General features: G+C 65.6%; 56 protein-coding genes (1 of these 56 only partly in view). 37 read left to right on the top strand and 19 right to left on the bottom strand.

Annotated features, from left to right (window positions below; genetic code table 11):
• From LOC59_RS08640 to LOC59_RS08630, 3 genes are all read left to right on the top strand, one after another.
• A protein-coding gene (locus LOC59_RS08640; RefSeq protein ID WP_227895621.1) for a fatty acid desaturase family protein crosses the window boundary here: on the top strand, positions 1-200 show its final stretch. 871 nt of this gene lie to the left of the window's left edge; only the last 200 of its 1,071 coding nucleotides appear in the window; its start codon lies off the left edge, out of view; its stop codon occupies positions 198-200.
• A gap of 131 nt (positions 201-331) precedes the next feature.
• A complete protein-coding gene (locus LOC59_RS08635) occupies positions 332-1,393 on the top strand; it encodes an App1 family protein (protein ID WP_229971506.1) in 1,062 nt (353 codons plus the stop codon).
• Between the two features lie 48 nt (positions 1,394-1,441).
• Complete coding sequence (locus tag LOC59_RS08630) at positions 1,442-1,924, top strand: DUF2975 domain-containing protein (RefSeq protein WP_229971504.1); 483 nt, start codon at positions 1,442-1,444, stop codon at positions 1,922-1,924.
• Here the strand turns inward: LOC59_RS08630 and LOC59_RS08625 are convergent.
• Both LOC59_RS08625 and LOC59_RS08620 read right to left on the bottom strand, forming a co-directional pair.
• The gene (locus LOC59_RS08625; RefSeq protein WP_227895624.1) at positions 1,921-3,015 is read right to left on the bottom strand and encodes an FUSC family protein; all 1,095 of its coding nucleotides are present in this window, start codon (positions 3,013-3,015) and stop codon (positions 1,921-1,923) included. The genes LOC59_RS08630 and LOC59_RS08625 overlap by 4 nt on opposite strands.
• Positions 3,016-3,100: 85 nt before the next feature.
• The gene (locus tag LOC59_RS08620) at positions 3,101-4,030 is read right to left on the bottom strand and encodes a LysR family transcriptional regulator (RefSeq protein ID WP_227916622.1); all 930 of its coding nucleotides are present in this window, start codon (positions 4,028-4,030) and stop codon (positions 3,101-3,103) included.
• Between the two features lie 349 nt (positions 4,031-4,379).
• Between LOC59_RS08620 and nrdH the strand changes: the two genes are divergently transcribed.
• The 4 genes from nrdH to nrdF all read left to right on the top strand — a co-directional run bounded on the left by nrdH (position 4,380) and on the right by nrdF (position 8,444).
• Entirely contained in the window at positions 4,380-4,625 is a 246-nt protein-coding gene (gene nrdH, locus LOC59_RS08615) for a glutaredoxin-like protein NrdH (protein ID WP_227895626.1), read from the top strand.
• Between the two features lie 147 nt (positions 4,626-4,772).
• Positions 4,773-5,294, top strand: a complete 522-nt coding sequence (gene nrdI, locus LOC59_RS08610) for a class Ib ribonucleoside-diphosphate reductase assembly flavoprotein NrdI (protein WP_423721624.1) — start codon at positions 4,773-4,775, stop codon at positions 5,292-5,294.
• Entirely contained in the window at positions 5,291-7,429 is a 2,139-nt protein-coding gene (gene nrdE / locus LOC59_RS08605; protein WP_227895751.1) for a class 1b ribonucleoside-diphosphate reductase subunit alpha, read from the top strand. The genes nrdI and nrdE overlap by 4 nt, the downstream gene beginning before the upstream one ends.
• A 40-nt stretch (positions 7,430-7,469) precedes the next feature.
• Complete coding sequence (nrdF, locus tag LOC59_RS08600; RefSeq protein ID WP_227895627.1) at positions 7,470-8,444, top strand: class 1b ribonucleoside-diphosphate reductase subunit beta; 975 nt, start codon at positions 7,470-7,472, stop codon at positions 8,442-8,444.
• 70 nt (positions 8,445-8,514) lie between these two features.
• Here the strand turns inward: nrdF and LOC59_RS08595 are convergent, their stop codons facing one another.
• A complete protein-coding gene (locus LOC59_RS08595; RefSeq protein ID WP_227895628.1) occupies positions 8,515-9,066 on the bottom strand; it encodes a DUF1697 domain-containing protein in 552 nt (183 codons plus the stop codon).
• 167 nt (positions 9,067-9,233) lie between these two features.
• Positions 9,234-9,656, bottom strand: a complete 423-nt coding sequence (gene arfB, locus LOC59_RS08590) for an alternative ribosome rescue aminoacyl-tRNA hydrolase ArfB (RefSeq protein WP_229971502.1) — start codon at positions 9,654-9,656, stop codon at positions 9,234-9,236.
• Between the two features lie 202 nt (positions 9,657-9,858).
• Here arfB and LOC59_RS08585 point away from each other — a divergent pair, with 202 nt between their 5' ends.
• The 3 genes from LOC59_RS08585 (at position 9,859) to LOC59_RS08575 (ending at position 12,610) form a co-directional block, all read left to right on the top strand.
• The gene (locus LOC59_RS08585) at positions 9,859-11,283 is read left to right on the top strand and encodes a flavin monoamine oxidase family protein (protein ID WP_331460430.1); all 1,425 of its coding nucleotides are present in this window, start codon (positions 9,859-9,861) and stop codon (positions 11,281-11,283) included.
• Between the two features lie 17 nt (positions 11,284-11,300).
• Positions 11,301-11,795: a hypothetical protein gene (locus tag LOC59_RS08580; protein ID WP_229971500.1), complete on the top strand. Its 495-nt coding sequence runs from the start codon at positions 11,301-11,303 to the stop codon at positions 11,793-11,795.
• 104 nt (positions 11,796-11,899) lie between these two features.
• The gene (locus LOC59_RS08575; RefSeq protein WP_227895631.1) at positions 11,900-12,610 is read left to right on the top strand and encodes a M15 family metallopeptidase; all 711 of its coding nucleotides are present in this window, start codon (positions 11,900-11,902) and stop codon (positions 12,608-12,610) included.
• Here the strand turns inward: LOC59_RS08575 and LOC59_RS08570 are convergent.
• Positions 12,586-13,419 carry an SDR family oxidoreductase gene (locus LOC59_RS08570; RefSeq protein ID WP_227895632.1) on the bottom strand — a complete coding sequence of 278 codons (834 nt, stop codon included), beginning with the start codon at positions 13,417-13,419 and terminating at the stop codon, positions 12,586-12,588. The two genes, LOC59_RS08575 and LOC59_RS08570, sit on opposite strands and share 25 nt — an antisense overlap.
• Positions 13,420-13,693: 274 nt before the next feature.
• Here LOC59_RS08570 and LOC59_RS08565 point away from each other — a divergent pair, with 274 nt between their 5' ends.
• The 5 genes from LOC59_RS08565 to LOC59_RS08545 all read left to right on the top strand — a co-directional run bounded on the left by LOC59_RS08565 (position 13,694) and on the right by LOC59_RS08545 (position 18,404).
• The gene (locus LOC59_RS08565; protein WP_331460429.1) at positions 13,694-14,563 is read left to right on the top strand and encodes an aldo/keto reductase; all 870 of its coding nucleotides are present in this window, start codon (positions 13,694-13,696) and stop codon (positions 14,561-14,563) included.
• Positions 14,564-14,582: 19 nt separating this feature from the next.
• A complete protein-coding gene (locus LOC59_RS08560) occupies positions 14,583-15,056 on the top strand; it encodes a YbaK/EbsC family protein (protein ID WP_227895634.1) in 474 nt (157 codons plus the stop codon).
• A 164-nt stretch (positions 15,057-15,220) separates the two neighbouring features.
• The gene (locus LOC59_RS08555; protein WP_227916624.1) at positions 15,221-16,210 is read left to right on the top strand and encodes an aldo/keto reductase; all 990 of its coding nucleotides are present in this window, start codon (positions 15,221-15,223) and stop codon (positions 16,208-16,210) included.
• 28 nt (positions 16,211-16,238) lie between these two features.
• Positions 16,239-16,814, top strand: a complete 576-nt coding sequence (locus LOC59_RS08550) for a J-domain-containing protein (RefSeq protein ID WP_229971496.1) — start codon at positions 16,239-16,241, stop codon at positions 16,812-16,814.
• A gap of 3 nt (positions 16,815-16,817) precedes the next feature.
• Positions 16,818-18,404: a Na+/H+ antiporter gene (locus tag LOC59_RS08545; protein ID WP_229971493.1), complete on the top strand. Its 1,587-nt coding sequence runs from the start codon at positions 16,818-16,820 to the stop codon at positions 18,402-18,404.
• A 46-nt stretch (positions 18,405-18,450) separates the two neighbouring features.
• On the opposite strand, the gene LOC59_RS08540 is transcribed toward LOC59_RS08545, so the two are convergent.
• The 5 genes from LOC59_RS08540 to LOC59_RS08520 all read right to left on the bottom strand — a co-directional run bounded on the left by LOC59_RS08540 (position 18,451) and on the right by LOC59_RS08520 (position 23,396).
• Complete coding sequence (locus LOC59_RS08540) at positions 18,451-18,981, bottom strand: hypothetical protein (RefSeq protein WP_227895638.1); 531 nt, start codon at positions 18,979-18,981, stop codon at positions 18,451-18,453.
• 52 nt (positions 18,982-19,033) lie between these two features.
• Positions 19,034-21,217: an alpha/beta hydrolase gene (locus LOC59_RS08535; protein WP_229971492.1), complete on the bottom strand. Its 2,184-nt coding sequence runs from the start codon at positions 21,215-21,217 to the stop codon at positions 19,034-19,036.
• Positions 21,217-21,597 carry a DUF6507 family protein gene (locus LOC59_RS08530; protein WP_229971490.1) on the bottom strand — a complete coding sequence of 127 codons (381 nt, stop codon included), beginning with the start codon at positions 21,595-21,597 and terminating at the stop codon, positions 21,217-21,219. Before LOC59_RS08530 ends, LOC59_RS08535 begins: the two co-directional genes overlap by 1 nt.
• A gap of 64 nt (positions 21,598-21,661) precedes the next feature.
• The gene (locus LOC59_RS08525) at positions 21,662-22,975 is read right to left on the bottom strand and encodes a Y-family DNA polymerase (RefSeq protein WP_229971488.1); all 1,314 of its coding nucleotides are present in this window, start codon (positions 22,973-22,975) and stop codon (positions 21,662-21,664) included.
• Complete coding sequence (locus LOC59_RS08520) at positions 22,968-23,396, bottom strand: LexA family protein (protein ID WP_229971486.1); 429 nt, start codon at positions 23,394-23,396, stop codon at positions 22,968-22,970. The genes LOC59_RS08525 and LOC59_RS08520 overlap by 8 nt, the downstream gene beginning before the upstream one ends.
• 89 nt (positions 23,397-23,485) lie before the next feature.
• On the opposite strand from LOC59_RS08520, the gene LOC59_RS08515 reads away from it, so the two are divergent.
• From LOC59_RS08515 to LOC59_RS08505, 3 genes are all read left to right on the top strand, one after another.
• On the top strand, positions 23,486-24,175 hold the full coding sequence (locus LOC59_RS08515; RefSeq protein ID WP_229971484.1) for a uridine kinase: 690 nt from the start codon (positions 23,486-23,488) through the stop codon (positions 24,173-24,175).
• A 57-nt stretch (positions 24,176-24,232) separates the two neighbouring features.
• Positions 24,233-24,382 (top strand): hypothetical protein, encoded by a 150-nt coding sequence (locus tag LOC59_RS08510; protein ID WP_227895644.1) that lies wholly within the window; start codon positions 24,233-24,235, stop codon positions 24,380-24,382.
• A 115-nt stretch (positions 24,383-24,497) separates the two neighbouring features.
• On the top strand, positions 24,498-24,887 hold the full coding sequence (locus LOC59_RS08505; protein ID WP_227895753.1) for a VOC family protein: 390 nt from the start codon (positions 24,498-24,500) through the stop codon (positions 24,885-24,887).
• Positions 24,888-25,095: 208 nt separating this feature from the next.
• Here LOC59_RS08505 and LOC59_RS08500 read toward each other — a convergent pair whose 3' ends face one another.
• Positions 25,096-25,437: a hypothetical protein gene (locus LOC59_RS08500; RefSeq protein ID WP_229971483.1), complete on the bottom strand. Its 342-nt coding sequence runs from the start codon at positions 25,435-25,437 to the stop codon at positions 25,096-25,098.
• Positions 25,438-25,551: 114 nt separating this feature from the next.
• Between LOC59_RS08500 and LOC59_RS08495 the strand changes: the two genes are divergently transcribed.
• Positions 25,552-26,271: an SOS response-associated peptidase gene (locus LOC59_RS08495; RefSeq protein ID WP_227895646.1), complete on the top strand. Its 720-nt coding sequence runs from the start codon at positions 25,552-25,554 to the stop codon at positions 26,269-26,271.
• A gap of 34 nt (positions 26,272-26,305) precedes the next feature.
• On the opposite strand, the gene LOC59_RS08490 is transcribed toward LOC59_RS08495, so the two are convergent.
• Positions 26,306-27,274 (bottom strand): aldo/keto reductase, encoded by a 969-nt coding sequence (locus LOC59_RS08490; protein ID WP_227895647.1) that lies wholly within the window; start codon positions 27,272-27,274, stop codon positions 26,306-26,308.
• Positions 27,275-27,504: 230 nt separating this feature from the next.
• Between LOC59_RS08490 and LOC59_RS08485 the strand changes: the two genes are divergently transcribed.
• The 3 genes from LOC59_RS08485 (at position 27,505) to LOC59_RS08475 (ending at position 29,932) form a co-directional block, all read left to right on the top strand.
• Complete coding sequence (locus tag LOC59_RS08485) at positions 27,505-28,290, top strand: thioesterase family protein (protein ID WP_229971481.1); 786 nt, start codon at positions 27,505-27,507, stop codon at positions 28,288-28,290.
• Positions 28,287-29,063, top strand: coding sequence for a lipoate--protein ligase family protein (locus LOC59_RS08480; RefSeq protein ID WP_442860581.1), 777 nt, complete (start codon positions 28,287-28,289; stop codon positions 29,061-29,063). Before LOC59_RS08485 ends, LOC59_RS08480 begins: the two co-directional genes overlap by 4 nt.
• An 80-nt stretch (positions 29,064-29,143) precedes the next feature.
• Positions 29,144-29,932, top strand: coding sequence for a pullulanase X25 domain-containing protein (locus LOC59_RS08475; protein WP_229971477.1), 789 nt, complete (start codon positions 29,144-29,146; stop codon positions 29,930-29,932).
• Positions 29,933-29,971: 39 nt separating this feature from the next.
• On the opposite strand, the gene LOC59_RS08470 is transcribed toward LOC59_RS08475, so the two are convergent.
• Positions 29,972-31,411 carry a lipase maturation factor family protein gene (locus tag LOC59_RS08470; protein WP_229971475.1) on the bottom strand — a complete coding sequence of 480 codons (1,440 nt, stop codon included), beginning with the start codon at positions 31,409-31,411 and terminating at the stop codon, positions 29,972-29,974.
• A gap of 134 nt (positions 31,412-31,545) precedes the next feature.
• Between LOC59_RS08470 and LOC59_RS08465 the strand changes: the two genes are divergently transcribed.
• Genes LOC59_RS08465 through LOC59_RS08455 form a run of 3 tightly spaced genes read left to right on the top strand, consistent with a single transcriptional unit; the run spans position 31,546 to position 33,626 of the window.
• Complete coding sequence (locus tag LOC59_RS08465) at positions 31,546-31,911, top strand: VOC family protein (protein WP_227895652.1); 366 nt, start codon at positions 31,546-31,548, stop codon at positions 31,909-31,911.
• Positions 31,912-31,919: 8 nt separating this feature from the next.
• A complete protein-coding gene (locus LOC59_RS08460; protein WP_227916635.1) occupies positions 31,920-32,573 on the top strand; it encodes a hypothetical protein in 654 nt (217 codons plus the stop codon).
• A gap of 12 nt (positions 32,574-32,585) precedes the next feature.
• Positions 32,586-33,626 (top strand): hypothetical protein, encoded by a 1,041-nt coding sequence (locus LOC59_RS08455; RefSeq protein WP_229971473.1) that lies wholly within the window; start codon positions 32,586-32,588, stop codon positions 33,624-33,626.
• Between the two features lie 92 nt (positions 33,627-33,718).
• Here LOC59_RS08455 and LOC59_RS08450 read toward each other — a convergent pair whose 3' ends face one another.
• From LOC59_RS08450 to LOC59_RS08440, 3 genes are all read right to left on the bottom strand, one after another.
• Positions 33,719-34,348 carry an MBL fold metallo-hydrolase gene (locus tag LOC59_RS08450; RefSeq protein WP_227916636.1) on the bottom strand — a complete coding sequence of 210 codons (630 nt, stop codon included), beginning with the start codon at positions 34,346-34,348 and terminating at the stop codon, positions 33,719-33,721.
• Positions 34,348-35,433: an S-(hydroxymethyl)mycothiol dehydrogenase gene (locus LOC59_RS08445; RefSeq protein ID WP_227895656.1), complete on the bottom strand. Its 1,086-nt coding sequence runs from the start codon at positions 35,431-35,433 to the stop codon at positions 34,348-34,350. Before LOC59_RS08445 ends, LOC59_RS08450 begins: the two co-directional genes overlap by 1 nt.
• 130 nt (positions 35,434-35,563) lie before the next feature.
• Positions 35,564-35,836: a mycoredoxin gene (locus LOC59_RS08440; RefSeq protein ID WP_227895657.1), complete on the bottom strand. Its 273-nt coding sequence runs from the start codon at positions 35,834-35,836 to the stop codon at positions 35,564-35,566.
• A gap of 173 nt (positions 35,837-36,009) precedes the next feature.
• Here LOC59_RS08440 and LOC59_RS08435 point away from each other — a divergent pair, with 173 nt between their 5' ends.
• Positions 36,010-36,795, top strand: a complete 786-nt coding sequence (locus tag LOC59_RS08435) for an SOS response-associated peptidase (RefSeq protein WP_227895658.1) — start codon at positions 36,010-36,012, stop codon at positions 36,793-36,795.
• Between the two features lie 26 nt (positions 36,796-36,821).
• Here the strand turns inward: LOC59_RS08435 and LOC59_RS08430 are convergent, their stop codons facing one another.
• A complete protein-coding gene (locus LOC59_RS08430) occupies positions 36,822-37,256 on the bottom strand; it encodes a VOC family protein (protein ID WP_227916639.1) in 435 nt (144 codons plus the stop codon).
• Positions 37,257-37,457: 201 nt separating this feature from the next.
• Here LOC59_RS08430 and LOC59_RS08425 point away from each other — a divergent pair, with 201 nt between their 5' ends.
• Positions 37,458-39,683, top strand: a complete 2,226-nt coding sequence (locus tag LOC59_RS08425) for an MMPL family transporter (RefSeq protein ID WP_229971471.1) — start codon at positions 37,458-37,460, stop codon at positions 39,681-39,683.
• A 10-nt stretch (positions 39,684-39,693) separates the two neighbouring features.
• Positions 39,694-40,035 carry a chorismate mutase gene (locus LOC59_RS08420; RefSeq protein ID WP_229971469.1) on the top strand — a complete coding sequence of 114 codons (342 nt, stop codon included), beginning with the start codon at positions 39,694-39,696 and terminating at the stop codon, positions 40,033-40,035.
• Positions 40,036-40,048: 13 nt separating this feature from the next.
• On the opposite strand, the gene LOC59_RS08415 is transcribed toward LOC59_RS08420, so the two are convergent.
• Positions 40,049-41,350 carry a CoA transferase gene (locus LOC59_RS08415; RefSeq protein ID WP_229971467.1) on the bottom strand — a complete coding sequence of 434 codons (1,302 nt, stop codon included), beginning with the start codon at positions 41,348-41,350 and terminating at the stop codon, positions 40,049-40,051.
• Between the two features lie 115 nt (positions 41,351-41,465).
• Between LOC59_RS08415 and LOC59_RS08410 the strand changes: the two genes are divergently transcribed.
• Positions 41,466-42,092 (top strand): DUF2087 domain-containing protein, encoded by a 627-nt coding sequence (locus LOC59_RS08410; RefSeq protein WP_229971465.1) that lies wholly within the window; start codon positions 41,466-41,468, stop codon positions 42,090-42,092.
• Between the two features lie 22 nt (positions 42,093-42,114).
• Here the strand turns inward: LOC59_RS08410 and LOC59_RS08405 are convergent, their stop codons facing one another.
• The gene (locus tag LOC59_RS08405) at positions 42,115-43,215 is read right to left on the bottom strand and encodes a DUF2776 family protein (protein WP_229971463.1); all 1,101 of its coding nucleotides are present in this window, start codon (positions 43,213-43,215) and stop codon (positions 42,115-42,117) included.
• A 239-nt stretch (positions 43,216-43,454) separates the two neighbouring features.
• Here LOC59_RS08405 and LOC59_RS08400 point away from each other — a divergent pair, with 239 nt between their 5' ends.
• The 8 genes from LOC59_RS08400 to pdxS all read left to right on the top strand — a co-directional run bounded on the left by LOC59_RS08400 (position 43,455) and on the right by pdxS (position 55,306).
• Positions 43,455-45,134 carry an MDR family MFS transporter gene (locus LOC59_RS08400; RefSeq protein ID WP_229971461.1) on the top strand — a complete coding sequence of 560 codons (1,680 nt, stop codon included), beginning with the start codon at positions 43,455-43,457 and terminating at the stop codon, positions 45,132-45,134.
• Positions 45,135-45,463: 329 nt separating this feature from the next.
• Positions 45,464-47,059 carry an MDR family MFS transporter gene (locus LOC59_RS08395; protein WP_229971459.1) on the top strand — a complete coding sequence of 532 codons (1,596 nt, stop codon included), beginning with the start codon at positions 45,464-45,466 and terminating at the stop codon, positions 47,057-47,059.
• Between the two features lie 141 nt (positions 47,060-47,200).
• Positions 47,201-47,512, top strand: a complete 312-nt coding sequence (locus LOC59_RS08390; protein ID WP_229971457.1) for a DUF6504 family protein — start codon at positions 47,201-47,203, stop codon at positions 47,510-47,512.
• Between the two features lie 12 nt (positions 47,513-47,524).
• Entirely contained in the window at positions 47,525-50,971 is a 3,447-nt protein-coding gene (locus tag LOC59_RS08385; protein ID WP_229971455.1) for a DNA polymerase III subunit alpha, read from the top strand.
• Positions 50,972-51,048: 77 nt separating this feature from the next.
• Entirely contained in the window at positions 51,049-53,061 is a 2,013-nt protein-coding gene (gene thrS / locus LOC59_RS08380) for a threonine--tRNA ligase (protein WP_227916646.1), read from the top strand.
• A gap of 18 nt (positions 53,062-53,079) precedes the next feature.
• Entirely contained in the window at positions 53,080-53,691 is a 612-nt protein-coding gene (locus tag LOC59_RS08375; protein WP_229971453.1) for an HIT family protein, read from the top strand.
• A complete protein-coding gene (gene pgsA / locus LOC59_RS08370; protein ID WP_229971451.1) occupies positions 53,685-54,329 on the top strand; it encodes a phosphatidylinositol phosphate synthase in 645 nt (214 codons plus the stop codon). Before LOC59_RS08375 ends, pgsA begins: the two co-directional genes overlap by 7 nt.
• Before the next feature lie 65 nt (positions 54,330-54,394).
• The gene (gene pdxS, locus LOC59_RS08365; RefSeq protein WP_227895672.1) at positions 54,395-55,306 is read left to right on the top strand and encodes a pyridoxal 5'-phosphate synthase lyase subunit PdxS; all 912 of its coding nucleotides are present in this window, start codon (positions 54,395-54,397) and stop codon (positions 55,304-55,306) included.
• The last annotated feature ends 104 nt before the right edge of the window (positions 55,307-55,410 follow it).

Genomic DNA, 55,410 nt, shown 5'->3' with positions numbered 1-55,410 from the left:
ACCACCTGTTCCCGAGCATGCCGCGCCCGCACCTGGCCCGCGCTTCGGAAATCGTCAAGGAACACTGCGCCAAGCACAAGATCCCGTACACCGAGGCAACGCTCACTGAGTCCTATGCAATCGTGGTCCGCTACCTGAACCGCGTGGGCCTCTCCGCCCGCGACCCGTTCGACTGCCCCGTCCGCTCGCAGTACCGCTAGCCCTTATCGCAAACCGAAGGACGGTTACCGCACGGCGGGAACCGTCCTTCGGTCTTTCCCGGACCGCATCAGTCCCAGGCGTCTGCAAGACTGGGGGCATGCCTTCTACTCCCGTACCAGGATTGCCCGCCATGCAACGGACCAAGGACCAGGCGCTTCATATTGGAGCGCGGATTGAGGACCGCCTTCACGCCTACCGGATGAATGCCGCACGTAAACGCGGGGGAGTGCAGACGATCCTTTCCTTCACCGGCTACGGATCGACGACGTGGGTGCGGGTCCTCGGAAGAGTGGTGCTGGCGAAACCCGGCAAGCTGTCCGCACGCAGCGGAGAAAGCGTCCAGCCACTGCGCGACGGCGTACGGGGCTGGCGGAACTTCATCAGTCCGCCGGTGAATGAAGCAGTGGTCTGCGTCGAGGTCGGAGACGAGAAACACCTGGTCACTGCCGATCGCGGCGGGGTCATCGACGTCGTGCTGCCTGCGTCCCTGACGCCGGGCTGGACCACCGTGACCCTCCGTCCCGAGGCTGAGCCCGAAGCCGCGCCTGCGGTGTCCCCCGTGTACATCGTGGACCCCGAGGCGAGGACCGGGGTGATCTCCGACATCGACGACACCATCATGGTGACGGCACTGCCGCGGCCGCTGCTGGCCGCCTGGAATACGTTTGTCCTGGACGAACATGCACGCACTCCCACGCCGGGGATGGCCGTCATGATGGACCGGCTGGTCCGTGAGAACGAGGGAAGTCCGGTGTTCTACCTTTCCACCGGCGCGTGGAACGTCGCCGCGACGCTGACGCGGTTCATCACCCGGAACCTGTATCCGGCAGGGCCCCTGCTGCTCACGGACTGGGGTCCCACGCGGGACCGCTGGTTCCGCAGCGGGCCCGAGCACAAGCGCACGCAGCTGGAGCGCCTGGCCAAGGAGTTCCCGAACATCAGCTGGCTGCTCATTGGGGACAACGGGCAGCACGACGAGTCGCTGTATGCAGAGTTCAGCCGGAGCCATCCGCAGAACGTCCGGGCGGTGGCTATCCGGGAGCTTTCCCCCAGCGAAGCCGTGCTGGCGGGCGGCCGGTCAGCCGGCAGGGGCAGTGAGCAGCCCCGGGACATTCCGTGGATCTATGCCCCCGACGGCGCCGGCATGTCGCGGCAGCTCTCCGATCTTGGCCTGTTGCCGGAAGCACTCTAGGACGATTTATCTATTGATTAACGATCGTCTTTGATCGATAATCAACGCATGAATCCTTGGCTGCCCGTCTTCCGCAGGGTCCTGCTGCCCGCCGTCTTCCTCTTTGTTCTGCTGCTGCAAACGATGGGAGTGCCGTTCATCGGCGGAGAGCTGGCTGATGAGTTTCCCGAGTACGCCTACCTGTTGCCTCCATATCTGACAGTCGTCAGCGCCGGGTTTGTCTGCATGCAGGTTGCAGTGGCCGCCGCGTGGAGCCTGGCTGGGCTGGCGTCCCGCGGCAGGCTGTACACAGCTGCCGCGGTAACGCGGACTGCCATCATGGCTGCGGCAAGCGGAACAGCCACGGTCCTGGCACTGCTCCTGGCAGGCCATCTGCACTATGTGGTCGGAGAGGGTAATCCGGCGTCCCTGTTTGCCTTCGGCTCTGCCATCCTGGCCGGACTGGCCTGCACCGTGCTGAGCATCAGCCTCCGGGGACGGCTGCTGGAGGGCAGGCACTTGGAAACCTCCGCAGGGCCGGAGGAAGTTTAGGGCTGGTCGTCCTCGGTGCGGACCGTTCGCAGGACCCTGCGAAGGCTCATCGCCAGCGAAGCGGGGGCATCCACCGGACTGTCCGGGGACGCTGAGCTGTTAACTTGCCGTACGAGGTCCTGCACAGCCGCTACGGCCTCTGAATATTCGTCCGTCTGGTCGTCCCAGGTTTCAACGGCTTCGGCAGTGGCAAGCATGGCACGCTCCAGCGAGCCGGCTACCTCGTGGCTGACAGGTGTTTCCTCTGGAGTACTCCAGATGGCAGTGGCGAGGACCTCGGTCATGTCCTCCACATAGAGGGTCACCCGCTCCATGGCGCGCAGGGCGCGGAAGTCAGCACTGAGGTCCCGCTGGTGGCGCCTGCGGCGCAGATTGCCCTGCCTGCCGGAATCCGCCAGCTGGACCGCTTCGCGAACCTCACGGCTAAAGGAAATGAGCTCCGTGCGCCGGCTGGACCAGTCCTCATGCTCCGGCGGCCAGCTTTCTCCGACCGCTGTTCCCATCTCACGCAGCTGCCTGGCGAGGTTCAGCCGCAGCGCCGCCAGTCCGTCCACGGCGCCGTTGAGGTGAAGGGGAGGGAACACGACGGCGTTCACCGCCAGCCCGATCAGGACTCCCACACCCATTTGAACGGCATAACCGTAGGAGTATCCGTCAGCATCGTCGCCGCCCAGCACCAGGACAAACAAGGCGGCCACCGGCAGGTAATCGCGCCCGGCACCAAGGCGGGGGATTCCGGCCAGAAGGACACCGAGTCCAACGATCAGCGCGATGGTCCAGACTGTCGGACCGCCGAAGAGGAGGGCGATCAGGGCCAGTCCGATGCCAATCAGGAGTCCGGCGAGGGTTTGCAGGCCCGCCCGTACGCTGCCCGCGACTGTGGGATACATGCAGACCAGCGCTCCCAGCGGAGCGTAGTAGGGATACTGTGAGGCCACTCCGGGAACCAGGGGTGCCACACTCCAGGCAATTGCCACCGCCAGTGCGGCTTTGAACGCAAGCTGGACGCGGGTGTAGCGCAGCATGCCGGTGAGCCGGTTGGAAACTGCTGCGGCGGACGGTGTGGGCAGTTTTTTCCCTCGCAGTGCCATTCGGCAAGTATGCCGCGTGGCCTGGCGGGGCGTCGATTTTTGCGATGTGCGGCACCTTGGCAGCCGAACCGGCCAGCGGCAGGTGCTAGGCGTCCGCGGCGCCGGGGGAAATGCTGATTTCCTGCAGGACCTCGGCCAGCCGGTCCAGGAACACCCGGGTCCGGGGAAGCTGCCTGTCGTTGATCAGCAGGGCGAAGATGCTGCGGGCCAGGCGGATTTCGGGCACGTCAAGGACGACGACACCGCGGCTGCTGCCGCGCATCGCCAGCTCGGGCACCAGGGCGGCACCCATTCCGGCTGCTGCCATTTCCAGGGAGGCGTTGAAGTCATCGCAATAGGCGGCGACCCGGGGATGGAGGCTGCAGCTGGCAAACAGGCGCTCGATGACCAAGGCATCAGGAGTCCCGGGATGATGCATGATCCAGGGCATGTCCGAAAGCTGTTCGGCGCTGACCCTGGACCCCGGGCGGATGCCCCACTGTTCAGGCAGGACCACCCGGAAGTTGTCATCCCCGAGCCACTGCCGGGTGACGGTCGCGGGCCACGCCAGCCCGCCCTGGCCCACCTGGAACACCAGGGCGACGTCGAGTTCCCCGCCTGCGCGCAGCCCCTGGATGGTCTGCCCCGGCTCGGCAACGAAGACCTTCAGGTTGATTCCCACATCCCGCCAGCCCGGTGAGCCCACCAGGCGGGGAAGCGCGAACGTGGCCAGGCTGGGGAAGATGCCCAGGCGCAGCTCGTGTTCGGTTCCGGCCTCGGCCCGGGCGGCAGCTGCCAGCAGTGCGTCCATGTCCGTGAGGACCTTGGCGGCATGGCGGGACATCACGACGGCGGCTTCCGTGGGGACGGCTGCCCGCGCGGACCGCTCGAAGAGGGTGGTGCCGGTTTCGCGTTCCAGGGCGGACATCTGCTGGGAGACCGCGGAAGCGGTGTAGCCCAGGTGCAGGGCCGCCGCCGCGAAGGATCCTGAGCGGATGACTTCCAGCAGAGTCTTGAGATGGACGGGATTGACCATATGTGGCTGTCCTTTCCTCTCCTTGGTGCCCTGAATCGCCGTCGACCACAATATCTAGTGGTAGCAGGCACTACGTGCGACACGCCCAACAGGAGCGACACGCAGTTATTCACGCCGCCTCACAGGCTGTGCATCCGGTCTCCACAGGCTGTGGAGAACCACCTGTTCCAGAGCGGAAATGCACGCAAACTCCCGGCTGGCCCTGTGCAGAAACTGTGGACGACGGACGTGTCGAATGACATACTTGTAATACATCATCTTGGGGTAGGGTCCGTGGCGGCGCACTAGATGTAGTGGCCGGATGTAGTATCAATGGACAGACTTCAAGCTTCACCTAGGGGAGACCACCATGACCGTCACGGTTTACACCAAGCCTTCTTGCGTACAGTGCAACGCCACGTACCGCGCCCTCGATAAGAAGGGCATCGCGTACCAGAGCGTGGACATGTCCCAGGACCCCGAGGCCCTTGAGCGCGTGCGTTCCCTGGGCTTCATGCAGGCTCCGGTAGTCGTGACGGACCAGGACTCCTGGTCCGGCTTCCGCCCGGACAAGATCGAAGAGCTGGCACAGGCCAGCGTTACTTCCGTCGCCTAGCAGGCAGGGACTTCGGAAGAAGCGTCCCATCCGGGGATTATCCCCGGACCGGACGAAACCCAGGCGGACATCCGCCGCACCGCCGTCGGGGCCGACGAAGTGCATCCACACCATCAGCAAGCACCGCAGTCACAGAAGCAGGACGCCATGACTTTGGGAATCGCGATGCCGCAGGCAGGTTCGTTGGAAGACGAACACCGCCGGCCATCTGACGATAGCCAAAACCCCGTCACAGCCGCAGACCTGGTGTACTTCACCTCCGCCTCGGGCTACACCGGACGGTTCGTGGACAAGCTCGGCCGCGAGGCAGGACAGATCCCGCTGCTCACCAGTGCCCCCACACTGCTGGCACAGCGGCCCTACGTACTGGTCCTGCCGACCTACGGCGGAACCGCCGGCCAGCCCGGCGCCGCAGCCAAAGGCGCCGTGCCAAAGCAGGTCATCAAGTTCCTGAACGTTGAGTCCAACCGGTCTTTGATCCGCGGAGTCATCGGCGCAGGAAATACAAACTTCGGGGAGAACTACTGCCTGGCGGCGGACATCATCGCCGCCAAATGCAAGGTCCCCGTTCTCTATAGATTTGAACTCATGGGCACGTCGGAGGACGTCGCCACGGTAAACCAAGGATTGGAAGAGTTTTGGACACATCAGTCGCAGAAGCCGGCATGACGGACTCCAAGGAGCTGCCGGAGGCCTATAAGGGGCTTGGCTATCACGAGCTGAACGCCATGCTGAATCTCTACGGCAAGAACGGCGAAATCCAGTTCGACGCCGATCGTGCGGCTGCGCGCCAGTACTTCCTCCAGCACGTGAACAACAACACCGTGTTCTTCCACGACCTGGAAGAGAAGCTGGACTACCTGGTCAAGAACGACTACTACGAGCGCGAGACGCTGGACCAGTACACGATGAACTTCATCCGTGAGCTCTACCAGCGCGCGTACAAGAAGAAGTTCCGCTTCGAAACCTTCCTTGGTGCTTTCAAGTTCTACACCTCGTACACGCTCAAGACGTTCGACGGCAAGCGCTATCTCGAGCGCTACGAAGACCGTGTCTGCATGGTTGCCCTGCACCTGGCCCGCGGCGACGAGAAGCTGGCCGAGCAGATGGTTGACGAGATCATCGAGGGCCGCTTCCAGCCGGCGACCCCCACGTTCCTGAACGCCGGCAAGAAGCAGCGCGGCGAGCTCGTCTCCTGCTTCCTGCTGCGCATCGAAGACAACATGGAGTCGATCGGCCGTTCCATCAACTCGGCCCTGCAGCTCTCCAAGCGCGGCGGCGGCGTTGCCTTCGCGCTGACCAACATCCGCGAGGTCGGCGCGCCGATCAAGCAGATCGAGAACCAGTCCTCCGGCGTCATCCCCGTGATGAAGCTGCTCGAAGATTCCTTCTCCTACGCCAACCAGCTCGGAGCCCGCCAGGGCGCCGGTGCCGTGTACCTGCACGCCCACCACCCGGACATCAACCGGTTCCTGGACACCAAGCGGGAAAACGCGGACGAGAAGATCCGCATCAAGACCCTCTCCCTCGGCGTCGTGATTCCGGACATCACCTTCGAACTCGCCAAGCGCGACGAAGACATGTACCTCTTCTCCCCGTACGACGTCGAAAAGGTTTACGGCATGCCGTTCTCCGACGTCTCGGTTACCGAGAAGTACTACGAGATGGTCGACGACTCCCGGATCAAGAAGACCAAGATCAAGGCCCGCGAGTTCTTCCAGACCCTCGCAGAGATCCAGTTCGAATCCGGTTACCCGTACATCATGTTCGAAGACACCGTGAACCGGGAAAACCCGATTGACGGCAAGATCATCATGTCCAACCTGTGCTCGGAAATCCTCCAGGTTTCCCAGCCCACCACGTACAACGATGACCTGTCCTACGACCAGACCGGCAAGGACATCTCCTGCAACCTGGGTTCGCTGAACATTGCGAAGACCATGGATTCCCCGGACTTCGGCCGGACCATCGAGACGGCGATCCGTGCCCTGACCGCCGTGTCGGACATGAGCCACATCGGTTCGGTTCCGTCCATCGCCAAGGGCAACGACCAGTCCCACGCCATTGGCCTGGGCCAGATGAACCTGCACGGCTACCTGGCCCGCGAGCGGGTCCACTACGGCTCCGAAGAGGGCATCGACTTCACGAACATCTACTTCTACACGGTGGTCTACCACGCCGTGCGGGCGTCGAACCTGCTGGCCATCGAAACCGGCCGCACGTTCGCCGGGTTCGAGAAGTCCAAGTACGCCTCGGGCGAGTACTTCGAGAAGTACGTAAACCAGGACTGGGTGCCTCAGACCGAACGGGTACGCGAGCTCTTCGAGAACGTACACATCCCGACCCGGGAAGACTGGGCTGCGCTGCGCGACTCGGTCATGGCCCACGGCATCTACAACCAGAACCTGCAGGCTGTCCCGCCGACCGGTTCGATCTCCTACATCAACAACTCCACCTCCTCCATCCACCCGGTGGCGTCGAAGATCGAGATCCGCAAGGAAGGCAAGCTGGGCCGGGTGTACTACCCGGCTCCGTACCTGACCAACGACAACCTGGAGTTCTACCAGGATGCGTACGAAATCGGCTACGAGAAGATCATTGACACCTATGCCGCTGCCACGCAGCACGTGGACCAGGGCCTGTCCCTGACGCTGTTCTTCAAGGACACCGCCACCACGCGTGACATCAACAAGGCGCAGATCTACGCCTGGCGCAAGGGCATCAAGACCATCTACTACATCCGCCTGCGCCAGCTCGCCCTGGAAGGCACCGAAGTTGAGGGCTGCGTTTCCTGCATGCTGTAGGCCGCTTCCCCCTTCATCCACTTCAGACAAGGAATTATCAATGACCGAGAAGCTCAAGCTGATCGACCACGTGCAGGCGATCAACTGGAACCGCATCCAGGACGACAAGGACGTAGAAGTCTGGAACCGCCTGGTAAACAACTTCTGGCTGCCTGAGAAGGTGCCGCTGTCCAACGACGTCCAGTCGTGGAACACGCTCACCCCGGAAGAGCAGCAGCTGACCATGCGCGTCTTCACCGGCCTGACCCTGCTGGATACCGTGCAGGCCACCGTTGGTGCCGTCTCGCTGATTCCGGATGCGCTCACCCCGCACGAGGAAGCGGTTTACACGAACATTGCGTTCATGGAGTCCGTCCACGCCAAGAGCTACTCCTCGATCTTCTCCACGCTGGCTTCCACGAAGGAAATCGACGAGGCCTTCCGCTGGTCCACGGAGAACGAGAACCTGCAGAAGAAAGCTCACATCGTCACGGACTACTACCGCGGCGATGATCCCCTGAAGCGCAAGGTGGCCTCCACCTTGCTGGAGTCCTTCCTCTTCTACTCCGGCTTCTACCTGCCGATGTACTGGTCTTCCCGGGCCAAGCTGACAAACACGGCTGACCTGATCCGCCTGATCATCCGTGACGAAGCCGTGCACGGCTACTACATCGGCTACAAGTTCCAGCGTGGCCTGGAGACGGTTTCCGAGGAACGCCGCCAGGAGCTGAAGGACTACACGTACGAGCTGATGTACGAGCTCTACGAAAACGAAGTCCAGTACACGCATGACCTGTACGACGGCGTCGGGCTGGCTGAGGACGTCAAGAAGTTCCTGCACTACAACGCCAACAAGGCGCTGATGAACCTGGGCTATGAAGCCATGTTCCCGTCCACCCTGACGGACGTGAACCCGGCGATCCTTTCGGCCCTGTCGCCGAACGCTGACGAGAACCACGACTTCTTCTCGGGGTCCGGTTCCTCCTACGTGATCGGCAAGGCCGTGAACACCGAGGACGACGACTGGGACTTCTAGTCCCTGGCTACAACCGCAATATTTCCGCAGCACCGGACCAGCAGGTCCGGTGCTGCGGTCTTTAACGAGGTCAGTCCTGGAACAGGTTCCACAGCTTCTGCGTCGTGTTCCAGCTGCGGATGGTCATCGACTTGTACAGCGGCGAGGACGCGATGGCGCTCAGGCGGCTCTTGGTGCGTTCGGCGCTGAGGCGCTGGGAGTAGACGACGCCGTCGCCCGGCCAGATCCGATCGACACCCTCACGCGGATTGAACGCGCTCATGGCTTCCTCTGCATCAATGCCCATCAGGAAGATTGCGTCGCTGTGGTACCTGCCCGGATGCTCGCCGAAGTTCGCGGGCTTGTTATCGATGACGTGCTGCAGCTGGCTGCGGCTGAGCACCAAAACCTTGATGAGTTCATCGTCGAGGTCGAAGCTGCCCGTGAGGGCGGCTTCGATGTCCCTGCCGACCTGCTCAGCAGGATCGGCTGATTCGAGCAGCACATTGCCGCTGGCAATGTAGGTCACCACCTGCTCGTAGCCCAGGTCTTCCAGATGCTCCTTGAGCGTCTTCATGGGTACCTTGTTCCGCCCGCCCACGTTGATGCCGCGCAGGAGGGCGAGGTAATGGCTCGTTTCCACGGCTGCCTTCCTTTCATCAGCGGGAGCTGGCGGGAGGGATGGGCGTCGTTATCCGTGACCCGATTGGAGCACAGGATGCCCGCTGCGGGCAATGGCCCGGATGCTTCCGCTTGGGGCACCCGGATGAGGACGCTGGCACGGACGTCTGCTTCGGAGCGGGGAAGGCGCTAGTCCCTCGAAGGCTTTTGCCGCTGCTGCTTCGTTGCTGACCGCAGCTTCTTTGCATCAAGGCGCCTGAAGTTGGAGCCGCGGGTCGGTTTGGTCCGGCGTCGCGAAGCAGGGCCGGGGGCGAGCGCGTCCGCGACCATAGCCGCCAGCTTGGCAAGGGCGATCTCCCGGTTACGGAGCTGGGAACGCTGTTCGGAAGCTGTAACAACCAGCGCTCCGGCGACCAGGCGGCCTTTCAGGCGCCGGAGCAGCCTCCCACGCTCGTCTTCGGACAGCGCCGCTGAGCCGGCAACGTCCCAGGACAGGGCCACGCGGCTGTCCGTGGTGTTAACGTGCTGGCCGCCCGGGCCGGACGAACGGGAGAACCGCCACTGGAGTTCCGCTGCGGGAATCGTCAGCTCCGGCGATACCAAAAGGTCCATGGATCCAGCCTCGCACGAATGACGGTATGCCGAGGACGACAGGTCCCGCGCGCCAAGTCCGGTGAACCGTGGGAAACGGGTTCTTTCTGCGGCTTTGTGAAGCCGGACGGCAACGGAGATGACAGGGAGCAAACAGGCTTCACGGCGTCCCGCTAGTGTGAAGATCCAGAAGGTTTCCCATGATCTGAAAAGCGAGTTGAGCGTGGACATCCGTACGGAAGAGTTCGACACCATCGTGGTGGGCGCCGGAGTGTCGGGCCTCAGCGCTGCCCGGGTGCTTGCGGCCGCAGGCAAGAAGGTCGCGGTGCTGGAGGCACGGGACCGCATCGGAGGCCGCGTGCACACCGAGCGCCTGAACGGCCGCGTCACCGACCTCGGGGCCTCCTGGATTCACGGGATCGACGGCGGTCCGCTGCACTCGCTGACGCGCTCCTTTGGTATGCCGGACGTTGAATTCACGGTGGGCAGTTACCAGGCCGGCGGCCGGCCCATCGCCTACTACAGCCCCGATGGTGCGCGCCTGCCGGAGCGTGCTGCCGAGCGGTTCATCGCCGACGCAGCGAGCGTTGAAGGACGGTTGTCCGCTGTCATCGGGGCGATGGAACCGGGTGCCAGCTACGCTGAGGCGGCGCGGATCGCCGTCAGCGATGCAGCGGCAGCTGAAGGCTGGGATACGGAACGGGCGGCACGCGTCGTGGAGTACCTCGACCACCGCAGCGAAGAGCAATACGGCGCCGACTCCCGCCTGCTGGACGCACATGGCCTGGAGGATGAAGTCATCATCGGCGACGAGGTGGTTTTTCCGGAGGGTTATGACCAGCTGGCGTCGAATCTTGCCGCGGGAATTGATGTGCGGCTTGAGCACGTGGTGACCAGGGTTGCGCGGGCCGGAGCCGCAGGGGTAGAGAGCGGCGTCGTCGTGGAGACGGACCGTGGCCTATTCACCGCGGCGCAAGCCGTGGTGACGGTCCCCGTCGGTGTCCTCCAATCCGGGCGCCTGACGTTCGATCCGCCGCTGCCGCAGACGGTTGCCGGTGCCATCACCCGGTTCCGGATGAACGCCTTCGAGAAAATCTTCCTGCACTTTCCCGAGCGTTTCTGGGACGAAGACGTCTATGCGATCCGCCGCCAGGGCGAAGCCGCGAAGTGGTGGCATTCCTGGTACGACCTCACCGGTCTGCAGGGCGAGCCGACACTGCTGACGTTCGCTGCCGGGGAGTGCGCGCAGGCGATCCGCGGATGGTCCGATGAACGCGTGGTGGAGTCCGTCATGGCATCCCTGCGGGAAATCTACAGCGCGGGGATCCCCGATCCCGTGCACGCCACGATCACGGACTGGCAGGGCGACGAGTTCGCCGGCGGGGCATACGCCTACATGACGCGGGGGTGCACCGGAGAGGATCACAGCCGCATCGCAACGCCCATCGACGGAGTGCTTCATCTGGCCGGCGAAGCGACCTGGGAAGCTGACCCCGCAACCGTGAACGCTGCCCTGTGCTCGGGGCACCGTGCTGCGGAGCGGATTCTCCGCACGAACCGGCAAGACCCCGTGAACGGACAGGTGACCCGCGGCTCCGCCGGAACTCCACCGGAGGCCGTAAGCTTTTCGTCGGACGTACGTCGGTAACCGGGGGGAATGGACACATGGGCAGGTTGAAGCGGACACGGGGCGCATCGGCGGGCATTGCGCGAACAGTGCTGATCACAGGAGCAGCGCTGATCACGGGAGGTCTGCTCTCCGGCTGTGCTGCCACAGCTGCCGAAGAACCGCCGCCGGCCATGGAGCTTTCCAGTTTTGAATCCGTGGACGAACTGTCCGCCGCTGTGAACGGCCTTTACGGATGTGACCCGGACACGGAACAGGAGCCGGTCACCATCTCCTTCGACGGATACCTCCCCGAGTACGCCATGTGCACTGAAGCGCTTCAGCTTGTCCGCTTCCACAATGCCGAAGACCGGGAGAAAGTCTCGGGCATGCTGACGGCCGGCGGTGAAAACGTGCCGCCAGGCTTCGGCGAGGGCAGCAACTGGCACGTTTTCGTCCTGCAGAACGGTGCCGAAGCGCCCAGCGAAAAGGACATGAAAGACCTGGCCTACCAGCTCGGCGGCCGGTATGTGAGTGTCACCGGCCCACGCTAGCCCCGGGCTGAACCGCGGCCGTGTGCCGGGGACGTGGACGCTTATTCGCGTCGCTGCTGTTCCGCGGGCAGCGGTTATGGGAAAGTTGCGGTGGAGGAATGAGCATGCCGCGCCAGCACGTCAACATACACATCGCCTTGATTGGCTGTGTTTGCCTGTGCCTGCTCGGGTACCTGTCCTGGTTTGAGTCCCGCGCTCAGGAAGCTGCCGCCCAAGTCGCCGCCGGGCCTGATTTCGATTCGCCGGACAGCACGAGCGTCATCGTGAACAAGCACCGTCCGCTGGCCGACCCCGCCTATGTTCCGCAGGACCTGGCCGACATTGGGGGAGTGCAGCTGCGGGCAGAGGCGGCCGCCGCGTACCTGCAGATGAACGCCGACGCCGCTGCAGCCGGCGTGGGCCTGGTTGCCGTCAGCGGCTTCCGGACAGCGGACGCCCAGACCCAGCTGCACAGCTCCTATTCCAACACCTACGGCCAGCAGGCCGCCGAGTCGATTTCGGCCCGGCCGGGCTACAGCGAGCACCAGACCGGGCTGGCGGTGGACATCGGCAATCCGGACGGCGCCTGCTCATTGGAGCCCTGTTTCGAGGCGACACCTGCCGGCGCCTGGGCTGCTGCCAACGCGCACCGGTACGGCTTCATCATCCGGTACCCCGCAGGAGCTGAAGCAACCACCGGCTTCGGCTATGAGCCCTGGCACCTGCGCTACGTCGGCCCTGAACTCGCAGCCACCCTGACCGGGTCCGCCCAGACCCTGGAACAGTACGCCGGCCTTCCGGCCGCTCCCGGCTACCCCGCCGACCGTGCCCGCTGACCGGAGTCGAGTGCAGCTACGACGCCGCCGTCGACCAGCAAATCTACTCCGGTGACGAAGGAAGCGTCGCTGCTGAGCAGGAAGGCTGTGGCATTGGCGATGTCACCGGGCGTGCCGACCCGGCCCGTTCCCGATCCTTCGATCATCGCCCGCATCTGGGCACCCGATTCGCCCGCGAGTTCCTGCTGGCCCATCGCCGTCGAAATCACGCCGGGACTAATGCTGTTAACCCGTGCCCCGCGCGCTCCCCAGCGGAGGCTGGCTGCCTGCACCCGGACCTGGTTGGCACGCTTCGCGGCGCTGTAGGCGAAGCCCGGGTTGTCGATCGATGTGACGAACGGCAGTCCCAGCAGGTCATCGGCCGGTTTGGCTGCCAGTTCGGCGAGCGCGTCGTCCGGGATGTTTCCGCCGGCCATGTAGGCAGACATGCTGGAAATGATGACGCCGGCGCCACCGGGCGCGATGACCTTCTCGAATTCCTCCAGCACCACCGCAACGCCGAACAGGTCTACGGCCCAGATCGCCTGGACGGGAGCCTGGGCGGGGGAGAGGCCGGCGGTATGTACGACGGCGGTGACCGCGCCCAGTTCGCGGGCGGCTGCAGCCAGCGCTGCCACCGAATTCCGGGAGGAGACGTCCACTGCCTGGGACACGACGTCGTACCCTTCCGCCATGCCGATGTTTACCGCGTCCTCGAGGAGGGCTTCGTTGAAATCCGCGAGGAGGACTTTCCGTCCGGCTCCGCTGCGGCGCAGCACAGCCTGGCCCATGCCGCCCGTGCCAATGATGACGAGTACTTCTGCTGCCATGGTTCGCTCCGCTTCTGCTGGGGTGGTGCCGGACGTGTTCACATGAAACGGCCGAAACCTGCATACCGGACACGGCCGTCAGCCCAGTCTGGACCGATGCGGGAGCACTGCACAATGCCCGGAAGTGCGTGCTGTCAGCTTCCCGGGCCGTGCGCCGTCCCCCGCGAAGGTAATCAGCACCCGCGTGCCGGCCGGACAGGGTGCAGTACTGTGCAGCGGGCCCGGACTGCGGGACCCTGAAGGGAGAAGACACTTATGCGATCCGGAGATGCCCATGGACGCCATCATGCCGATGCTGACCCTCAACAACGGAGTGACGATTCCCGCCCTGGGGTTTGGTGTGTACCGCAACCCGCCCGCGCAGACTACGGTGGCCGTTGAGACTGCGCTGGCCAACGGGTACCGGCTGATCGACACTGCTGCCGCCTATGGAAACGAGACGGAAGTTGGCTCGGCACTGAGCCAGTCCGGTGTCGACCGGGCCCGGCTTTTCATCACGACCAAGCTGTGGATCGATGATTACGGGTACGATTCGGCGCTTCGGGCGTTCGACACGAGCATGGCCAAGGTGGGGCTCGACACGCTGGATCTGTACCTGCTGCATCAGCCGCTCGCGTCCGACTTTGACGCCACCGTCGCTTCCTACCAGGCCCTGCAGACGTTGTATGAGCAGGGCCGGGTACGGGCTATCGGAGTCAGCAACTTCGGAACAGCCCAGCTCGCTGAGCTGCTGGCCCGCACCGACGTGGTCCCGGCCGTCAACCAGATAGAGGTCCACCCCTACTTCACCGAACCCGAGCTGCGCGCCTTCAATCTTGAGAACGGCATACTGACCCAGGCCTGGTCGCCGATCGGCGGAGTCAACCGCTACGCGGCCAAGAGCGGAAATGTGAAGGACCCGCTGCGGGATCCGCTCATCACCGCCCTGGCCGCCAAGTACAGCAAGACTCCCGCACAGATCATCCTGCGCTGGGATATCCAGCAGGGCCTGTGCGCGATTCCCAAGTCGGTCAGCCCCAAGCGCATCGCCGAGAACATCGACATCTTCGATTTTTTCCTGACCAATGCCGAGCTGTCTGACATCAGCGCCCTGGACACGGGGATCCGGGGCGGGCCGAATCCGGAGGACATCCGCCGGTCCTGAGCTTGCTAATCTCGGCTGTATGACCCTTCTGCCTCCAGCTGCCGCCAAGGTTCAAAGCCTTTTGTCAGAGCTTGGTTCCTCCGCCGTTGTCCTGGAACTGGACGGATCCGCGCGGACGGCCGCGGAAGCCGCCGCGACGCTGGGCTGCGACGTCGGCGCCATTGGCAACAGCCTGGTCTTTATGGCCGACGGCGAACCCCTGCTGGTCATCACCAGCGGGGCGCACCGCGTGGACACGGCTGCACTGGCAGACCGGCTTGGCAAGGCCGTCATCAAACGTGCCGCCCCTGAGCAGGTGCGTGCCGCCACAGGCCAGGTGATCGGGGGAGTAGCTCCGGTCGGGCATCCGCAGCCCTTGGAAACGGTCGTTGACCGGGACCTGGAAAAGTACGATGACGTCTGGGTCTCCGCCGGCACCCCATACTCCGTTTTCCGCACGGACGCAGTGGAGCTGCTGCAGCTGACGGGCGGATCGAAGCTGCAGGTCGACTGAGGCGGGGGTCCCGGTATTCCGGCAGGAACTCCCGGGCGGTTGACGGGCCAGTACCCGTACGCGCAGGGTTGGATGCAACGGGCAACCGCGGAGTGCCCCAGCCGGAAAGCCGGCTTCGTTTTCCGGGCAGTAAGAGCCTCAGCAAGCTTCGACGGGAGAATCGCATGAAGACGCGCGAACTGGGGATGGCGGGACTCAAGGTATCCGAACTGGGGCTGGGATGCATGGGCTTCAGCCAGGGGTACGGTCCCGGCGGAACCACAGAAGACGCCATTAACCAGATCCGCACTGCCGTGGACCGCGGAGTGACCTTTTTCGACACCGCCGAGGTATACGGGCCGTTCACGAACGAAGCACTCGTCGGTGAAGCGCTGGCGCCCTACCGCGGAAGGGTGGTTATCGCCACCAAGTTTGGCTTCAAGATCAACGCAGACGGCCGCCAGGTGGGATTGGACAGCCGCCCCAGGCACATCTGTGAAGCAGTGGACGGCTCCCTGCGCCGGCTCGGCGTCGAATCAATAGACCTGCTGTACCAGCACCGGGTTGACCCCAACGTTCCCATCGAGGACGTGGCAGGCACCGTGAAGGACCTGATCACCGAAGGGAAGGTCAAGCACTTTGGTCTCTCCGAGGCGTCGGAAGCAACCATCCGCGCCGCGAACGCCGTCCAGCCGGTGACAGCAGTCCAGAGCGAATACTCCCTCTGGTGGCGTGAGCCGGAGGAGCATGTGCTGCCCGCATGCCAGGAGCTGGGCATCGGCTTTGTGCCCTTCAGCCCGTTGGGGCGCGGCTTCCTGACCGGGAAGATCACGCCGTCGACCGAGTTCGCTGCCGGAGACATGAGGGGCGGGCTGCCCCGGTTCACGCCTGCGGCACGGGAAGCCAACCAGGCCATGGTTGACCTGCTGGAAGCCATCGGGACGGCAAAGGACGCGTCACCCGCCCAGGTTGCCCTCGCCTGGCTGTTGGCCCAGAAACCGTGGATCGTGCCGATTCCCGGCACGCGGAAGCTCGAGCGGCTGGATGAGAACCTCGGGGCAACGAGCGTGACCCTGAGCGCGGATGATCTCAAAGCCATTGACGATGCGGCCGCCCGGATTCCGATCGAAGGCGCCCGCTACCCTGAAGAACTGGAGAAGACGATCGACCGCTAGCCCTTTGTGTCCGGGAGGAAAAACAGCAATGGGAAACCGCGGGGCCGACGCCTACCGGCGCCGGATGGAACTGGCAGCGAGAATACGGGCGACAGGACTTCCTGAACAGCAGGAGGAAGAAACTGCCGGCGAGGCGGAGCTGCGGCGCAGGAAGGAACTGGTTGATCCGGCCAGCAAGTCGGATTACCTGATCCGGGATGCGATGATGCGCGGTGACTTCGACAACCTGCAGTACGCGGGTAAACCCATCCCCAACCTGGGTGAGGCCAATGATCCCGACTGGTGGGTCAAGGGCCTGATCGAACGCGAGAACATCAGTGGCCTGGGCCCGCCTGCCCTGGTGCTTCGAGTGGAGGATGCGGAACTCGACGGTGTGCTGGACGGAATTCCTTCAGCCGCGCGGGTGCGGGAGGCCGTTGAGGACTTCAACCGGCGGATCGTCGAGGCACGGCGGCAGCTGCTGGGCGGACCGCCGGTCATCACCCCGCTGCGGGACGTCGAGCTGGAGGTTCAACGCTGGCGTGAACGCCGGGAGGCAGCCCGGCCGCCGGAGCCGGACACCGGGCCGCCGGCGCCGTGGTGGCGGAGGATACGGCGGAGGTGACCCGTGCTCGGTTTGGAACTTGTAGTGGCCCTTGGGGTGGCTATCCTCGCGTGCAACCTGGCCGCGCCGCGGGTGCGGATTGGGGCTCCGCTGCTGCTGCTGGGCAGCGGTTTGCTGCTGGGACTCATTCCCGCCTTTCGGCAGGTGGAACTGCCCTCCGAGATTGTGCTGCTGGTGTTCCTGCCGGCCCTGCTGTACTGGGAAAGCCTGACTACCTCGCTCCGGGAAATCCGCAGCAACCAGCGCGGCATCATCCTGATGGGCACCGGGCTGGTGGTGGTGACAGCCGCCGGGGTTGCCGGCGCCGCACATGCGCTCGGAATGCCGTGGGGTCCCGCGTGGGTCCTGGGAGCCGCGCTGGCTCCCACCGATGCCACGGCGGTTTCGGCGATGGCGAGGATGCTGCCGCACCGGGACGTCACGCTGCTCCGGGCCGAGAGCCTGGTCAATGACGGCACAGCCCTGGTCCTGTACGCGGTGGCGGTGGGGATCGTGGCGGGCGACGGCGGCTACACCCCGTTGTCCATTTCCGGCCTGCTGGCCCTGGCCTATGCGGGAGGAGTTGCCGCGGGACTGGTTATTGCCTGGGCCGGGATCCGGCTGCGGAAACGTGTCACCGATCCGCTGCTGAACAACGTGGTGACCTTCCTGACGCCGTTTGCCGCTTTCCTGCTCGCTGAGGGGATCGGCGGATCCGGGGTGCTGGCGGTGGTGGCGGCGGGCCTGATCATGAGCCAGACCGGCTCGCGTGTGACCTCGGCCCTTGCCAGGCGGCAATCCCGATCGTTCTGGACGTTCTCCACCTTTATGCTCAACGGGGCGCTCTTCGTCCTCATCGGGCTGGAACTGCACGCCGCGATCCGGATCCTCAGCGGCGGGCAGATCGCCCTCGGGGTCCTGGCTGTTGCCGTGGTGTCCGTGGTGCTGGTGGCCATCCGGCTCGCTTATCTGTTTGGGACTACCTACCTCATCCGGTTCCTGGACCGCAGACCGTCCCAGCGCACGCGCCGGGTCAGCAACCGCTCCCGGGTCGTGAGCGGGATGGCGGGTTTCCGCGGCGCCGTGTCCCTCGCCGCGGCGCTTGGAGTTCCACTGCACACGGCGGCAGGGACGCCGTTTCCTGATCGGGGATTAATCATTTTCGTCGCGGCAGGAGTTATCGTGGTCACGCTGACGGTCCAGGGCCCGCTTCTGCCGCTCGTTGCCCGCTGGGCGCACCTGCCGCAGGACAGCGTGCTTCAGGCCGAACGCAGGCTGGCCGAGATCCGTGCCACGGAGGACGGACTGCTTGCCCTTCCGGGGCTGGCGGCGGAGCTGGGAACGGACAGGGCGGTTGCGGACCGGCTGGAACACGAATACCGCCAGCATCTTGAAGTCCTGCAGGCTGACGGTGACGCCGCGGACGGCGCCCCGGTGCTGGAGCGGCAAAACCAGGAGCAGGAGCTGCGGCTGGCGCTGCTGGGACGCAAACGGGACGTCGTCCTGCAACTGCGGGACGAACGGCGGATTGATGACCGGGTCCTGCGCCTGCTGGAAACCCGGCTCGACGTCGAAGAGCTGCGGCTAACCCGACCTGACCAGGGCGACTGAGATCAGGTCTGCGCGGAAAAGGCCTCGGGTGCCGGTGCCGTCCCCGCTACGGGGTTTCCGGACCAACCTCGCCGGTCAGGGAGGGATGATCCGAGCACTCGCTTCGCAGGCCCAAAAGCTGCTCGGAACTGTTGGCGCCGTAATCAATCATGGCGCCGTCCGGGCTCTCGGCACTGACTATGAAGGTCCGCTTGGGATTGCTGCTTTCGGGGGGATCGATCGACCGGGTGATCCGGAATCCCTGTTCCTCCAGATACGCCTGCATCTGCTTCCGGGCTGCCAGCGGATCTGCAGGTGCCGGACCCAGCAGCTCAAACTGCATGAACAGCTGCTCCGACGAACCGGAGGGGCCGGGGCATGGACTGGGATTGAACACGATGTCCGGAGCAGCCGGATCCCAGGCGGACCCGTCTTCATACGTCCACCCCGCGGTCCCTGACGCCTTGGTGGCACCCGCTGCCATCTCTATGACGTCGTCGTAGATCACGGCGGCAGCGCGGTTTGAACCGGACCCGGAAAGGCCGCCGGTTTCGGAAGTGCTGCTTCCGGTGGCTGCATCAGCGGTTGAAGAGTTCATCGGATCTCCCTGGGCACATGAGGAAAGGGTCAAGAGGACAGCAAGCCCCGCGCTAGTGGCTGCCGAAATACCTAACCAGCGTCCCCGCCGTAAACTCCAGCACGAGCCACTGCCTCTTGAAGTAGTCATCTGCCGCTTTCTGGTTGGTATCTATAGCTGAGTCAAACATAGTCTGTGCTTCGTCGACGAGGTCGTTGAAGGATTGCTGCCCCCTGTCGAACCCGGCGCCCACATGACGCTGGATGCCGTCCACCAGCGGATCAAGCGGATGCTCGTAGGGCCCCACATCCGGCAGATAGTGCTCCTGCAGCAGGTCCGCGCCGAGGGCGGCAGCGCCCTGCAGCGCATCGCCTGCTGCGTCATTGACGCCCTGGAGCCGGTCCACGGCGGCTGCCCCGGCAAGCTGGGCGGCATCCACGGCCCGGCCAGGACCATAGTAGATGTCTGCCGCGCGGGCTTTGGCGTTTTCTATCTGCTCATCCGTGAGGGACTGATCGGAAAGAGTGAGCAAGTCTCCATCGCCGGCGCTCGCCGCGGCGATGGACCACAGGCTCGCCGTCCCGTAGTCTAGGTACCCGCGGCCCCGCTCGGTTTCCGTCAGGCCGGCGCCGTCCTCGGTGCCCTCGAGGGAGTGCCCGCCGTTGCCGCTTCGTTCCTCGCCTCCCAGGTGCTGCTCTTCGGAACTGAAGACACGCGATCCCCAGGACTCGGCGGTTGGACTCAGGCGGGGGTCGCCAAAATGTGAGCCGAGGATACCGCCGGGGGCGACGACGTCCGCCTTTCCCTGCGTGGCGTAGACCTCCCGGGCGTTCAGGTCGGCAGCCGTCCTGGCGGCTTCGGGGTCGATCCCCGCGGAGCCGAAAAACACCACCGTGTCCACGGTGTGGACCGTTTGGCTGAGTGCGAAGGCCGCCGTGGTGGTGCCGTAGGAGTGTGCGGTGATGCTGACCCGGGGGACGTCCCCGGCACGGGTGTTGTAAACCCCGTCGATCACGGTTGCCAGTTTGTCCCCGCCAATTCGTGCCTTGTCGGAAAGGAGAACCTGCGTGGAAGGCGGCATGTCCGGTGAATCGTAGCCAATCCAGGCAACGACGGCATGGTCTGAGGTGAAGGCCTTCTGTGCCTCGTGGAGGTTGTTGGCCGCCCAGACGGCGTCGTCCATATCCCTGGTGGAACTTCCCATCCCCGACACATTGATGCTCACGCTGGCAGCAGTATCCATATTGCCCACCGCCACGGCGGCGAGCGGAGGCTCGGCCGGGTCGAACGCGATGAGGCTGAGTCCCGTCGGGTCCTTGTTGTCCTTTTTCTTGATCGAGTTCTGGATGCTCTTATACGACTCCCGCTGCTCATCCGTCGCCCGCCATGAGGGTTTCAGGACCATGGCGAGCACGGCGGCGTTGGCTGCCGCCCGCACGGCGTACGGAACACCTTCGGTGTTGCCGGCCAGGGCGGGCAGATGCTTGACCAGCGACTCCTGCTGTCCCTGGGTCAGTGAGTGCCAGAACTCCGCCTGCTGTTCTGCCGCAAGGCCAAGCCGCGGGGGATAGACGGCCGCCTCCGGGTAATCCGCGGCAAACTCCGCATACCGCGAGGCATCCATTCCGGCAAGGAAATCGTAATAGCTGCGGACGTCCTCCGCCGAGGCGCCCGGAGCCGTTGCCTGCCGGTGCAGCCGCTCGGCATCATGGCTTTGCAGGTCCAGGGCCCCGCCATGGTAGTGCGAGGGCACGTCTGCGGAGGCGCGGGCAATGCCGGACACCGCAGCAGTGCAGATCTCCCGTGCTTCCTCGTAGCTGCCGGTAAGGGCGTTGACCCGGTCCTGGAACTCCCACTGGTAGTTCAGGAGCTTGTCCTGGAATGCATGCCCGTCGGTGTCGTCGGCCAGGAGCTGTCGCAGCGTGGCATTTGCGGCAGAGATTTCACGCTGCAGGGCAGCCCGGTCCCTGCGCATCGCCTGGACAGCCTCCGCGAAGTCCTCCAGGGCACCGGCAGCGGCGGCCGTGTTCTCGGCGAGGACTCCGGCCTGGCGGGACGGCGTGTTCATTGCACCCAGCACGAGGTACTTGTGGGGTGTGTCGTAGAGGCCCTCCAACGCGGTCCATTTGCCTGCCGCAGCCGAGACTGCGTCCTTGAAATCCCTGCCTGCGGAACGGAGCAACTGCGCCTGGGCAGCCAGCACCTCGGGGTCCGGCGACGTCGCCGTGGCGGAGAGATCGAGCTGCAGAATACCCATTACTGGACCATCCACCGTCCGGCCCCGCCCGGCACCGGGGCGTTCCATGCCGCTGATGATTCAGCAAGGGAGGCGGCTTTCCGGGCGTTATCAGCCATTTCCCGGTCGCCGGCTTCGTACGCGTTCACGCTCTCGAGTGTGCCCTGGACGGCGTTGTTGCAGCGCACCAGAATGTCGGTCATGTCATTGGCGAGGACGTCGAACCGCAGCCGGTCTACGGCGTCGGCCACTTCCGGACAGGATGCGAGCGCTGTTTCCAGGGCATTCAGCGCCTCCTGTGCTGCGTCCTTGGCGGGTTCACAGTCGGCTACCAGCCCCGAGCAGTCGTGCAGCAAGGACCGTACGCCCTGGACCTGGATGTCCCACCTGTTTTCCCCCATGCGGTACACCCTAGGGAACCGTCCGGGTTGCGTCCATGGGGACATCTACCCATGTGGAAAGCTTCTAACGGGCCTTAACGACAGGCAGTTCATCCCAGGCCGTGGTGTAGCGCGGGGAGGAGAACTTCCGGGACATGGTCCATTCCGGACGGGCGCTGGGCATTCCGGCCACGCCCAGCCCGATGCTCGCCGAACCGTATTTGTCGGCCACCCTGCCCAGAAGCTCCCCGAGGTGGCGGTGTTCCTGGGCCGGGACGAACACATCGAAGACCGGCTGCGCTCCGGCGTCGGACAGGCCGGTGAGCATTACTCCCGCCTTGGTGTAGGGGATACCTTCCACAATGTGGTCTTCGAGTGCCCCCACCGCGGCACGGGTCAGCACCACCGGATCGGACGTGGGGTTCTGCAGTTTCAGCGTCACGGAGGGGAACGACGCCGCTTTGTGGCTGAAGTGCGAGGTCCCGGCATAGGCGGTGAGCACCCGGGCCTGCTGGTGTTCGCGCTGCAGCCGTGAGGCGGCCTGCTGGGCGTAGATGCTCATCACCTGCCGCATCTGCGCTGCGGTGGTCACGGGGACCGAGAAGCTGCGGGAGAAGATCAGCTGCTGCCGGTCCGCACGTTCCTCCTCCAATGGCAGGCAGGGTGTGCCGTTGAGTTCCAGTACGGTCCGCTGGAGGGTCACCGAGAAGCGGCTGCGGATCACCGCCGGATCGGCTGCCTTCAGGTCGGCGACGGTGCGGATCCCCATGGCCTCAAGACGCCGGCCCAGCTTCGCGCCCACGCCCCATAGCCCGGTCACCGGCACGCGGGACATGATGGTCTGGACCGCCGCCGGATCCATGGTCTCGAGGTTGCAGACCCCGTCCAGATGCCGGTTCTGCTTCGCGATCCGGTTGGCGAACTTCGCCAGCGTTTTGGTGGTCCCAATCCCGACGCACACCGGAAGCCCGGTATGGCGGGCGACGGCGGCACGGATCCGGGTGCCCTGTTCATCCAGTTCCCCGGGCGTGCCCGCGAGTCCCAGGAACGACTCGTCGATCGAGTAGACCTCCTGCCACAGGGCGAAGCGGCCCAGCAGCTCCATGACCCGTGAACTCAGGTCCCCGTAGAGCTCATAGTTGCTGGAGCGCTGGACCAGCCCCAGGTGCGGAGCTGCCTCCGCCAGCTTGAACCACGGCTCCCCGGTCTTGATGCCCAGCGTCTTGGCTTCGTCCGAGCGGGCCACCACACAGCCGTCGTTGTTGGACAGCACGACGACGGGTATGCCTTCTAGACGCGGATCGAAGGCGCGCTCGCAGGAGACGTAGAAGCTGTTCACATCCACCAGGGCAATCCGCTGCTGCCGGCTGCCGGCCGCCGGGACGCCGGAGTCAGACATGGTGCAGGCAGCGTGTCACTACGCCCCAGACGGACAGCTCATCCGGATCCGGGACCAGGACGTCCTCATAGCCCGGATGCTCTGCGGCCAGCACGACGCTGCGGCCGGTGAGCCGGAGCCTGCGGACCACCAGTTCACCCTCCAGGACGGCGACGACCACCGATCCGTCGCGCGGCGTCAGCGACCGGTCAACGATCAGTTCATCGCCGTCGCTGATCCCGGTTCCGGACATGGAATCGCCGGAGACCCGGACGATGTAGGTGGAGGTCACGTCACGGATCAGGTGGCGGTTCAGGTCGATCCGGCCGTCGAAATAGTCCCGGGACGGGCTGGGAAACCCGGAGGCGGCGTCCGCACTGGACGGGCCCTGCGGGCGGGAGCCCGCGGAAGCGCCGGGAGTGTTCCCCGAGAAAACCGGCATCTTCCAGCCCTCCGCTGCGTTAGAACATACGTTCGATCCCTCCAAGCCTAGCACCGTGCAGGCCGGGTGCTGCAGTAGGGTCTCGGGGTATGGAAACGGGATGGCGAAAGCGGGCGGTGCTGCGGAAGGTCGCGGACATGCTCCCTGATCCCGCGGCACTGGGCCGGCGTGTGTTCGTCGCGGTCGACGGTGTGGACGGATCCGGAAAAACCACCTTTGCTGATGCGCTCGCCGGTGTCCTGCCCTGCCCGGCCGCAAGGGTATCGATCGACGGGTTCCACCGGGTGCGCGCCGAACGCTACCGCCGGGGTCCGGATTCCCCGGAGGGATTCTGGCTGGATTCCTACGACTATGGGGCGTTCCGCCGCCTGGCCATCGACCCGCTCCGGCCCGGCGGCTCGGGACGCTGCCGCACTGCGAGCCACGACCTGGGCTCAGACGTGCTGATTGAGGGGCCGGAACTGCAGGTTCCCGGGCGGGCCTTCGTTCTGGTGGACGGGATCTTCCTCCACCGCCCGGAACTGGCGGAGATCTGGGATGCCTCGTTGTTCCTGGATGTGTCCTTCGAGACATCGTACCGGCGCATGGAACTGCGCGACGGGTCCGATCCCGACTCGGAGGCGGCCGGAAACCACCGCTACGTACAGGGACAGCGGCTCTACCTTTCGGCGTGCGACCCGCGGTCCGCCGCGGACATCGTGATCGACAACAACGACGCCGAGGCTCCGGTCCTCCTCCGCGGCGTGCCGGCGGGACAGTCCGGCCGGCGCCCGGACTGAACTCCGGCTGCAGGGGCGTGGTCTTGGCGGGCCGCTGCGGGCGATACCGTTTAACCCATGAATGTCGAGGTGTACATCCCGCGGAAGCTCGGGCGGGAGCTGGAAGAGTTGGCTGAAGAACAGGGAGTACCGGTGGAAAGCCTGATCCTCAACGGTGCCAGGCTGCTGCTGGAACACCGCAACCGCCGCAACCACGTCCAGTCCTAGCGGCGTGCAGGGCAGGGGGCGGTTTTTCGCCGCACCCTTGCGCGCAACTGACTGGATGTCTATTCTCGCCGCGGCCGCACCATTCATTTCCCTGACAGGCAAGGGCGACACCAGCATGAGAATCACCGTGGCAAGCATCTTCGTTGATGACCAGGAAAAGGCGCTGGATTTCTACACCAGGGTCCTCGGATTCGAGAAGCGTTCGGACGAGCCGGCAGGGGATGCCCGCTGGATCACCGTCGGCAACGCCGGAGAGGATGGCGGCGTCGAACTGCTGCTGGAGCCAAGCTCCCACCCGGCGGTTGGCCCCTTCAAGGAAGCACTGCTCCGCGACGGGATCCCCTTCAATTCCTTCGGGGTTGTCGATGTGCAGGCCGAGTATGAGCGGCTGCTTGCCCTGGGGGTGGAGTTCACGCAGCCGCCGGTCCAGATGGGGCCGGTGACGACGGCGGTGTTTTCCGACACCTGCGGCAACCTTCTGCAGATCGCCGCCATGGAAGGATGAGTTCCGGAAGGCCTTAGTGCGGAATGTTGTAACGGGGCTCGCGGAGGGTGGAGCCGCTAATGCGGTGCATCCGCTGGCGGCAGAACGGGTCATAGACTTCGATGCCGATCCTGCCCGTGGCTGAATCGGCAGTCCGGATGCAGGTGCACGGGGCAAACACGTGCGCTGGACCTTTCTGGGAAACCGAAAAAACCTGACCCTTTCATTCTTACTCTTTCCTGGGCCTGCCTCCTGGCGGGGTGCGGTCGACGAGCGGGCTGCGGCCGGCGTCCGTTGACCGCCGGGAAACCGCCGAGGCCCAGACCCAGGTGGAGCGCCGGACGCCGGCGTCTTCCCACATCACCTGCACGGCCTTGGCCGACCAGGTGCTGGTCTCGCCCTTGACCAGCTCTGCGCAGCCGGGAAAGCGGATCCATGCCCAGACGGGAATTGCGGGCATGGACGTGGTGACCGGAAAGTGGTCAAAATCAAGTTCTTCGGGGGTTAATCCGATGGGTTCGGCGCGCCTGGCATACCTGGCTGCCAACCGCGCCGCAGCCTGAGGGTCCATGACTTAAGTAGAACATATGTTCGAATCCCAGGAGTGGTGAGTTGCGTGTGAGCTGCGTGCAAGGGGCAGCCTCGGCACTGGGTTCCGTGGTCGATTTGGGGCAGAATGCCTTCCATGTGCGGACGATACGTGATGGCCAGGGCAACGTCGGACCTGGTGTCTTCCTTCGCTGCGGACCAGGTGGTGGGGAAGGAAGTTGAAGCCTCCTGGAACGTCGCCCCAACGGATGATGTGCGGATTATCACCGAACGCCGTGCCGGGGACGGCACGGTCCGCAGGCTGGCAACGGCCAAGTGGGGACTGGTTCCGGTCTGGGCCAAAGACCCCAAAATCGGTTCGCGGCTGATCAATGCGCGGCGGGAGACCGTCCTGGAGAAGCCTGCGTTCCGGAAAGCCGCCGTCAAACGGCGGGCCCTTGTTCCGGCAGACGGTTACTACGAGTGGGAAAAAACCGAGGACGGCAAGATCCCGACGTACCTGCATCCCACCACGCCGGAGCCGATCGCATTCGCCGGACTGTACGAATTCTGGCCCGATCCCAGCCTCCCGGAGGACCACGAACACAAGTGGCTGCTCAGCGTCACCATCATCACCACTGAGGCAGCGGACGAACTGGGTCACATCCATGACCGAACTCCGCTGATCGTCCCGCCGGATGTTTACGACCTGTGGCTGGATCCGGAACTCACCGACACCGAAGCCATCGCCGCCCTGCTGGACACGATTCCCGATCCGGTGCTCACCCCGAGGATCGTCTCCAGCGAAGTGAACTCTGTGCGGAACAACGGACCCCAACTGATTGAGCCGGCCGACGACCGGTGCCCGGAAGCCTGAGCAGGCAGGATCCACCCGGCCGGTCCGGGCCGCATCACCAGGCGTAGTCCTCGGGGGCCGGCTTGTGCCCCGGGAAGATGGCATCCAGCTTCTCCAGGGTCTCGGCGTCGAGCTCGATGTCCAGCGCGGCCAGGGCATCATCGAGCTGTCCTGCGGTGCGGGGACCTGTAATCGGGGCGCTGACGGCCGGCTGGTGCAGGAGCCAGGCGAGGGCGAGGATGCCGGGTTCGATCTCCAGTTCCGCAGCCAGGTCCTCGTACGCCTGGATCTGCTCCCGGTGCTTGGCAAGCAGGTCCTGGACCCGTCCCTCGGCCCGCCGCCCGCCGTCGTCCTGGGCCTTCAGGATGCCGCCGAGGAGCCCGCCCTGCAGCGGAGACCAGGGGATGAGGCCCAGCCCGTATTTCTGTGCCGCGGGAATGACCTCACGTTCTACGGCGCGGTTAACCAGGTTGTAGATGCTCTGCTCCGAAATGAGGCCGTTGAAGCTGCGCCGGCGTGCATTCTCCTGGGCTTCGGCAATGTTCCACCCCGCGAAGTTGCTGCTGCCGTTGTAGATGACCTTTCCCTGGGCCACCGCCGTCTCCATGGCCTGCCAGATCTCGTCCCAGGGCGTGTTCCGGTCAATGTGGTGGAACTGGTAGAGGTCGATGTGGTCGGTCTGCAGCCGCCTGAGGCTGGCGTCCAGCGCCTGGCGGATGTTCAGTGCGGAGAGGTACGTGTCATTGGGACCCGGCCCCATGGAGCCGTAGAGCTTCGTGGCAATCACGGTTGCTTCCCGGCGCCCCCCGCCCTGGGCGAACCAGCGGCCCACGATTTCCTCGGTGAGGCCTTTGTTGTCCCAGCCGTAGACGTTGGCCGTGTCGAAAAAGTTGATGCCTGCTTCCCGCGCCTCGTCCATGATGCGGTGGGAGTCCTCTTCGCCGGTCTTGGGACCAAAGTTCATGGTGCCAAGGCACAGCCGGGAGACCTGCAGGCCGGAGCGGCCAAGATGCGTGTACTTCATGCTTCCTCGGTTTCCTTTGATTCGCCGCAGCCGGCCGCTCGGAGCGAACGGCGGGCGCGCGGGCGCACTGCTCCTCATTCTGCCGACGGCGCCCTTCCCGTGGAAGGGGTGGCCGCCGGCGGCGTCCCATCCCGGGAAAGACAGACGGGCCGGCCCGGTGCCGGAGCGGCCGGCAGCCGCCTGGCCTCCTGTAGCCTAGGAGCGCACATTGGGACCTGGCAGGAGGAAAAGTGGCCGAATCGTATTACCGCTCGCTGGGCGAGGGGACGTTCGAATCAACCCTCCACACCCAGGGTGCCTGGAACGACCACGAGCAGCATATGGCGCCGGCAGCGGGACTATTGGTGCACTGCCTGGAGCAAACCAACCAGCGCCCGGACCTCCGCCTGGCCCGGGTCAGTTTCGAGATCCTGGGCATCATCCCGCAGGGCATCTTCAACGTCACCACCAAGGTGGCCAGGGCCGGCCGCACCATCGAACTGCTGGAAGCCGAACTCATTGCCGGCGGGCGCACGGCCATCAAGGCCACCGCCTGGCGGCTGGCCGTGGGCGATACGTCAGAGGTCGCCGCCCTGGAGGACGAAGCCATGCCCGGCCCCCGGGAAGCAGCGGGCTTCGACGGGATGACCGCCTGGCCGGGGAACTTCATCAACACCCTCGAGTTCCGTGCCGTTCCCGGCCTCCGCCCGGGAAGGGGCCAGGTTTGGGTCCGCTCTCCGTTTGAAATGGTCGACGGCGGACCGACACCGGACCTGGTCAGTCTGCTGGGCCTGGTGGATGCAGCCAACGGCGTCGCGGCCCGGGTCCCGCCGGGAGGGGACAGCTGGATGTTCCCCAACGTAGACCTGCAGATCCACCTCCACCGCAGGCCCGCGGGTCGCTGGCTGGGCCTGGATACCCGGGTCACTTTCGGCACGGACGGAATTGGGCTCACCTCTTCGGTGCTCCATGACGAGTCGGGGCCCTTTGGGCGCAGCGAACAGATCCTCACTGTCCGGCCGCTGGGCCGGAGCTGACCGTGCAGGAACCGGCGCGTGTCCTGGAGGTCTACCGGCAGCGCGATTCGCTGGGGGCGGCGGAGGATCTTGAACTCGCCCTGACGCTTCTGGCTGCGGCCCGCAGGGGAGAGCTCGGCCCGTCGCTGCGCGTCTACCGGCCCCGTCCGACCGTGGCGTTCGGCCAGCGTGATGCCAGGCTGCCTGGATTCGCAGATGCCGCGGCCGCCTGCCGGGACCTGGGTTTCGAGCCGCTGGTGCGCCGGGCCGGGGGCAGGGCAGCTGCGTACCACGAAGGGTGCCTGATCCTTGACCACATCGAACCGGAGGCCAACGCCGTCGCCCGTTCCCTGCCGCGCTTCGCTGACTTCGCCTCACTGCTGGCAGCGTCGCTGCAGGATGCGGGCGTGGCGGCATCAGTGGGCGAGATTCCAGGGGAATACTGCCCGGGTGAGTACAGCGTCCACGGCGGGACAGGACCGGGGCGCATCAAGCTCGTGGGAACCGCCCAGCGGGTGGTCGCCGGGGCCTGGCTCTTTTCCTCCGTGGTGGTGGTGCAGGACGCCGCGCCGCTGCGGCAGGTGCTGACAGCGGTTTATCAGGCGCTCGGCCTGGACTGGGACCCGGCGACCGCGGGAGCGGCAGAAGACCTGGCGCCGGAACTTACGCTTCCGGAGGGCGAAGCTGCCCTGCTGGCCGGCTATGGCAGGTACGCCCGGCTGCGTCAAGGGGACCCCTCCGCGCTGCTGAAATTCTCCGCCGGGCCGGGCCGGATGCTTCCAACCACTGCCTGAGCCCGTTAGCATCTGGCAACGGAAACGCAGCGTGGGCGGCTCCGGAGCGGCCGCGCGCCAGACTAATCAAAGGACCAGCATTGCCTAAGAAGAGTATTGAAAACACCGCCCTCCGGCTGAAAGCCATCCTGGAAATCCTGGCGGCCCATGATCCGTCCGAACACGGGAAGACCTCCCGTGCCGAGGTGCTGCGGCAGGCCCTGGAGCAGGTGCCCCTCGAAGAGGCAGAGACGGCGCTGCTGGCCAGCGGCGTCGCCCGCGGTGAACGCGCCCTGGTCACTGCCAGCACCAAACTGGTCAAGGCGGGCTGGATCCTCAAGGAAGGACGGGCGGGCTGGAGCATCACAGGCGCCGGACGTGCCGCCCTTGCCGAGTTCCCCGCCGTGGAACAGCTGCAGGCCGCCCTGCACGGAAGCCGCCAAACGATTGAAGCGGTGACCGTCTCAGAAGCGCAGGGTGAGGCGGTGCTCGAAGAAGCACTCGTCTCTGCCGAAGTCACCCCTCCCGCAGCCCAGCCCCATGGCTCGCACCCGGAGGAGAACTACGGGGGGCCGTCCTTCCCGCAGCCGGGGTCGGTGGCCGTTCCGGGCACATTCGGCGCAGTCCTGGGCGGGGATGACTGGGATCCCGGAGCTGACTCCGTGCAGCTCAGCTTCGACCGCAGCGACGAACTGTGGAAGCTGACCGTGGACCTGCCGCCCGGGAACTATGAGTACAAAGCTGCCCTCAACGGGACCTGGGCTGAAAACTACGGCACCTGTGCACACTTCGACGGCGCGAACTACGGCTTCCAGCATGCCGGCGGTCCGGTCACCTTCCTGTACGACCACGCCACGCACCTGGTGGTGACCAAACCGGACAGCGTCTGAGCCGGTCCGTTCTGACCCACGCCGTGGGGTCCGGCCGGCTCAAGGCTGCCGGCCGGGTTCGAGCCGCACCGGATCCACCAGCACTCCGGCCGGTTCCCTGATCCACCAGACATGGTCCCGGCGTAGTTCAGCGGGTGTCGAAAACCGGTATGTGAACACCCTGGCGCGGACCCAGCGCGGCGGCCTGCCGTTGAACGGGTCTTGCCGCAGCAGTTTCAGCGTCGGCGCGTCCGCCGCCAGAAGCTTCTGCAGGAGGACAGGAAACCAGCCGCGCCCGGAGGCGCCCAGGCCCAGGAACCACATCATCCAGTCCAGGCGCAGATGATAAGGCGCGAACTGCCGGGGCAGCCGCCGCGGATCCCCGGGCTTTCCGTGGAACTGGTATTCCAGCCACAGTGCCTCCGGTCCGGGAACGTCCAGCGTGCCCTCGATGATGACTTCGTGCCGGCGCCGCGTGATGCTCCCGAACGCGCCGTAGGCGTTGGAGAGGTGCCACCGGTTGAAGGAAGCATTCATTAACTGGTTCCTGCTGAACAGGTTCCGCAGCGGCGCCCAGGCCCAGTAGAGCATCGCGGCCGTCATCGCCAGCACCACGGCGATGAACCACCAAGGAACGGAGCGCGGGTCCGGGACCGCGAACGAGGCCCAGGGCAGCAGTGCCCTCACGGCGCCGTCGTCCACCGCGCTGAAGGCCAGCAGGATGGTCAGGACGTTGAGCCAGGCGAAGTTGCCCGAAAGGACCAGCCAGAACTGGGTCAGGATCACCAGGGCCGCCGCAGCAGAGGCCACCGGCTGCGGGAAGAACAGGAAAACCGGCACCACCAGCTGCGCAAAATGGTTGCCCAGCACTTCAGCCTTGTGCAGCGGCTTGGGCAGATGGTGGAAGAACCAGCTCGCGGGGTTGGGCATGGGCTGGGTTTCATGGTGGTAGTAGAGGGCAGTCAGGTCCCGCCAGACGGTGTCGCCGCGCATCTTGATCAATCCCGCGCCGAACTCCAGCCGGAATACGACCCAGCGGAAGAGGAACAGCACGGTGACCGGGACCGGAACCTGGTCCGAACCCAAAAACGCGGCGAGGAAACCTGCCTCCAGCAGCAGGGACTCCCACCCGAAGCCGTAGAAAACCTGCCCGATGTTCACTATTGAGAGATAGAGGAAGAAGAGGAGGCCAAAGGCCAGCATCGGAAGCCAGGGCGGTCCCTGCTGGGGAAAACCGGCAACCAGCAGCGCCGAGACCAGGACGCCCGTCCAGGCCGCCGAACGCAGCAGCCGGTCTGAGTAGTTCAGACGGAACAGTGTTGGAATCCGCCGCTGGCGCGCACGGTCCAGGTACTCCGGGGCCGGCAGCAGGCCGCGTTCGCCCAGCAGGGCCGGAAACTGGGCCGCCGCTGCCAAGAACGCCAGCAGGTATGCGGCGGCAATGCCGCGCTGCAGGACCTGGCGCGCGAATTCGTATCCCTCGGCACTGAAATACTCCATGGCGCCACCACAGTAGCGCCGAATCCGCGGCGCCGGCAGTACGCCCGCAGCGTTGGCCACAATGGGAGGTACGGTGCCCGGCCGGGCACTCGGGGACTACTATCGAGGGCACTGCGAGCTGAAGGAGTGCCACCATGTTCGAGTACGGAAAAGCATTCAGCGGGTTTGCCGTGGACGACGTCGACTCCGCCCGCCGGTTCTACGGCACCACACTGGAACTCCCCGTGACGGCAGACAACGGGATGCTCCGCCTGGAACTGGGTCCTGAGAAGCACGTGCTGATCTACCCGAAGAAGAACCACACTCCGGCCACCTACACTGTCTTGAACTTCCCGGTGTCCGACATTGATTCTGCCGTGGAAGACCTCGTTGGCAGGGGAGTGGTCTTCGAGGCGTTCGAGGGGGTGGACGCACAGGGCGTTTTCCGCCGCGGCGGACCACTGATTGCCTGGTTCCGGGACCCGGCCGGGAACATCCTTTCCGTCCTGGAACAGGATTAGCGCCTCTCGTGGCTGAATGGCGGAAAGTGTTCGGACCCCGGGGGCAGTCCTACCGGCGGGTGCTCGGTGCTGCCGCGGCGGCCGTGTCAGCCGCGGGTGTCTACTTTCGCATCATCCGGCCCCAGCTGCGCCGCACGGATGCCGGCGGAGAACTTCCCGGAGACAGCTTCCTCTCCGGCAAGGTGCTCCAATACACGCACAGCATGATGGTTCCCGCGCAGGCCGGGGATGTCTGGCCCTATCTCAACCGGGTCGGCCACAGCCGCGCCGGGTGGTACGTCTTCAACCGGTTGGCTGCGCCGGACAGCACTGCGCCCGTGGTTTCCCTCCTGCCGCCGCGGCACGAACTGGACGTTGGGGATGTCATGTCCAGCGGCACGGGCCAAAGGCTGCGCATCAAGGAAGTGCAGCCCAATGAGTGGATGCTGTGGGCGGACGGGGACAGCCGCTGCACCTGGCTGTGGATGCTGCAATCGGTCCGCCTCAACCAGACACGCCTGCTGGTGCGCGGCCGGTTTCGTTACGCGGCGCGGGACCCGGGTTCGCTGGCAGCAGCGCCCCTGGCCGCCGTCGACTGGGCCACCATGCGCCGCTGCGTAAGAACTATCCGTGACCGGGCCGCTGTTCGCTCCGCTACCAGGCTCGGAAACCCGAACCGCTGATAGGTTGACATCATGGAATCTGCTTCCTCGGCCAAGGCACTCCTGGAGGGTCCGCGGGGACGGGAGCTCAGCCTCGAGATTGCCCGGTCGGCATCGCCTTCGCACCCCGCAGAGTTCTACGACACCAGGCGGCTGCTGCCGCCGGGTCTGTCGAGGAATGCCGAGCGTGTGCTCCGCATGCTCACCTCCGTGCCCGAAGACTTTGCAATCAGCGCTGCCGAGCTCCACAAGTGCCTGGCCAGGGTGGTCCGGCGTGCTGTCTACTGGCGGCCGCCGGACGAGATTTCACGCCTGCTCACCGAGCCCGAGGTCCGGGAGGCGATGATTCCTGCCGCCGCCGCAGCCGTGCGCTCAGCGGGATCGGATTGGTGGACACAACCCAGCGCACCGCTGCAGCATTACGTGCAGTGGATCGGGAGCAACGTTGTCCAAGGCACGGGGGAAGTGAGCCTCTCGGGCGCGAGGGACAAGCTGAAACAGTGGCACGGGGCCATCCTCGTGCAGCGAACGAATGCTCCTGTTGCTGCGGGTTGGACCGGCAGGTGGTGGTCCGGTCCTGCGCTCGTGGGGCTTCCCGTCACCACGTCCGCGCTTCCCGGAAGCGGGCCGGCCGGACTGAGCCTCGTGGAGGATCCCCTGGCCTGGAGACAGGCACGGACCTTTCCGCTCCGGGCCCGTTCGGGGGCCCGCGTCTACGAAATCGACAGTCCGGCCAGCTGGGAAGAGCTGGTGCGCCGCTATCCGCTGGACGCCACCCTAGCCCGCCGGGCCGCCTGGTCAAAAGCCGCGGGGACGCCTGAAGCGGAGACCTGGTTTTGGCGCATTCCGGACTGGGTGGCCGTCTCGGAGGATTTCGACGGCGTGCATCTCACCGTGCAGGCATACCTGCGAACCGCCGGGAACGTCGAGGGTACGAGCTACGAAAAGACCATGCTCGCAGGCTGGGCTCCCGGCGAAACCTGGTGGCTGACCGACATCCTGGAGGAAGCCGGGGAACCGACGGACTGGCAGGCGGCAGAGGGCAACGAAGGGTGGCAGGTTTCGCGGCCCTGATCGCACCCGCCCCGGAACCCCGGGAGGACAGCTGCGGCACGCGCTGCGAGCCGTAGCTGTCCTCCCGATGAGCGCCAGGAAATGGGCCGGAGCTAGTGGCCCCGGGCGATCCATTCCTGCAGGTGCGGCGCCTCAGCACCGATCGACGTCGAATCCCCGTGGCCGGTATTCACCACCGTTTCCGCAGGCAGGGTCAGCAGCCGGGTGCGGATCGATTCGATGATGGTACCGAAGTCGCTGTAGGAGCGGCCCGTGGCTCCGGGGCCTCCGCTGAACAGCGTGTCACCGGAGAACACGGTTCCCAGTTCGGGGGCGTAGAAGCAGACCGATCCGGGGGAGTGGCCGGGGGTGTGAAGGGCTTCGAGGGTGACGCCGGCGATTTCGAACGTGTCGCCGTCCTCGATGACGTCATCCGGTCCTTCGTCCGGGAACACTGCGTCCCAGAGCATCCGGTCTTCTGCGTGCAGGAACACCGGTGCACTGAACCGGTCCTGGGCGGCAAGGACCGCCCGGATGTGGTCATCGTGGCCGTGCGTCAGCAGGATGCCCATGACTTCCCGCTCGCCGACCGCGGCTTCGATGGCGTCAACGTCGTGGGCCGGGTCGATGATGATCACCTGCGCGTCGTCACCGATAATCCACACGTTGTTGTCCACGTCCCAGGTGCCGCCGTCCAGGCTGAACGTACCGGAGGTGACGACCTTGTCGATCCGTGCCGCCATTAGAGCTCCACCACCGAACGCAGGACCTTGCCGTCGTGCATCTTGGTGAACGCTTCCTCGATGTCGCCCAGGCCAATCCGCTCGGAGACGAAGGCGTCCAGGTCCAGCCGGCCCAGCTTGTACTGCTCCACCAGCATCGGGAAGTCGCGCGAGGGCAGGCAGTCGCCGTACCAGGAGGACTTCAGCGATCCGCCGCGGCCAAACACGTCCGCCAGCGGCAGTTCGATCTGCATCTCGGGAGTCGGCACGCCGACCAGGACCACACGTCCGGCCAGGTCACGCGCATAGAAGGCCTGCTTGTAGGTTTCCGGACGGCCCACGGCTTCAATGACGACGTCGGCACCGTTGCCGCCGGTGAGGGCGCGGATAGCTTCGACCGGATCTTCTTCGCGGGAGTTGATGCCGTGCGTCGCGCCGTTGGCCAGGGCCAGGTCGACCTTCGCGGAATCGATGTCCACGGCGATAATCGTGGTGGCACCGGCGAGCTTGGCACCGGCAATCGCAGCAATACCGACGCCGCCGCAGCCGATCACTGCCACCGATTCCCCGCGCTTGACCTCGCCGGTGTTGATTGCCGCACCGATGCCGGCCATCACACCGCAGCCGAGCAGGCCCACCGCAGCCGGATCGACGTCGTCGTCCACCTTGGTGCACTGGCCGGCGGCTACCAGCGTCTTCTCGGCGAATGCACCGATGCCCAGGGCGGGCGAGAGTTCCGTGCCGTCTTCGAGGGTCATCTTCTGGGTGGCGTTGTGGGTGTTGAAGCAGTACTGCGGCTGGCCCTTGCGGCAGGCACGGCATTCGCCGCACACGGCTCGCCAGTTCAGGATCACGCGGTCGCCCGGGGCTACTTCGGTGACATCGGGTCCGACGGCGGAGACCACGCCGGTGGCTTCGTGTCCCAGGAGGAAGGGGTAGTCATCGCTGATCCCGCCCTGCTTGTAGTGCAGGTCGGTGTGGCAGACACCGCAGGTGAGGATGTCCACGAGTGCTTCACCGGGCCCGGGGTCCGGAACCAGGATGGTCTCCAGGGATACCGGAGCGTTCTTTTCCTTGACTACTACAGCTTGGACCTTGTGAACCATGGGGGAGGGCTGCCTCTCGGGAGATGTCTCAGGGGCACCCCGGCGTTCCGGGGCTACTGTTCCATCCTAGGGACGCCGATGCCGGGAGTCACTTTCGCGGCTCCCGGCATCGGAACAGTGTTCGGGCAGGTCAGAGGCCCAGGCGGGACTTCACCTCGGCGGCGGACGGATTGGTGGCAGCCGAGCCGTCGGGGAAGAGGACCGTGGGGACGGTTTGGTTGCCGCCGTTGAGGGACTCGACGAGTTCCGCGGTGCCCTCGGTATTTTCGATGTTGACCTCGGTGTAGCCGATGCCCTGGGCATCCAGCTGGGACTTCAGGCGACGGCAGTAGCCGCACCAGCTGGTCGAGAACATGGTGATGGTTCCGGCTGCGGGGAGGAAGGTTTCGGCGGGTGCGGTCATGAGGCAATTCTCCTTGCTGGGTGTTTGTACTGCCGGTTGTGCTGCCAAGGGAACATCAGCGGACGGATTTTCATTCCCAGGCAGCGGGGCCGGCGGGCGGGGAAAAGAAGGGGAAGGCCCGGGGGCGCGCCGGGGAATTCCCTGCCCGCACTCCTGCCGGGCAGACTGGAGACATGTGCGGTCGATACGTCATGGCCAGGGCCATTGGGGACCTGGTGGCGGAAGCAGAAGCGGAAGCGGATGCGAACCTTGAGCTCAGGCAGTCCTGGAACGTGGCCCCCACGTCGGACGTGCCGGTGGTCCTGGAACGGCTGGTGCACGGTGCCCGGGTCCGGCAGATCCACACGGCCCGCTGGGGGCTGGTTCCGGCCTGGGCGAAGGACATTTCCGTGGGGGTGCGCGGGTTTAACGCGCGCAGCGAGACGCTGCTGGAGAAGCCCACGTTCCGGGAAGCAGTCCTCTCACGGCGGTGTGCGGTGCCCATGGACGGATACTACGAATGGAAGAAGGGCCCGGGCGGTATCAAGCAGCCGTACATCGTGCGCCGGACCGACGGAAAGCTGAGCTGGTTCGCCGGCCTTTACGAATGGTGGGCCGACCCTGCGGTCCCGGCCGGGCAGGACGGCCGGTGGCTGCTCTCAACCTCGATTATTACCCTGGCCGCTCCCGATCCCCGGGACGCTGATCCCGTCCTGGCCAGCCTGGGGTCCCTTCACGACCGGCTGCCCCTGCCGCTCTCAGCCGCTGCGCTCGCGGACTGGATCAGGCCCGGGACGCTGGGGCAGGCTGCGGCCATTGACCTGTTGGCGGGAGCATTGGACCAGGCTTATGCAACCGCCGGGCAGTTCCGGCTCGACCCGGCCGACCACGCTGTGGGAAATGTCAGCAACGACGGTCCGTGGCTGCTGGAGGCCGCCACAGCACGTCCGGCGTCAGCGCCGGAGGACGCGCTGTTCTAGGACTCCGAAAACCCTGGAGTGGAGACCTAGGATTCCAGGACGGACAGGGTGACGTTTCCTTCCGCATCCACGGACAGGCCGGGGTTGTGGCAGATTTCCCAGCGGAAGCCGTCCGGGTCGGTGAAGTACCCGGAGTATCCGCCCCAGCTCATCTGCGTTCCGGGGGCAGCGATGGACCCGCCGGCAGCCGCTGCTTCATGCAGGATCGCATCGACGTCCTTCGGTGACTCCACGTTGTGTGCCAGGGTGACCGGCGCCATGGCCGCGGAACCGGTGGCTCCGGACTCCGCGGCAAGGTGGTCATTGCGGAAAAATGACAGCACGATGCCGTGTCCAACCTGGAAGAACACGACTTCCCCGGGGACGTACTGCAGCGCGTCCCAGCCAAGCCGGCAGTAAAAAGCATAGGTAACTTCGACGTCGCTCACGCCAAGGGTGACGACGCTCAACTGGGGCAGCATGTACTGATCCTGCCACTGAACCGGCATCAAACCCAGAATATGGCGAAGAGGTTTCATCCCGCCGGGAGAGGGATCCGTCCTGCAGCCTGTTGACGCGGCGGGACCGGAAGGTCTCTCATGGAAGGCGGCAGTGCACGTCCACGGGCGGGGTGATGGCCGGTTTGGGCCAACCCGCGCTCTCGCGAGAATGCGACGAGGCCCATGAGCACAGCGATCTCCCCGAACCCCGGCCCACACGAGCGCCCTGATGCAGACTCGGCCAGGCCAGGGCCCCCGGCCTGGCTGCGCATCCTCATCCCCGTGGTGCTGATTATTGTCTGGTTCGTGGTGGGCGGGATCGGCGGTCCGTACTTCGGGAAGATCAGCGAAGTCACCGAAAACGACCAGTCGTCCTATCTTCCCGCCAGCAGTGCTTCCACGCAGGTCGCAGACCTGCAGGCGCAGTTCAGCGACAGCAACGCGATTCCAGCAGTCGTGATTTTCGTCAACGACGCCGGTCTGACGGACGCGGACAAAACGTTCATTGAGGACCGGACGCAGGCGCTCGCAGGCACCCAGGGAGTGGACGGGAGTGTTTCCCCGGTCCAGTATTCCGAGGACGGCAAGGCTGCCGAACTGTTCGTGCCCGTGGCGGATGACTCTGAGGCCGCCGCGACGGTGGAAAACCTGCGCAGCGTCATAGCCGACGGCCAGCCCCAGGACCTGTCCGGGTATGTCACGGGCCCAGCCGGGCAGCTGGCAGACATCTCCGATGCTTTTGGCGGGATCGACGGGACACTGCTCCTGGTCGCGGTGGGCGCTGTCCTGCTCATCCTGATCATTGTCTACCGATCGCCGCTGCTGCCTATCCTTGTGCTGCTGACCTCGATCTTCGCCCTGTCTGCCGCGATCCTGGTGGTCTACTGGCTGGCAGACGCGGACCTGCTGAGCATCAACGGGCAGGTCCAGGGCATTCTTTTCATTCTGGGCATTGGTGCAGCCACGGATTATTCGCTGCTCTATGTCTCGCGGTACCGGGAATCGCTGCGCGATCACCGGGACCGCTGGACGGCAACCTGGGCTGCGTTGAAGGGAACGTTCGAACCGGTGCTGGCTTCTGCCGCGACCGTGATCGCCGGCCTGCTGTGCCTGCTGCTGAGCGACCTGAATTCCAACAAGGCACTGGCACCGGTCGCTTCGATTGGCATTGCCTTCTCCTTCCTGTCGGCTATGACGCTGCTCCCGGCCCTGCTGTTCGTTTTCGGCCGGGCGGCCTTCTGGCCCCGCCGCCCCGCGGTCGGCTCAGGGCACGCCGAGCTCGACCACGAGTCCAAGGGACTCTGGGCGCGGACAGCCCGGATCATCAGGGCCCACCCGCGGCGTACCTGGCTTATCTGCGCAGTTGTCCTGGCTATAGCGGCCATCGGCACTGTGCAGTTCCGGGCCAGCGGGGTGCCGCAGAGCGACTTTGTGCTGGGCGAGACGCAATCAGCGGACGGCCAGGAAGCACTGGGCGAGCATTTCCCCTCGGGCTCCGGCAGCCCGGTGCTGATCATCGCACCGCAGGATGAGCTGCAGGCCGTGGCCAACACAGTGCTGGCCAACCCGAACATCAATTCCGTGACCGTCGCGGCCAGCGGCACTCCGGCCGGTCAGCTTCCGGTAACGTCCGACGGCGTTCAGGTGCCGCCGATCCCCGGCGCCGAGTCCGCTGCGCCCAAGACGGTGGACGGGAAGGTGCTGCTGGAGGCCACCCTGACCCAGGACGCCGATTCGCCCGGAGCCGAAGACACGGTGCGCGACCTGCGTTCGGACCTCTCGGAAGACGAGGGTGTCCTGGTTGGCGGCACCACGGCCACCAACGTGGACACCAATGACGCCGCCCTCCATGACCGGAACCTGATCATCCCGGTGGTACTGGTAGTCATCCTGTTCCTGCTGATGCTGCTGCTGCGCGCGATCCTTGCCCCGGTGCTGCTGATCCTCACCGTCATGCTCTCCTTCGGAGCCACCCTCGGCATTTCGGCGCTGCTGTTCAACTACGTCCTGGACTTCCCGGGTGCGGACCCGGCAGTTCCGCTGTACGGGTTTATTTTCCTGGTGGCCCTGGGCGTGGACTACAACATCTTCCTGATGACCCGGGTCCGGGAGGAGAGCATCCGCCACGGAACCAGGGGCGGAGTGATCCGCGGATTGATGATCACCGGCGGGGTGATCACCTCAGCCGGGATTGTGCTCGCGGCGACGTTTGCCGCGCTGGGTGTGATCCCCGTGCTGTTCCTGGCACAGCTGGCGTTCATTGTCTCCTTCGGGGTGCTGCTGGACACCCTGGTGGTGCGCTCCCTGCTGGTTCCCGCCCTGTCCTACGACATCGGCCCGCGGATCTGGTGGCCCTCGAAACTCGGCCGGCCCGCGGAGCAGGACAAGGCCGCAGCAAGGTCCCGGTAAACTCGAACCCATGGGAGAAACAGTGGAAACAGACCCGACTACCGAACAGCTTGGGGCCGTGCGCACGGCCATTGACGAGATCGACGAAGAAATTGTTGCGCTGATCTGGCGCCGCGAACGCCTGGTCCGGCTTGCCGGGGGCCTGAAGGACGACGACGCCCAGGTCCGCGCCCGGGACCGCGTAGAGGAAGTCATCAATCACGTGCGGGAAGCCGCCGAAGCACAGGAACAGGACTCCACGGTCGTGGAAAAGACCTACCGCGCCATGATCGACGCTTTCATCGACTACGAGCTGCGCACCCGGCACGAAGACGAAACGCAGGCAAAACTGGACGCTTTCAGCCGCAGCTAGCCCGGTTCGCCGGCTACCAGGCCGCGGGCGCTGATCCCAGCGGTGCCGCGGGCAGCTCCCACTTCATGACGGGAACCGGTCCTACCGAACTGAAGACAACGGGCGGTGCCAGGCGCTCGCCGGGTCCCCAGTACGTCTGCTCCGCCGTCCGCGGCAGGGCGGGGGCGGACGGATCCTTCGGTGACTCCCAGGGCGGGGGCACCGGACGGCGGGCCTCCGCAGCACGCTGCAGTTCCGCCGCTGTCCGGGCCAGGGAGAGCCTAGCTGCATACACCTCCCCGTCCAGCCGCCGGGACCAGGCCCGAACGGCTGCCGCTGCAGCCAGATACCCGGTGGCGTGGTCCAGCGCCTGGACCGGCAGCGGCCGCGGCGCACCCGCCGCAGACCAGGCCATGCCGGCGTCGGCGATTCCCGACGCCGTCTGCACCAGGGAATCAAAACCCCGGCGGCCGCGCCACGGCCCGGTCCAGCCCCAGGCATTGACCGCCACGGTTACGACGCCGGGGCGCAGCTGCTGGAGGCGGTGTTCGTCCAGTCCCAGTCCGGTCAGGGCACCGGGACGGTAGCCGTGCACCACCAGGTCTGCGGCTGAGATCAGCTCGCGGACCTTCGCAGCACCGCCGGGCGTACGGAGGTCCAGCCGGGTACAGCTCTTGCCCACCGTCATCTCCGCTTCCAGCGCCGGCTCCTGCCAGCCGGGCGGATCAACGCGCAGGACTCGGGCACCGAATCCGGCAAGAAACCTGGTAGCCACCGGTCCGGCGATGACGCGGGTAAGATCCAGGACCCGGACACCGTCCAGCGGCCGTTCAGGGGACCCAGTCGTTTCAACGGGCAGCTGCGCGGCGCGCCGGGTCCAGCCGATGAGGGGTTCGGCCCGGACAGCCTGTCCCTGCGGATGTGCCTGCCACTGTTCCACCGTCCGCAGCCGGGCCGCACAGCCGCCGGCTTCCACCACGGCTTCTTCAAGTTCCCCGCCTTTCCATGCGCTGACGGCCACCGCCGCCGTCTCCGGGCCGGCATCCGCGGGCAGGCCCAGGACTGCGAGCGCAGCCCTGCGGTGATGAGGGGCGTTGGTATGCAGCCGTACCCAGCCGTCTGTACACGGGTAGTCACGGGAGAGGGGATCCCAGGGCGGCGGAACCTCCCATCCGGCAGGGCGGAAGGAGCCGCCGAACCAGGCACGGGCAAGATCCGGGAGGGCCTCAGCGTGGACCGGCAGGCCGGAGATGCGGGAAGCAAGCTCCGCAACCGCGCTGCCTGCTGCCGCTACGGACGCAGCAGCGAAGGAGCGCACGGGATAGCACGACTCCATGCGCAGCTCCCCTCGGTCCCGATTCCTGTTGCAGTAGGCTACGTCACAGATCAGGGCCCGGACAGGCGCCGGCCGCACAAATATCCGCATCGATATGGCTTGAAAGGCACCGCAGTTGAAAGATCCAGGCACAGCCGGCAGTTCCAGATGGAAAGCGGCGGCTGCTGCGCTCGCAGATTCGCGCAGGCTGGACCTGTATGGCCGGATCATCACCGCGGCAGGGCAGGGCGAACCCCTCTCCGGCCGCGATCTGGACCGTGCCGGAACGAAGTCGCTGGACGTCCTGATGAAGGCGGGGCTGGTCCGGGACGGGCAGGACGGCCTGCATCCTGTCCCGGAGGTTTTCTCCCGCCTGCTCGCTGCGGACCGGGCGCCCAGGGATGAGTCCCCGCTGCGGCACCTGGGCCCGTCAAGCTCCGGCAGCCTGCCCTCCAAACGGGCCGACCGCCTGGAAGTCCTGCACTATCTGGCCGGTGAGGTCTTCTCGCGGTACGGTGCCCTCGGCACCGGTGCGCACGGCCCGGAAACGGCCGACGCCGGCCCCGGCAGTGCGGCAGGTCCTCCCGGCCGTGCCCGGCTGACGGAAGCCGAGGTCACCGGGAGGCTCGCCGCCTTCACCACGGACCCGGCAATGTTCCGGCGGGCCATGGTCGATGAAGGAATCCTCCGCCGCAGCCCGGATGGGTCCCGCTACTGGCTCACCAGGCCGCGTCCGGCGGACGGTATTGAATTTGCCGGCTGAGCAGCAGCTCCCCGACCTGCCGCTAGGACGTTCCCTCTTCCAGGATCGACACGATTGAGAAGAGCGTGAAGCAGACAGCTCCGAGTCCAACCAGGACGTGCGCGCCGACAAAGAACGCCGGTTCCGTGCCTGCGGCTTCAAAAAGGAACGCGGCGAAGAACAGGCAGGTTAGCGCTGTTCCGATGGGCATGAGCGGGATGCGGTTGGCGAGGGCAAACGTGCGCCGCCAGACGAGCGCGAGCAGCAGCACCTTCGAGAGAATGCTGAAGCAGATCAGCCCAAGGCCGATCAGTACACATCCCGGTGCCAGCCGGTAGGGCTCGTTTGAGCTGAACAGCACAAAGAGCCCGAGGAGCAGGTTGACCATGCCCGCGGCACCGACGAGCCAGGCCCAGGCGAAACGCTCGCCGTCGCTGAACACGTTGCGCACCTGGCGCACGATGCTCGCGACGAGGGATATCAGCGACGTGCAGATCGCCGACAGGCCTATCAGAACGTGTCCTGCGACGAACCCGGGGATGTCTCCGCGCAGCAGCAGGCCGGCGGCCAGGGAGAAACCGGCGGCAGCGGCGGCACCCGGAACGATGATCAGCGCCGTCCCGACGGCGCGGGTATGGGCACCCTCCGGCGGGCCGCCCAACGGCTCAAGCAGCTGTGCCGACTGGATCAGCGTGAATTTTGTGGATGCGGCCGCTACGGTGCTGACGCAGGCAGCCACCAAGCCCACGCCGATCACGACGAAGCCGGCGGTGAGGTTCGCCGCGGCGTTGTCCCGGTTGGCCAGGACAATGCCCCAGATGATGGCGGCGGCAGCGGCCGCGTAGCCGGAGAGCGGCAGGATGACCTCCCACACACGCCCGTAACGGTTGATGAGCTGCCTGATGATGGTGGCCGCCGTCGTGAACAGGGCATAGCAGATGGCGGTCAGCCCCACGGTGACGTGTCCGGCAATAAAGTGATCGGCGTCGTCGGGCCCGGCCAGGATGTAGAGGCCGTAAGACAGGCAGACCGCACCCATGAGAAGGGGGATGGCGCGGAAAATGATGCTCATTGTCCGGTTCATGTTGTCCAGTTCATGGCGCACCCGGTAGGAAGAGGGGATCCCGTGCGGCTTCGACGTCATGGCCGGTCCGCGGTTAGTGCAAGTTTGCGCCTGTCATACCCGCGGAACAATGCCGGAGGCATGGAGCAGATCCCGGCTGCGGAAGTTCGTGCCCTCCGCAGCGGCGATGCCTGCCGGTCCATGCAGTATTCGGGTCCAAGGGCCTCCGTCGACCGTTGACTTGGCAGGATGGCGGGCGTCTGATGGTTAGTGGGTTTTGGTTCCGGACCATCCACGGAGGACCTTCCAAGGAGGCGTCATTGGCCGCTCGATTTACTGCCCATGGAGCCGAAGCGACCCACACGGGGGCCCGCGCCGCCACTGATCTTGGCTCGCCGGCGTCGTCCTACCGGCTCCCGCCCGGCTCTCCTGCCGCGGACCCGCCCGTGCCGCCCGATCAGCAGGGCCCGGCAGCGCCGTCACCGCACAGCCGGCGGCAGATCGTGCTGGTATTTGCCGGCCTGATCATGGCCGTGCTGATCTCGGCCCTGGACCAGACCATCGTCTCCACCGCCCTTCCCACGATCGTGGGCGACCTGCAGGGACTGGACCATCTGTCCTGGGTCATCACCGCCTACCTGCTGACGTCCACCATCGGGCTGCCCATCTACGGCAAGCTCGGTGACCTGCTAGGACGCAAGAACATCTTTATCTTCGCGATCATCGTCTTCCTGCTGGGATCAGCGCTTTCGGGCCAGGCCCACAGCATGGGCGAGCTGATTGCCTACCGGGCGCTGCAGGGTGTGGGCGGCGGCGGGCTGATCATCGGTGCGCAGGCGATCATCGGGGACATCGTTTCGGCACGCGACCGCGGCAAGTACATGGGACTGATCGGCGCTGCATTTGGAGTCGCCTCGGTCAGCGGACCACTGCTGGGGGGATACCTGACCCAATACTGGTCCTGGCGCTGGGTGTTCTACATCAACCTGCCGCTCGGAGCGATTGCCCTGGCGCTGATCATCACCTCCCTCCACCTGCCCAAGCGCAGCGCCGCCGGAATAAAGCTGGACTATCCCGGTGCCATCCTGCTCGCCTTCGCCAGTGCTGCACTGGTGGGCATTACCAGCTGGGGCGGAACCACGTACGCCTGGACGTCCCCGACCATCCTTGGCCTGGGCGCGGCAGCCCTCATTGCTATTGCCGTGTTCATCCCGGTGGAGCTGCGGGCTGCCGAGCCGATCCTTCCCCTGCGGCTGTTCAGGATCCGCAACTTCGTGGTGTGCACGCTGGTGGGGCTCGCCGTCGGGCTGGCGATGTTCGGCAGCATCTCCTACCTGCCTACCTTCCTCCAGATGGTCAACGGAGCCAGCGCCACTGACTCGGGGCTGATGATGCTGCCGATGACTGCCGGCCTGCTGCTCAGTTCCATCGGGACCGGCCAGCTCATCTCCCGCACCGGACACTACAAGAGCTATCCGGTCCTGGGATCGCTGGTGATGATCCTGGGGCTGCTGCTGCTCTCACGCATCTCCGCGGAAACGCCGTACTGGTTCACTGCCCTGGGCATGTTCGTACTCGGCCTGGGAATTGGCGCGCTGATGCAGAACCTGGTGCTGATTGTGCAGAACAGTGTTCCGCCCCGGAACATGGGCACAGGGGTCTCCTCCGCGAACTACTTCCGGCAAATCGGCGGAACGCTGGGAATCGCCATCTACGGCTCCGTGTTTATCTCCCGGCTCAACGATGAGGTGGCCAACGCCCCTGATGCCGTGCGCGGGGTGACCAGCAGGGGAGTGAACTCCATCAGCCCCGAGCAGCTGAAGGCGCTGCCGGCCCCGGCACGGGACTTCATCGCCGATGCCTTTGCAACCGCCCTGCCGCCGATCTTCCTGCTCGGAATCCCCGCACTGGGAGCGGCGTTCGTGCTGACACTTTTTATCCGGCAGATTCCCCTGGCCACAGAGGCAAACGTGCAGCTCGGCGGGGAGGCAAAACGCTGATGGTCCGCCCCGGTGCACACCCGGCAGTCCCGGCCCGCGACGGCGGCACTGAAGTTTCCGGCGTACACGGGCACCCCAGGCACGCGGCCCAGGTCCCTGCCGGCTCCCCGGCTGTTCCGCTGCGGACCGACCGGGCAGGGAGGCCCAGGAAACCCCGGCACCGTAAAACGCCGGAGGAACGGCAGGCAGCCGCCCGGGAGGGTGCCATCCGGGCAGGCTTAACAGGCTCGGCAGGCCGAACACCCTGGATAGAGCCCCGCTCGGCGGCAAGCCCGGGGGCACGTCCTGCGGGAGGGCGTGACTCCGGCCAGGAGGCACCCGGATCGGCAATGTCCGCAGCTCCCGGCCGGGAGACAGGGCCCGGTGCACCCGGATCGGGAACCCCCGGGGAAGCACCCGGGGAACCGGCCGGCGAAGGCGCGCGGCGGGGCCGGATACTGGTTTTCACCGGCCTTGTCCTCTCGGTCCTGCTCGCAGCACTGGACCAGACCATCGTAGCCACGGCCCTGCCGACCATCGTGGGGGACCTGAACGGGCTGGAGCACCTGTCCTGGGTAGTTACCGCCTACATCCTGGCCGCGACGATCGGACTGCCCATCTACGGCAAGCTCGGTGACTTGTTCGGCCGCAAGAACATCTTCATCTTCGCGATTGCCGTGTTCCTGCTGGGGTCGGTGCTTTCGGGCCTGTCGCAGAGCATGGGCCAGCTGATCGCCTTCCGGGCCCTGCAGGGCATTGGCGGCGGCGGGCTGATGATTGGGGCGCAGGCGATCATCGGGGACCTGGTCTCCCCGCGGGAACGCGGACGGTACATGGGCCTGATCGGTGCCGCGTTCGGGCTGGCCTCAGTCGGCGGGCCGCTGCTGGGCGGCTGGATCACCGATTCCTGGTCCTGGCGGTGGGTCTTCTACATCAACGTGCCCATCGGCGCGGTGGCGCTCGCCGTGGTCATCACCTCCCTGCACCTGCCGCGGCACAGCGGGGTGCGGCCGCGCCTGGACTACCTGGGAGCGGCGCTGCTGGCGGCGGCTTCAACCGCGCTGATCCTGGTGACCAGCTGGGGCGGGACAACCTATGAATGGTCCAGCCCGCAGATCCTGGGCCTCTCCGCTGCTGCCCTGCTGGCCGGGGGCGCCTTCGTGTGGGCGGAATCCCGGGCCTCGGAACCGATCCTGCCTCTGGGCCTGTTCCGGATGCGGAACTTCCTGGTGCCGGTGCTGGCGGGTATCGCCGTCGGAATTGCCATGTTCTCCACCATTTCCTACCTGCCTACTTTCCTGCAGATGGTGGGCGGGGCCAGTGCCACGCAGTCCGGCCTCATGATGCTGCCGATGATGGGAGGGCTGCTGCTGACCTCCATTGGTACCGGCCAGCTGATTTCGCGCACCGGCCGGTACAAGATCTACCCCGTTGCGGGGTGCGCCGTGGTGATCTGCGGGCTGCTGCTGCTTTCCCGCATTTCGGCCGAGACCCCCTACTGGTTCACGGCCGTGGGGATGGCGGTCCTGGGCATGGGAATCGGGGCGCTGCTGCAGAACCTCGTCCTGGTTGTGCAGAACAGCGTGCCGCCGCGGACCATGGGAACGGCGATCTCCTCAGCCAACTACTTCCGCCAGATCGGCGCGTCCTTCGGCATTGCAGCGTTCGGGTCCATCTTCGTGAGCCAGCTGACGGACCAGCTGTCCGGCGCCCCCGCCGGGTCCGCGGACGCCATTCCCGGAGGGAGCATCAACTCGCTGACACCGGCCCTGCTGCAGAGCCTGCCGCCGCAGGCCCAGGAAGTGATCGCTTCAGCCTTCGGGCAGGCCATGCCGCCGATTTTCCTGCTCAGCGTGCCCATCGTGGCCGCCGGCGGAGTGCTGTGCCTGTTCATTGAGGAGATACCGCTTTCGACGCAGTCCCGGGTTGAGGCGGCGTCGGAGTGAACCGGGCGCAGGACTCCCACCAGGTTCCTAGGCACCGCCGTGCCCATTGTCAGACTGGAGCCGTACACTGGAGTTCGAATATATGTTCGAATGTTTTCAGTCAGGTATTTTAGCCTGGCCTAGGCACGTGGAGGGGCAGCCGTGGGACTTTTCAGCGAAGCAATAGAGGTGGTTTGCTCCCCGGCGGGCATCCCGCTGCGGCTTACCTGGCAGGGGAGGACCTACAAGGTCGCAGCCAATCCGGTGCGCTGGTATGAGCGCCGCAGCTGGTGGGAGGAAGAACCCCGGGCAGAACGCGGACACGGGGCCGGGCTGGTGGACTCGGAGATCTGGCGGGTGCAGGCACGCCTGAACCCCCGCTCCGTACTGCGCACCCTGGATATTTCCAGGCAGACTGCCTCCAGCACCTGGCGGCTGATCCGGATCCATGACGCCCTGCGGGAAAGTGCCTAGCGTCCTGCTGCCATGAGCTTCACCCATCTCCACGCCGCCACCGCGTTCAGCGCCCACTACGGCACGTCCTGGCCGGATGAACTGGCCCGGGCCGCCGCAGCCGACGGCGCTGACGCGCTGGCCTGCACCGACAGGGACGGCCTGTACGGCACGGTCAAACACCTGCGCGCCTGCATGGATGCCGGAATCGACCCGGTCGTCGGGGTGGACCTCGCCATCCTGGACAGTGAAGGCAAAGATGCCGCCGTCACCGGGAGGGTGGTGATCCTGGCCCACGGGCACAACCGCGGCGCCGGATACCATGCGCTGTGCCGGCTGATCTCCGATGCACATGCAGGCACGTCGCCTTCCCGCGGCAGGGCCGGCAGGCCGGCCGGGATCACACTGGAACAGCTTGCCTCCCGGTCAGCCGGGAAGGACGGGGAACCGCTGCTCACTGTCCTGGTGGGCCCCTATTCCGACGTCGGACGTGCCATGCGCAGCCGCAGCTACGCCGTCGCGCGCACTCTCTTTCGCCGCTGGCTGGCGGTTGTGCCGCGTGCTGCGCTCGCCGTGGAGGTGGTCACCCACCTCAGCGCCCCGGGGGTAAACCTCAGCCTGGCCCACGCAGTACGGTTGCTCCGGCTCTCCGATGAGATGAACATTCCCGCAGTGCTGACCAACGCAGTGCGCTATGTGGATGAAGACGGAGCAGCTACCGCAGACGTGCTCGACGCCGCCCGTGCCCTGACCTCCATGGGGCAGCTGGCAGACCTGCAGCCCAACGGCCAGGGCTGGCTGAAGTCCGGGAAACAGATGGCCGCGCTCGCAGCGGAAATCAGCCACGAAGCCGGTTACGGGCGTTCCGGTGCGGCGAAACTGCTCGCCGCCACGGAGGCGCTCGCCGATTCCTGCCGCATCGACCCGGCGTCGGACATGGGATGGAAGCAGCCGGTGGTGCCGGAGGCCTCGGTCATCGGGATCGATACCGAACCGGGCCTTGAGCTGCGCGGACGCTGCGAAGCCGGCATCGGCAGGCGCTTCGGGCATCTGGATTCCACCGCGGAAGCGGCCATGCGCAACCGGCTCGAACACGAGCTGGGCATTATCGAACGGCTAGGTTTCGCGTCCTACTTCCTGACCGTCGCCGAAGTCTCCACGATGATTCGGGAAATGGGGGTGCGGGCAGCAGCCCGTGGTTCCGGAGCCTCCTCCCTGGTGAACTACCTGCTCGGGGTCAGCCACGTGAACCCGCTGGCCCACGACCTCATCTTCGAACGGTTCCTCTCCCGGGACCGCTCCACGCTGCCGGACATCGACATTGACGTGGAAAGCGCCGAACGGCACAACGTCTACCACCGCATCTTCGAACGCTTCGGCGCGCAGCGGGTGACCCTGATGAGCATGCAGAACGGATACCGGGCACGCGGGGCGGTGCGCGATGCCGGCATGGCCCTGGGCCTTCCCGAAGAGGAGGTCGGCGCCGTCGCGAAGGCTCTGTGGCGCTTCTCGGCCAGCCACTTCCGTGAGGCGCTCGCAGAGAAACCCGAACTGCGGGACGTTGCCGAGGCAGTCCAGCAGAACCGCCAGTTGGATCTGCTGGTGGACCTCACGGAGCGGCTGGACCGGCTGCCCCGGCACATCTCCATGCATCCGTGCGGGGTCATCCTGGGAGATACATCCCTGCTGGACCGCACCCCCGTGCAGCCCAGCGGCCTGGGCCTTCCCATGTCCCAGTTCGACAAGCACGACATGGATCCGATGGGTATGCTCAAGCTCGACGTGCTGGGCGTCCGCATGCAGTCGGCCATGGCGTTCGCGCTGAAGGAGATCATCCGGATCCACCCGGGCAGGGAGGAAGTGGCAGCTGCGGGCGCGCACCCGCCTGCTGCGGACGGAAGCCTTCCGGCCTGGATAGCCGACAACGGGCGGATCGACCTGGATGCCGTGCCGCTGGATGACGAACCCACCTATGACCTGATCTGCAGCACGCACACACTGGGCTGCTTCCAGATCGAGTCCCCGGGCCAGCGCGAACTGGTGGGAAAAATGGCGCCGCGCGAATTCAACGACCTGATCATCGACATTTCACTCTTCCGGCCCGGTCCCATGAAATCGGACATGGTCCGTCCGTTCCTGGAACACCGCCACGGCTGGTCACCGGAGGAATACCCGCATGAATCGCTGCGCCCGGTGCTGGCCGAAACCCACGGAGTGACAGTTTTCCACGAACAGGTCCTGCGGACCTTCGACGTGTTCACCGGCTGCGGACTGGCCAAGGCAGACGAACTGCGCCGGCTGCTGGGAAATCCCGACGCCGAAACGGGGGTGGAGGACTTCTTCCGCCGGGCTGCGGAGAAACGCGGCTACGACGCGGAGACCATCGACAAGGTCTGGGAAACGCTGAAGGCCTTCGGCAGCTTCGGATTCTGCAAAGCCCACGGTGCTGCCTTCGCGGTTCCCACCTACCAGTCCGCCTGGCTCAAGACCCATCACCCCGAAGCCTTCCTCGCCGGCATTTTCGAACATGATCCCGGAATGTATCCCCGGCGGCTGCTGGTTGCCGAAGCCCGGAGGATGGGCATTCCGATCCTGCCGCTGGACATCAACCGCAGCGGAGAACAGTACCGCGTGGAACGGGTACCGGCCGTGCCCGCGGGCCCGGGCCGGAAGGGCCAGCCGGAACGCCTGGGCATCCGGCTGAGCTTCGCGGGAATCTACGGACTCTCGGCCGCTGAAGTCCGCAGGATCGCCGCCGGGCAGCCGTTCGACTCTCTGGCGGACCTGCGGGCCCGCGCCAAATTGTCCAGGCCGTCACTCCAGCGCCTGGCCCAGCTGGGTGCCTTCGATTCGCTCACCCGCGAGACCGGGTCCCGCGGCAGCCGGGCGGACCTGCTGCAGCATCTTGCTGAGACCACCGGGAAATCCGGGTCCCGGAAATACGATCCCATTCCCGGCCAGCTGTCCCTGCCGCTGGGGGACACGGAACTGGCCAACCTGGTTCCCCGGCTGCCTGAACCAACACTGCCTGAACGGGTCCGCACCGAACTGGACCTGCTCGCCGTCGACGTCAGCGCCCATCTGGTGGACAGCTATGAACCGCTGCTGGCAGCCCTGGGCGTGACCAAAGCCGAATCGCTGCTGCAGCTGCGCAACGGCACGGAGGTGCTGGTGGCCGGCATCCGGGTCGCCACGCAGACTCCGCCGATGCGCGGCGGGCGCCGCGTGGTGTTCATCAGCCTCGACGACGGCACGGGATGCGTGGACTGCACCTTCTTCACTGAAGCCCAGGAAAAGACCGGCCCCCTGCTCTTTGGCACCGAACTGATGCTGATCCGGGGGCTCACCCGCCGCACGGGAGCCCGGGGGATGAGCCTGCAGGCGCTTCAGGCCTGGGACCTTACGGACACAGCTTCCCTGCCCGTAAGTCCAACCCCGGATGAGCGCGGCAGGTTGGTGGGGCCCAAGCACAGCGGATAACATCGTAAAGGCGTGCCATTGGACGCACGGACGAACCCGTGCGCAGGTGCCAGCACAAACGAATCTAGGAGACAAACGTGTCAGTGCCGGAACAGTTCACCCTCATCGTCGACGGCGAAGAGACCACGGTGGATACTGGCACCACAGGTGCTCAGCTCTTCTTTGAGCGCCGCGAGGTAGTCGTGATGCGGGTCGACGGCGTCCTGAAGGACCTCGACACCCCCCTTGCCCCGGGCCAGGGCATCGAAGCAGTGACCATCGATTCCGAAGACGGCCTGAACGTCCTGCGCCACTCCACCGCACATGTGATGGCCCAGGCCGTGCAGCAGCTGCGCCCCGACGCCAAGCTGGGCATCGGCCCGTATATCAAGGACGGCTTCTACTTCGACTTCGATGTCGCCGAGCCGTTCACGCCGGAGGACCTGAAGACCCTCGAGAAGATGATGCAGAAGATCGTCAACTCGAACCAGAAGTTTGTGCGCCGCGTGGTCACCGAGGACGAAGCCCGCGAAGCCATGGCGAACGAGCCGTACAAGCTGGAACTCCTGGGCAAGAAGGACGGCGCCGAGGAAGCAGGCGAGGGCGCAAACATCGAGGTTGGCGCCGGCGAGATCACCATCTACGACAACGTTGACCGCAAGTCCGGCGATGTTGTGTGGTGCGACCTGTGCCGCGGCCCGCACCTGCCCAACACGAAGCTGATCTCCAACGCCTTCGCGCTGACCCGTTCCTCCGCCGCCTACTGGCTGGGCAACCAGGCCAACCAGCAGCTGCAGCGCATCTACGGCACCGCCTGGCCCACCAAGGACGCCCTGAAGGCCTACCAGGAACGCCTGGCCGAGGCCGAGCGCCGCGACCACCGCAAGCTGGGCACCGAACTGGACCTGTTCTCCTTCCCGGACGAGCTGGGTTCCGGCCTGCCGGTGTTCCACCCCAAGGGCGGCATCATCCGCAAGGCCATGGAGGACTACTCCCGCCAGCGCCACACCGAGGCCGGCTACGAGTTTGTCTACACGCCGCACATCACCAAGGGCCACCTGTACGAGGTTTCCGGCCACCTGGACTGGTACCGGGACGGCATGTTCCCTCCGATGCACGTGGATGAGGTCACCGACCCGGAGACCGGCGAGGTCACCAAGCCCGGCCAGGACTACTACCTGAAGCCGATGAACTGCCCCATGCACAACCTGATCTTCCGCTCCCGCGGACGGTCCTACCGTGAACTGCCGCTGCGGCTGTTCGAATTCGGCTCGGTCTACCGCTACGAAAAGTCCGGCGTGATCCACGGCCTGACGCGCGTGCGCGGCATGACCCAGGACGACGCCCACATCTACTGCACCCGCGAGCAGATGAAGGACGAGCTGACCAACACGCTGAACTTCGTGCTGGACCTGCTCAAGGACTACGGCCTGGACGACTTCTACCTGGAACTCTCCACCAAGGATCCGGAAAAGTACGTTGGCTCCGACGAGGTCTGGGAGGAAGCCACCCGCACCCTGGCCGAGGTCGCTGAGGCCTCCGGCCTGGACCTGGTGCCGGATCCCGGGGGAGCAGCGTTCTACGGACCGAAGATCTCCGTGCAGGCGCGTGACGCCATTGGCCGCACCTGGCAGATGTCCACCATCCAGCTGGACTTCAACCTGCCCGAACGGTTTGAGCTCGAGTACCAGGCCGCTGACGGCACCCGTCAGCGCCCGGTCATGATCCACCGCGCCCTGTTCGGTTCGGTGGAGCGCTTCATGGCGGTCCTGACCGAGCACTACGCCGGTGCGTTCCCCGCCTGGCTGGCTCCCGTGCAGGTCGTCGGCATCCCCGTTGCCGAAGCGTTCAACGACTACATGTACGACGTCGTGGACAAGCTCAAGGCCGCCGGCATCCGCGCCGAGGTGGACGCCGGCACCGACCGCTTCCCGAAGAAGATCCGCACCGCCTCCAAGGAGAAGATCCCGTTCGTCCTGATCGCCGGCGGCGAAGACGCCGAGGCAGGCGCGGTCTCCTTCCGCTTCCGTGACGGCAGCCAGGACAACGGTGTGCCCGTCGAAGAAGCCGTGAAGCGGATCGTCGAAGCTGTCCGGAACCGGGACAAGTAGCGGCGCGGGGGAGTCCAGATGGAAAGCCAGGAGCAGTATCCGCACGACGGCGAAGTGACGGATGAATTCGAACTCGCCGGAGTGCCGGATGCCTTCCAGCGGCTCTGGACCCCCCACCGCCTTGCCTACATCAAGGGCGGGCAGGAGCAGGTTTCCTCGGAAAACAACTGCCCGTTCTGCGCGGCGCCGTCGCACACCGATGAAGAAGCGCTGATCGTCCACCGCGGCAAGCACGCCTTCGTGATCCTGAACCTGTTTCCGTACAACGCCGGCCATCTGCTGGTCTGCCCGTACCGCCACGTTCCGGACTACACGGAAATCGACGTGGAGGAAACGGCGGAAATCGCAGCGCTCACGCAGACCGCGATGCGCGTTCTCCGCAAGGTATCCGCGCCTGCCGGCTTTAACCTGGGCATGAACCAGGGCACCGCCGGGGGAGCCGGTATCGCTGCCCACCTGCACCAGCACATTGTTCCGCGCTGGAGCGGCGACGGAAACTTCCTCCCGATCATTGCGCACACCAAGGCAATCACCCAGACCCTGGGCGAGGTACGGCAGCAGGTGGCCGATGCCTGGCCGGCCGAACCCGAGCCGTCCGCTGCAGAAACCGGTGGGGCCCAGGCGTGCTGAACAAATACGCCCGAGGGTTCTTCACCACGCTGTTCACCCCGCTGGCCACCTGGCTGATCAGGCACCGGGTCTCGCCGGACGCCGTCACGATCATCGGTACCCTCGGCGTCATGATCGGCGGCCTGGTCTTCTACCCGCTGGGCCAGTTGTTCTGGGGAACGATCTTCATTCTGCTCTTTGTCTTCTCCGACGTCATTGACGGGATCATGGCCCGGCAGCAGGAACGCAAGGGCAAATGGGGCGCGTTCCTGGATTCCACGCTGGACCGGTTCGCCGACGGTTCCCTCTTCGCCGGCGTCAGCATCTGGTTCTTCACGGGCGGGGACAACGACGCGATCGGGATTGCGGCACTCATTTGCCTGGTCTTGGGCATGCTGGTGTCCTACATCCGGTCCAAGGCCGAGTCCCTTGGCTTCGACGCCAACGTGGGCCTGGCCGAACGGGCTGAGCGGCTGGTCTTCCTGCTGACGGCCACCGGACTGGTGGGGTTGGGAGTGCCCGAACTGGTGCTCCTGGTAGTCCTCATTGCGCTGTGCCTGGCCAGCGGCGTCACGATCTTCCAGCGGATGAGCACGGTCCGGCGCCAGGCCGACGCAGAGGTCATGGGCAAGGACCTCGGAAAAGATACGCAGCAATAGCCTCGGCGTGCGCTTCACGGGGCTTAGGATGGCCTTCTACCGCCGTCCTACCAGAGAGCTTCGCCATGTCTGAAGAAAACCCTTCCCAGCCAGCAGCTTCCACCGGAGGCAGCCGGGTCAAGCGCGGAATGGCTGAAATGCTCAAGGGCGGCGTGATCATGGACGTCGTCACCGCTGACCAGGCCAGGATTGCCGAGGACGCCGGTGCCGTTGCCGTCATGGCGCTGGAACGGGTCCCCGCTGACATACGTGCCCAGGGCGGCGTCTCCCGCATGAGCGATCCGGACATGATCGACAGCATTATTGACGCTGTTTCGATTCCCGTCATGGCAAAGGCACGCATTGGCCACTTCGTTGAGGCGCAGGTGCTGCAGTCCCTCGGCGTCGACTACATTGACGAATCCGAAGTCCTCACGCCGGCCGACTACGCCAACCACATCGATAAGTGGAAGTTCACCGTTCCCTTCGTCTGCGGTGCGACGAACCTGGGTGAAGCCCTCCGCCGGATCAATGAGGGTGCGGCGATGATCCGTTCCAAGGGCGAAGCCGGAACCGGCGATGTCTCCAATGCCACCATGCACATGCGGCAGATCCGTACCGAAATTGCCCGCCTGTCCTCCCTGCCGGAAGACGAGCTGTACGTCGCGGCCAAGGAGCTGCAGGCCCCGTACGAACTCGTGAAGGAAGTAGCTGCCTCCGGCAAGCTGCCCGTCGTGCTGTTCACTGCCGGCGGTATCGCAACGCCGGCCGACGCAGCCATGATGATGCAGCTGGGAGCCGACGGCGTCTTTGTCGGCTCGGGCATCTTCAAGTCCGGAAACCCGGCCGAGCGCGCCGCCGCGATCGTGAAGGCAACAACGTTCCACGACGATCCCGACGAAATCGCCAAGGCTTCCCGCGGTCTGGGTGAAGCAATGGTCGGCATCAACGTCGACGAGATCCCGCAGCCGCACCGCCTCGCCGAGCGCGGCTGGTAACGTACAGCACCGACCATTTAAGTACAGCGGCCGGACCAGCACTCATGCTGGTCCGGCCGCTGTTCTGTGTCTCTCGTTTCCTGCTTCGCTCTGGGGTGTGCGGC

This window comes from Arthrobacter sp. zg-Y916 (assembly GCF_020907385.1).
In the GTDB taxonomy this organism is placed as follows: Bacteria; Actinomycetota; Actinomycetes; order Actinomycetales; family Micrococcaceae; genus Arthrobacter_B; species Arthrobacter_B caoxuetaonis.
This window is presented reverse-complemented; position numbering and strand designations above follow the sequence as displayed.

Excerpts from the sequence above, each read along its gene's own strand:
- LOC59_RS08635 (WP_229971506.1), top strand. The coding sequence starts at position 332 with ATGCAACGGACCAAGGACCAGGCGCTTCATATTGGAGCGCGGATTGAG.
- LOC59_RS08630 (WP_229971504.1), top strand. The coding sequence starts at position 1,442 with ATGAATCCTTGGCTGCCCGTCTTCCGCAGGGTCCTGCTGCCCGCCGTC.
- LOC59_RS08625 (WP_227895624.1), bottom strand. The coding sequence starts at position 3,015 with ATGGCACTGCGAGGGAAAAAACTGCCCACACCGTCCGCCGCAGCAGTT.
- LOC59_RS08620 (WP_227916622.1), bottom strand. The coding sequence starts at position 4,030 with ATGGTCAATCCCGTCCATCTCAAGACTCTGCTGGAAGTCATCCGCTCA.
- nrdH (WP_227895626.1), top strand. The coding sequence starts at position 4,380 with ATGACCGTCACGGTTTACACCAAGCCTTCTTGCGTACAGTGCAACGCC.
- nrdI (WP_423721624.1), top strand. The coding sequence starts at position 4,773 with ATGACTTTGGGAATCGCGATGCCGCAGGCAGGTTCGTTGGAAGACGAA.
- nrdE (WP_227895751.1), top strand. The coding sequence starts at position 5,291 with ATGACGGACTCCAAGGAGCTGCCGGAGGCCTATAAGGGGCTTGGCTAT.
- nrdF (WP_227895627.1), top strand. The coding sequence starts at position 7,470 with ATGACCGAGAAGCTCAAGCTGATCGACCACGTGCAGGCGATCAACTGG.
- arfB (WP_229971502.1), bottom strand. The coding sequence starts at position 9,656 with ATGGACCTTTTGGTATCGCCGGAGCTGACGATTCCCGCAGCGGAACTC.
- LOC59_RS08580 (WP_229971500.1), top strand. The coding sequence starts at position 11,301 with ATGGGCAGGTTGAAGCGGACACGGGGCGCATCGGCGGGCATTGCGCGA.
- LOC59_RS08575 (WP_227895631.1), top strand. The coding sequence starts at position 11,900 with ATGCCGCGCCAGCACGTCAACATACACATCGCCTTGATTGGCTGTGTT.
- LOC59_RS08570 (WP_227895632.1), bottom strand. The coding sequence starts at position 13,419 with ATGGCAGCAGAAGTACTCGTCATCATTGGCACGGGCGGCATGGGCCAG.
- LOC59_RS08565 (WP_331460429.1), top strand. The coding sequence starts at position 13,694 with ATGGACGCCATCATGCCGATGCTGACCCTCAACAACGGAGTGACGATT.
- LOC59_RS08560 (WP_227895634.1), top strand. The coding sequence starts at position 14,583 with ATGACCCTTCTGCCTCCAGCTGCCGCCAAGGTTCAAAGCCTTTTGTCA.
- LOC59_RS08555 (WP_227916624.1), top strand. The coding sequence starts at position 15,221 with ATGAAGACGCGCGAACTGGGGATGGCGGGACTCAAGGTATCCGAACTG.
- LOC59_RS08550 (WP_229971496.1), top strand. The coding sequence starts at position 16,239 with ATGGGAAACCGCGGGGCCGACGCCTACCGGCGCCGGATGGAACTGGCA.
- LOC59_RS08540 (WP_227895638.1), bottom strand. The coding sequence starts at position 18,981 with ATGAACTCTTCAACCGCTGATGCAGCCACCGGAAGCAGCACTTCCGAA.
- LOC59_RS08535 (WP_229971492.1), bottom strand. The coding sequence starts at position 21,217 with ATGGGTATTCTGCAGCTCGATCTCTCCGCCACGGCGACGTCGCCGGAC.
- LOC59_RS08530 (WP_229971490.1), bottom strand. The coding sequence starts at position 21,597 with ATGGGGGAAAACAGGTGGGACATCCAGGTCCAGGGCGTACGGTCCTTG.
- LOC59_RS08525 (WP_229971488.1), bottom strand. The coding sequence starts at position 22,975 with ATGTCTGACTCCGGCGTCCCGGCGGCCGGCAGCCGGCAGCAGCGGATT.
- LOC59_RS08520 (WP_229971486.1), bottom strand. The coding sequence starts at position 23,396 with ATGCCGGTTTTCTCGGGGAACACTCCCGGCGCTTCCGCGGGCTCCCGC.
- LOC59_RS08515 (WP_229971484.1), top strand. The coding sequence starts at position 23,486 with ATGGAAACGGGATGGCGAAAGCGGGCGGTGCTGCGGAAGGTCGCGGAC.
- LOC59_RS08510 (WP_227895644.1), top strand. The coding sequence starts at position 24,233 with ATGAATGTCGAGGTGTACATCCCGCGGAAGCTCGGGCGGGAGCTGGAA.
- LOC59_RS08505 (WP_227895753.1), top strand. The coding sequence starts at position 24,498 with ATGAGAATCACCGTGGCAAGCATCTTCGTTGATGACCAGGAAAAGGCG.
- LOC59_RS08500 (WP_229971483.1), bottom strand. The coding sequence starts at position 25,437 with ATGGACCCTCAGGCTGCGGCGCGGTTGGCAGCCAGGTATGCCAGGCGC.
- LOC59_RS08495 (WP_227895646.1), top strand. The coding sequence starts at position 25,552 with ATGTGCGGACGATACGTGATGGCCAGGGCAACGTCGGACCTGGTGTCT.
- LOC59_RS08490 (WP_227895647.1), bottom strand. The coding sequence starts at position 27,274 with ATGAAGTACACGCATCTTGGCCGCTCCGGCCTGCAGGTCTCCCGGCTG.
- LOC59_RS08470 (WP_229971475.1), bottom strand. The coding sequence starts at position 31,411 with ATGGAGTATTTCAGTGCCGAGGGATACGAATTCGCGCGCCAGGTCCTG.
- LOC59_RS08465 (WP_227895652.1), top strand. The coding sequence starts at position 31,546 with ATGTTCGAGTACGGAAAAGCATTCAGCGGGTTTGCCGTGGACGACGTC.
- LOC59_RS08455 (WP_229971473.1), top strand. The coding sequence starts at position 32,586 with ATGGAATCTGCTTCCTCGGCCAAGGCACTCCTGGAGGGTCCGCGGGGA.
- LOC59_RS08450 (WP_227916636.1), bottom strand. The coding sequence starts at position 34,348 with ATGGCGGCACGGATCGACAAGGTCGTCACCTCCGGTACGTTCAGCCTG.
- LOC59_RS08445 (WP_227895656.1), bottom strand. The coding sequence starts at position 35,433 with ATGGTTCACAAGGTCCAAGCTGTAGTAGTCAAGGAAAAGAACGCTCCG.
- LOC59_RS08440 (WP_227895657.1), bottom strand. The coding sequence starts at position 35,836 with ATGACCGCACCCGCCGAAACCTTCCTCCCCGCAGCCGGAACCATCACC.
- LOC59_RS08435 (WP_227895658.1), top strand. The coding sequence starts at position 36,010 with ATGTGCGGTCGATACGTCATGGCCAGGGCCATTGGGGACCTGGTGGCG.
- LOC59_RS08430 (WP_227916639.1), bottom strand. The coding sequence starts at position 37,256 with ATGCTGCCCCAGTTGAGCGTCGTCACCCTTGGCGTGAGCGACGTCGAA.
- LOC59_RS08425 (WP_229971471.1), top strand. The coding sequence starts at position 37,458 with ATGAGCACAGCGATCTCCCCGAACCCCGGCCCACACGAGCGCCCTGAT.
- LOC59_RS08420 (WP_229971469.1), top strand. The coding sequence starts at position 39,694 with ATGGGAGAAACAGTGGAAACAGACCCGACTACCGAACAGCTTGGGGCC.
- LOC59_RS08415 (WP_229971467.1), bottom strand. The coding sequence starts at position 41,350 with ATGGAGTCGTGCTATCCCGTGCGCTCCTTCGCTGCTGCGTCCGTAGCG.
- LOC59_RS08405 (WP_229971463.1), bottom strand. The coding sequence starts at position 43,215 with ATGACGTCGAAGCCGCACGGGATCCCCTCTTCCTACCGGGTGCGCCAT.
- LOC59_RS08395 (WP_229971459.1), top strand. The coding sequence starts at position 45,464 with ATGTCCGCAGCTCCCGGCCGGGAGACAGGGCCCGGTGCACCCGGATCG.
- LOC59_RS08385 (WP_229971455.1), top strand. The coding sequence starts at position 47,525 with ATGAGCTTCACCCATCTCCACGCCGCCACCGCGTTCAGCGCCCACTAC.
- LOC59_RS08375 (WP_229971453.1), top strand. The coding sequence starts at position 53,080 with ATGGAAAGCCAGGAGCAGTATCCGCACGACGGCGAAGTGACGGATGAA.
- pdxS (WP_227895672.1), top strand. The coding sequence starts at position 54,395 with ATGTCTGAAGAAAACCCTTCCCAGCCAGCAGCTTCCACCGGAGGCAGC.